The following is a 55,588-nucleotide window of genomic DNA, read 5'->3' on the forward strand; positions in this document are numbered from 1 at the left end:
CGGCAGCGCGCCTTGCGCGCTGCCGGGCCCAACGGGCGGAAAGGTCTTGCCAAAGACCTTGACGACGGGCGGGAGTATCCTGACCTCTTGTGCCGCCCGGTTACGCTTCGTATCTAGGCCACAAATCGAGTGACAGGAGATTACCGATGCTAAAAGGTTTAGGCGGCCTGGGTGACATGGCCAAGATGATGAAATCCGCACAGGATTTGCAGACCAAGATGACCGACATGCAGGAAGAGCTGAACAACATCATGGTTGTCGGCGAATCCGGTGCTGGGCTGGTCAAGGCCACCGCGACCGCGAAGGGTGAGCTGAAAGGTCTGGATATCGACCCGTCGATCTTCAACGGTGACGACAAGGAAGTTGTCGAAGACCTCATCCTTGCCGCGATCAAGGACGCCCAGACCAAGGCACAGGAACGTTCGCAAGCCGAAATGGCGAAGCTGACCGAAAGCATGGGCCTGCCCGCAGACATCAAGCTGCCGTTCTGATACACCCTCCTGACGGATCAACGGCCGGGGCGTGTTTCCCCGGCCCAATTGCGAGGGCCTTGCGGTGAGTTCGAACAGTGACATCGACAATCTGATCGACCTGATGGCCAAGCTGCCCGGTCTCGGCCCCCGCTCGGCCCGCCGCGCAGTCCTGCACCTGATCCGCAAACGCGCCCTGCTGCTGACGCCGCTTTCAGACGCGATGCAGCAGGTGGCCATCACCGCCCGCGAATGCCTGAACTGCGGCAACGTGGGCACCACCGATATCTGTGACATATGCAACGACGAAGCCCGCGCAACCGGAGAGCTCTGCGTGGTCGAAGACGTCGCCGACCTTTGGGCGATGGAGCGTGCCGGGGTCTTCAAAGGTCGATATCACGTTCTGGGCGGCACTTTGTCGGCGTTGGACGGAGTTGGCCCGGATGATTTGCGTATCCCCCGGTTGAAGGACCGGGTTGTGGTCGAGGGTATCACCGAGATCATCCTCGCTCTGAATGCCACCGTCGATGGCCAGACCACCGCGCACTACATTGCCGATCAGTTGGAGGGGCAGGTGCGCCTGACCTCGCTGGCACAAGGTGTGCCGATTGGGGGCGAGTTGGACTATCTGGATGACGGGACGATTACTGCGGCATTGCGGGCGCGGAAGGAGTTGTAGGAGCAGCAACAGATAAATTAATCGTTTCGAACTATAGGTTTACTCTAAAAGCAATTATCTACTAGCATCTACGGCATTGCGATAACCATTCTAAGTTCAGGTTTATGATGCTGAGATTTCTACTGCGTATTTTATCGCGCCCTCCACGGAAGGGGAGAAAAGCGGCGCAGTTCAGGTCCATTACACCGGCAAATACGACTCGCGAGGTTGGGCGAACTACTGAATCGACAGCGCCCTCAAAACTGCCCACGACCACGACGCTCAAGGGAAAATGTCATGTAATTGATGGTGATGCGATAGTAATCAGTGGCACGAAGATCAGGATCGCCGGCATAGATGCACCAGAGTTGGAACACCCTTGGGGTAAGAAATCCAAATTTGCGCTAATCGAAATGTGCAAGGGCAAGGTGGTCACTGCCATCATCAAGGAAGAAGTCTCATATGATCGGATCGTAGCCAAGTGCATTCTGCCGGACGGCACTGATGTAGCGGCTGAACTGGTCAAGCAAGGGCTGGCATTGGATTGGCCAAAATTCTCTGGCGGTACATATGCGCATCTTGAACCTCAAGATGCACGTAAGAAGCTATGGCGCGCTGCTGCGCGGCAGAAAGGCCATATGAGAGCGTTTCACTCCGAAGTAAAACCGCGCAGTAAGTAGATTTGAGATCAGGCCAATCAACACCAAGACTCTTAAAGAGTGTTTTTATCCGGCAACTCTTTGCTGCTAAGTCAATTAAGGATAGGAAAGGACATACCGTTGAAAACCCGAGCCCCCATGCCCCGCCTTCTCGCCCTCACCTTCGCCGCCTTCACCGCCACCGCCGCCCTCGCGCAGCAACTCATCGACAAAGGCTTCGTCGAAGGCTGGAACATCATGATGGACCCCAACCTCGGGAATGGGTGTTTGATCCAGACGGTTTATCAGGACCTCTCGGTCGTGCGGCTGGGCTATGATGCGCTGGACGATCGCGGATACTTCACCGTCTACAACAAGGCTTGGGGCGACATTAAACCGGGGGAAAAATATCCGATCCGGTTTGATCTGGACGGCAAGAGCTTTAATGCCACCGCCATCGGGTTCAAACAGGATCGTGTACCTGGCGCGACCGTGTTCTTTACCGACCGGAGCTTCGTCACCTCAATCGCGCAGAACAAGACCATGACCGTCTATAATCCGGAAGGACAGACTGTCATGGCGATTGATCTCAAAGGCACTGCAAAAGCGCTGGACTATGCCCGCGACTGCCAGAACAAAAAGCTCTAACGAATCGGATCAAACACGGCGTCTTTGGCGGTGCAATCGCGGATCACGTCGCGGCCACAGGGCACCGGGTCAAGATTGCGGGACAGGCATAGGCGGACTTCTTCGATATAGCCTTGCTTACAGGTGATGGTGATCATGTCAGGCTCGAGCGTGGGATTGGCCTTGAGAAAGGCCTCTTCCACCACCGAAGCGGGCAGTTTGACCGTCGCGTCCAGCTTGCGGAACACCTCGGGGCGCGCAACTCCTGCATAAGCCTGCCGTGACAGGGCGAAATAGTCGGGTGCACTGAGGCCCGAACAGGTGCCGTGCTTTTTCCATTGATGCCAGGCCAACCCGGATGAGCCCTGAATATCCTCCATTTCCCGCGTCATGCGGCGTGTGGGTGGCGCTTCGGACGTGCGACAATACGAAGGCCAGCCCTGATGGAATTGCGGCCAGAGCCCATGCAATATCCACCCATGATCGTGTCGCGTGTCGCACTGATCCGAGCCGCGCGCATCGCCTTCGCGGGCGCACCAATTGGGCGACCAGCTGAGCGACAGGACGTAGTAGTCAAAATCGCCCGCCTTTTCGCCCTCGGCCATCGCAGCCATGGCACTTAGCACCCACAAAATCGCCCAGCGCATTCGCCTCTTCCCTTCTTTAGCTGTCGCGACTATATAGGCCCCAAGTTCCCCGACAACGGAAACCTGCCCCATAGCTTCGGGGCCGCCGAATTCCGGCGACGGGACAGATGTATTTATAGGAGACGGGCTGATGGCAAAACCGCTTATGGCCAAGGCAACCGCCGTATGGCTGGTGGACAACACCACGATCAGCTTCAAGCAGATCGCGGATTTCGTAGGCATGCACGAGCTGGAAGTGCAGGGTATTGCGGATGGTGATGTGGCTGCAGGTGTCAAAGGGTTTGACCCGATTGCCAACAACCAGCTGACTCAGGAAGAAATTGACACCGCGCAAAACAACCCGCTGCACAAACTGAAGCTGAAGTTCAATCCGGCGGCATCAGGCGAAGAGAAACGCCGTGGTCCGCGCTACACCCCGCTGTCCAAGCGTCAGGACCGTCCGAACTCGATCCTGTGGCTGGTCAAGTTCCACCCGGAACTCAGCGACGGCCAGATTGCCAAGCTGGTCGGCACCACCAAGCCGACCATCCAGTCGATCCGCGAGCGGACGCACTGGAACATCTCGAACATGCAGCCGATCGATCCGGTTGCCCTGGGACTGTGCAAACAGTCCGAACTGGATGCCATCGTGCAAAAGGCCGCGGCCAAGAAAGCAGCCGAAGGTGGCGTGATGAGCGATGATGAGCGTCGCAAACTGGTGTCGACCGAACAGTCGCTTGAGATGGATTCAGCGCCCAAGATCCCGACCGCGATCGAAGGTCTCGAGACATTCTCGTTGTCCGAGGACACCAACGAGAAGGAAGACGAAGAGCCCATCGTCGATGCGGATAGCTTCTTCAACCTACCCAAGGGTGGTGGTGATGAAGAAGACGAAGACGATCTGCGCCCCTGAGATGCGCATGGTCCCGGCCTCGAATAGCCGGGACCCGATTTTTTGGGTGATTTGATGCTAAAGGTTCTATCCTTATTCTTCGACGCGCATCGTGCCGTTTCAATCTATGTGTTCCTGAAATCCTGGTGGTTGGCCATTACAGGTGCCGTCGTGATGATTGCAATAGTCGCTGGCTTGCTGTTGCTGAATGACGACGGCAAGCACGAGCACGAGGCGTTTCTCACCGTCGCGGTTTTGTCGGCGACACCGATCAATGGCGATCTCAAGAACGGGGTCATTGCTTCGGTGCGCTTGCCGGATGGCTCAGCAGCATCAATCACCTCGACCGAAGGGCCGATTGCTCAGACAGTTGGAACCCAAGCCTGTATCGAGAAACGGGTTTTCGTTGAAAGTGGAGAGCCAAGGTATCGGTTCAAACTGCCACGATATTGCGAAGCGAGCTAGAAAAGCAAAACCGCCCGATGGCTCAACCGGGCGGTTTTTTTGTTCAGATCATCTGAAACAGGATGCCTGCTACGATAGCGCCGCTGATGCCCAATCCCAGATAGGTGGCAAAGACGCGCGGTTTCACCAGTGACCACACGGCCGCCATCGCAGGTATCGAACTGACGGCACCGGCCACCATGAATGACATCGCAGCACCCGCACTCATACCCTGCTCCATCAGACCCGCAAGAAGCGGTGGTGCGACGTAAGAGTTCAGATAGGCAGGCATTCCGACCAAGGCTGCGATGACGATTGGTACAACACCCTCACCACCAACAACGCGGGCGATCAGGTCTGCCGGAACATAGCTGACCAGCAATGCTTCGAGCACGTAGGCAAATGCCAGCCATTTGAGCAGGAACAGGCCATTGTGAACGAACTCAACCCGAAAGCGCGTCCGACGGTCAGGGTCTTGCCAGAACTTCCAGACGGGTTTGTCATCTTGCTTTGGTCCGCAACCGCAGCAACCAGCGAGTTTGTATTCACGCAACGGCTGCGCAAAGGCACCTCCCCGCATCAGGGTGCGCACGGCAAACCCGCCGAACAAACCCAACGCGACAGCGGCAACCGCTTTACCAATAGCAAACGGCCAACCCAGCGCACCCGCAGTAATCAGCAACGTCGGGGGGTCGATCAACGGTGAACTGAGCCAGAATGCCATCACGGCCGACAATGGCGCACCCAGAGCCAGCAATCCCGCGATGAACGGGATCACTTCGCAGGAACAAAATGGGGCCAGCCCGCCAAACAACGCAGCCAGAAAGATCATCCGTGTCTCGCGACCCTCAAATGCACGGGCGACCATGACTTCGGCCCCGGTTGCCTTCAGGTATGATAGCAGCAGAACAGCAAACAGGATGTACTGGCCCGTATGCACAAGCGCTTTGGCTGCAAAACTCACAACCTCGGTCCAGTTGCCCGGATCAAGAATGGCCACCAGTGCCAGTATGACCACGATCAGAGCCCAGGGCGTTTTGATCAGGTCGATCAGGTTTCTGGATAGTGGCTTGGGGTTTTGGGTTAGTTCAGCCATCGTTTGCGGCCTTTCCGATTTCGTCTGCGCAGCATTCACTAAGGATGAACTGCGCCAGGTTTCTCAATTCGTCAAAGCACGCGCGGTTGATCGTGCTACGCCCGATCTTCTCTTGCTCAACTACTCCGCCAGCAGCCAGAAACCGCAGATGATGCGCCAGAGTCGAGGGCGCGATTCCTGTCCTCGTTTGAATTTCTCCAACGGTCAGGCCTGCTTCCCCAGCACGAACCAAGGTCTTAAGAACCTTCAATCGGGCTTCCGAGCCCATGGCAGAGAAACCTGCGGCAGCTTCTTCCCACATCCTTTATCCCCATTAAACTAGATTTATGGTTATTTAGTTTAATTCGTATCCTGCGTCAACCACACGTGTGCGTAAAACTCTCCACATGGTTCGCAGGGCCATAAGTCCAGATTGCCACCGCCTTAGGTCCAACCTATAACGATGCAATGGGTATTTCGGTCGACACATTCTTTTTGGAACGCAATGGGCAAGGCACCTTACAGGCGCAGCTGCAACAGCTGATTGCCGAAGGCATTCTGTCAGGACGCTTCCACGTCGGGGAAAAGCTGCCCTCGTCCCGTAAACTTGCTGCCCATTTGGGTGTCAGCCGGATTACGGTCACGCTTGCCTATACTGAACTGCTGGCCAATGATTACCTGACCGCCAAAGGCCGGTCGGGATACTATGTTTCAGAAAATGCGCCAGTGCCGCCGACCTACACGCCAGTGCGGCGCGACACCGAAGTGGTTGACTGGGATCAGGCGTTTGCCCGCCGTTTCTCGGGCGGTGATGTGCTGACAAAACCCAGCAACTGGCGTGACTACCGCTATCCCTTCATTTATGGCCAAGTCGACAGAAAGCTGTTCGATCATGCAAACTGGCGTCTCTGCGCAGTTCGGGCGTTGGGACATAAGGACTTTGATTCTTTGACCGGAGACTATGTCGATCAGGATGACCCGCTGCTGCTTGAATTCATCGCCCGGCATACTCTTCCCCGCCGCGGAATTGTAGCCCGGCCCGAAGAAATCTTGATCACCCTGGGCGCTCAGAACGCCCTTTGGCTGGCGTCTCGCATATTGCTGAACCGGAACCGTAGGGCAGCGATCGAGGACCCCTGCTATTACGCCCTGCGCGATCTTCTGATTCACTCGGAATGCAAGCTGTCTTATCTGAAGGTCGACCGGGACGGGTTGCCCCCGGAAACGATCCCAGATGATACCGACGTCATATTCACCACCCCCAGCCACCAGAGCCCGACAACCGCGACCATGCCGGTGGACCGCCGACATGCACTGCTGCGTCGTGCCCGCGAATTGGATGCCATGATCGTCGAGGATGACTATGAATTTGAAATGTCATTTCTCGGGGCCCCGTCACCGGCGCTCAGGTCAATGGATCGCGATGGGCGTGTGATCTACGTGGGCAGCTTTTCCAAGTCGCTGTTTCCGGGGCTTCGATTGGGTTACATGGTCGGGTCCGAACCCTTTATCCGTGAAGCGCGCGCCCTGCGATCTCTGGTCTTGCGTCACCCTCCTGGCCACATGCAGCGAACCGCAGCCTACTTCCTATCGCTCGGGCACTATGATGCTCAGATCCGGCGCATGTCTAAAACGCTGCAACGCCGTCGCGAAGCGATTGAGGAGGCAATTGGACAATATGGTCTGACTGTTGCTGGGCGCGGGATGCTGGGCGGATCATCGATCTGGATGCAAGCGCCGCTGCATGTAGACACCAGCAAACTGGCCCGAGACCTGCAGCGCCAAAGCGTCCATATCGAACCGGGTGAGGCATTTTTTTCAAGCCAGAACAGGCCAAAGAACTTTTATCGGCTGGGCTACTCTTCAATCTCGTCGGATCGTATCGAACCGGGAATCCAACAAATTGCTGAAGCGATCCGGCGTTCTTAAGCGCTCTGGACTTAAACCGCTACCGGTTCTGGCCCTAACGCCACAGACACCCGTACGCCAAAACCGATCAGAAAACTGGGTGCAAAACCCCCGTTCCATCCTTCTATGATCGGAGATTACGCAGATGAAGATGACCACCGAAGAAGCCTTTGTAAAAACCCTGCAGATGCATGGCATCGAACATGCGTTCGGTATCATCGGCTCGGCCATGATGCCGATCTCCGACATCTTTGGCAAAGCGGGCATCACTTTCTGGGATTGTGCCCACGAAGGGTCCGGCGGCATGATGGCCGACGGCTATACCCGCGCAACCGGCAAGATGTCGATGATGATCGCCCAGAACGGCCCCGGCATCACCAACTTTGTGACCGCCGTCAAAACTGCCTATTGGAACCACACTCCGCTGCTGCTGGTCACTCCGCAGGCCGCAAACAAGACCATGGGTCAAGGTGGTTTCCAGGAAATGGAGCAGATGCGCATGTTCGCAGACTGCGTTTGCTACCAGGAAGAGGTGCGTGACCCCAGCCGTATGGCCGAGGTTCTGAGCCGCGTAATCATGAACGCCAAGCGCGCCTCGGCACCTGCGCAGATCAACGTTCCGCGCGACTTCTTCACTCAGGTGATCGACATCGAGCTGCCTGCTGTTGTTGAGTTTGAACTGCCTTCGGGTGGTGCATCGGCCGTATCCGAAGCTGCCGCTCTGCTGTCGAACGCAAAGAACCCCGTTATCCTGAACGGTGCAGGCACCGTTCTGTCGAAAGGCGGCATCGAAGCGTCGAAAGCACTGGCCGAGCGTCTGGACGCTCCGGTCTGCGTTGGCTACCAACACAATGACGCTTTCCCCGGTTCGCACCCACTGTTCGCTGGCCCGCTGGGCTATAACGGCTCAAAAGCCGGTATGCAGCTGATCAAGGAAGCAGACGTTGTTCTGTGCCTCGGCACCCGCCTGAACCCGTTCTCGACCCTGCCAGGTTACGGCATGGAGTACTGGCCTGCAGATGCAAAGATCATTCAGGTCGACATCAACCCCGACCGCATCGGCCTGACCAAGAAGGTCTCGGTTGGTATCGTGGGCGATGCAGCGACCGTTGCCACAAACATCCTGAACCAGTTGTCCGATACAGCCGGTGACGAAGGCCGCGACGCGCGCAAGGCTAAGATCGCCGAAACCAAATCGCGTTGGGCGCAAGAGTTGACCTCGATGGACCACGAGCAGGACGATCCGGGCACCACCTGGAACGAACGCGCGCGCGCGGCCAAGCCGGACTGGCTGAGCCCGCGCAAAGCATGGCGCGCGATCCAGTCCGCGCTGCCGAAAGAGGCGATCATCTCGTCCGACATCGGCAACAACTGCGCCATCGGCAACGCCTATCCTTCGTTTGAAGAAGGCCGCAAGTATCTGGCCCCCGGCCTGTTTGGCCCCTGTGGCTATGGTCTGCCTTCGGTCATTGGCGCGAAGATCGGCTGCCCGGATGTACCAGTTGTCGGCTTCTCTGGCGATGGTGCCTTCGGCATTGCAGTCACCGAACTGACCGCCATCGGTCGCGAAGAATGGCCAGCCATCACTCAGGTTGTGTTCCGCAACTACCAGTGGGGTGCGGAAAAGCGCAACTCGACCCTGTGGTTCGATGACAACTTCGTCGGCACCGAGTTGGACACCAAAGTGTCCTATGCCGGCATCGCCAACGCCTGTGGCTTGAAAGGCGTCATCGCGCGCACTCAGGATGAACTGACAGCGGCGCTGAGCCAGGCGATCGAGGATCAGAAGAACGGCATCACCACCCTGATCGAAGCAATGATCAACCAGGAACTGGGTGAACCCTTCCGTCGCGACGCGATGAAGAAGCCGGTTGAGGTTGCAGGTATCGACGCAAGCGACATGCGTCTGCAGCAGGTTTGATTGCTGTCAAAAACATAAGTCGGACCGGGTTCAACCGGTCCGCTTAAAGAAAAGCAGAGGAAGGGGGTGCCTGCACTCTCTTCCTCTATATGGTTGAGCCCGGTGTGCTTACGCTCCAGTGTGTTCAACACGTACAGGTACCAAGGCGATCCGCCACAGGGAGAGACAGCGTGAATCAACAACCGAACCTCAACCTATCCCCACCCGTGTCAGACGAGATCCGCCGGACCACGTGCTATATGTGTGCCTGCCGCTGCGGTATCAACGTGCACATGAAGGATGGGAAGGTCGCCTATATCGAAGGCAATCGGGATCATCCGGTAAACAAGGGCGTTCTCTGCGCCAAAGGCAGCGCGGGGATTATGCAGGTGAACGCCCCGTCGCGCCTACGCGCACCGCTCAAACGCGTCGGCCCGCGTGGGTCTGGCGAGTTCGAAGAGATCAGTTGGGACGAGGCGCTCGAGATCGCTGTCGGTTGGCTAAAACCGATCCGCGAAGACAACCCTGAGAAACTGGCCTTTTTCACCGGCCGTGATCAGAGCCAGAGCTTCACCAGTTTCTGGGCACAGAATTTCGGCACCTGTAACTATGCGGCCCATGGCGGGTTCTGTTCGGTCAACATGGCAGCCGGTGGCATCTACACGATGGGCGGTGCATTCTGGGAGTTCGGTCAGCCCGACTGGGATCACACCAAGCTGTTCATGCTGTTCGGCGTTGCAGAAGACCACGACAGCAACCCGATTAAAATGGGCATCGGCAAGATCAAGGCGCGCGGTGCCCGGGTGATTGGGGTAAATCCGATCCGCTCGGGCTATAACGCCGTGGCAGATGATTGGGTCGGCATCACCCCCGGTACCGATGGCCTGTTCATCTTGTCGATGATCCATGTGCTGATGAAGGCAGGCAAAATCGATCTGGATTACCTAAGTCGCTACACCAACGCGCCGGTCCTGATCAACGCATCCGACGGTCCGGAAAAGGGTCTGTTCCTGAAAGACGATGACGGCAAGCCATTGGTCATCGACCGCAATACCAGCAAGCTGACTGCTTTCGACACCCACGGCGTCCGCCCTGACCTATCAGCGACCTACGAAAAGGACGGTGTCACCCACCGCCCCGTCTTCCACCACATGGCAGAACGGTATCTGGCGGATGAATACGCCCCCGAGGCAATCGCAGAAAAATGCGGCGTGCCAGCGACCCGCATTCGCGCGATTGCTGGCGAGCTGGCCCGTGTGGCCTTTGATGAAGCGTTCGAACTGGACCATGAATGGATCGATTTCCGGGGCGAGAAACACTCGAAGATGATTGGTCGCCCCGTCGCGATGCACTCGATGCGCGGCGTTTCAGCCCATGCCAACGGTTTCCAGACCTGCCGCGCCCTGCATGTGTTGCAGATCCTGCTTGGAACGGTCGAAGTCCCCGGCGGCTTCCGCTTCAAGCCACCCTACCCCAAGCCAGTTGAGGCGCATCCGACTCCGCATTGTAAGGTGACGCCGAATACACCTCTGGACGGGCCGCATCTGGGGTTTGTTCGCGGCCCCGAGCATCTGGCGCTGAAAGAAGACGGCAGCCCGGCGCGGATCGACAAAGCGTTTACATGGGAAAACCCGATGTCCAGCCACGGGCTGATGCACATGGTGATCTCGAATGCCCATGCAGGCGATCCCTACAAGATCGATACGTTGTTCATGTACATGGCCAACATGTCCTGGAATTCGACGATGAACACCAAGGGTGTCATGGACATGCTGACGGACAAGGATGAGAACGGCGACTACGTGATCCCGCATATCATCTATTCCGATGCTTATTCCTCGGAAATGGTGGCCTATGCCGACCTTATCCTGCCCGATACAACCTATCTGGAACGACACGACTGTATCTCGCTACTGGACCGCCCGATCTGCGAGGCCGAGGCAGCGGCAGACGCGATCCGTTGGCCGGTGATTGAACCCGACCGCGACGTACGCGGCTTCCAGTCGGTTCTGATCGATCTGGCCAACCGCATGGGCCTGCCCGGCTTTACCAACGATGATGGCAGCGCCAAGTGGACGAATTACGCCGACTATATCGTCAACCACGAACGCAAGCCGGGGATTGGACCGCTTGCCGGTTTCCGGGGCGAAAACGGCGACAAGGAAGGTCGTGGCGAGGTTAACCCCGACCAATTGAACCAATACATCGAGAATGGTGGCTTCTATGTCGCGCATATTCCCGAAGGTGCGGATTACTACAAACCTTGGAACACTGCCTATCAAGACTGGGCTGTGGGCATGGGTATCTATGACAGCCCACAGCCCTATCTATTCCAGCTCTATTCCGAGCCGATGCGTAAATTCCAACTGGCCGCCGAAGGCTACGGGGAACGCCAGCCCCCAGATCACGTGCGCGCGCAGATCCAAGATACAATGGACCCCCTGCCCATTTGGTACGAAACCGATCAGACCGGCAATGAAGGCTTCACCGTCAACGCTCTGACCCAGCGGCCAATGGCGATGTATCATAGTTGGGGCACACAAAACGCCTGGTTGCGTCAGCTACATGGGCGCAACCCGCTATACGTCCCGACCAAGCTGATGCGTGAACACGGGCTGCAAGACGGCGATTGGGCCAAAGTCAGCTCTCCACATGGCGAGATCACGGTACCCGTCATGGAGATGGCTGCGCTGAACAACAATACCGTGTGGACTTGGAATGCCATCGGAAAGCGCAAAGGGGCCTGGGCCTTGCAGAAAGACGCCCCCGAGGCCACCAAGGGTTTCCTGCTCAACCACCTGATCCACGAGCTGCTGCCCCCCAAAGGTGACGGCCTGCGCTGGGCAAACTCTGATCCGATCACCGGTCAGGCCGCCTGGTTCGATCTGAAGGTAAAAATCGAAAAGGCCGCCGCTCCAAGCGATGCTGAAAGCCAGCCAGAATTCGCTCCAATCAAATCGCCGGTCGGGCAAGGGCCAAAGGATTTGGCCTGGAAGGTGGGCAAATGACCCGATCCGTTCTTCATCTGGCTATAAATATCTCGGGGTCTGGGGCAGAGCCCCAGCCCGCCCTGACCACAATCGCAGAGGCACGGCAGTCATGACCCAGCTCCCCCAATCAACCGAACGCAAGATGGGTCTGGTCATTGATCTGGACACCTGCGTTGGCTGCCATGCCTGCGTCATTTCATGCAAAGGCTGGAACACCGAAAACTACGGCGCGCCACTGTCGGATCAGGATGCTTATGGTGCTGACCCTTCAGGCACCTTCCTGAACCGGGTGCACTCTTACGAGGTGCAACCCGCCGAAGGGCATGCCCAATTGATCCACTTCCCAAAATCCTGCCTGCATTGTGAAGACGCACCCTGCGTGACCGTCTGCCCCACCGGTGCCAGCTACAAGCGGGTCGAGGACGGAATCGTTCTGGTCAACGAAAATGACTGCATCGGCTGCGGCCTGTGCGCGTGGTCCTGCCCCTATGGCGCACGCGAACTGGATCAGGCCGAAGGCGTTATGAAGAAATGCACGCTTTGCATCGATCGGATTTACAACGAGAACCTACCCGAGGTGGATCGTGTGCCCTCTTGTGTGCGCACCTGCCCGGCAGGTGCCCGACACTTTGGCGATCTCGGCGACCCTGGCAGTGATGTCAGCAAGCTGGTCGTCGAACGTGGCGGCATGGACCTGATGCCTGAACAGGGCACCAAACCCGTCAACAAGTACCTGCCGCCCCGACCCAAGGACAAAATTGACGAGCAGATTGACATCCTAGCCCCTCTGCTGGCCCCGGTCGCCGAAGAGCCCAAGGGTTTCCTCGGCTGGCTCGACAAGACCCTGGAGAAGCTCTGATGCACCCGGCACCTTCCGTTATCATCTTTACCACCCTGTCCGGTCTCGGATTTGGACTCTTGTTCTTCCTGGGGCTCGGCATACCTGACGTCTCGGGCTGGGTCGCGTTTGTGTTTTTCGCAATTGCCTATGGCTTGTCCGTCGGCGGTTTGCTCGCGTCGACCTTCCACCTCGGCCACCCAGAGCGTGCCTGGAAAGCCTTCACCCAGTGGCGCTCAAGCTGGCTCAGCCGCGAGGGCTGGTGCGCGGTCATCGCGCTGCTCGTCATGGGGCTCTATGCAATTGGTGCGGTCTTTCTAGGCCAACGCTGGGGTGTGCTGGGCTGGATCGGGGCGGCATTCTCGCTGGCCACGGTCTTCACCACATCGATGATCTACACGCAGCTCAAGACTATCCCTCGCTGGAACATGAACCTGACACCGGCCATGTTCTTGTCGTTCAGCCTTGCAGGCGGTGCTTTGTTGGCCGGAGCGGAAGCGCTTGCCCCTTGGTTGCTGGCTATTGCCGGCGCTGTACAGCTTGCCTATTGGGCCAAGGGCGACGATGCGTTGTCCCGATCGGGAACCACGCTGGCAACCGCGACAGGGCTTGGTGAGCGAGGCGCTGTCCGCGCATTCGAACCACCTCATACAGGTACAAACTATCTGCTGCGTGAGTTTGTGCATGTGGTCGGTCGGAAGCATGCGCAGAAACTACGGATGATATCTTTTGGGCTGGCTTTTGTGCTGCCTTTACTGCTGCTTCTGATCCCCTTTGGCGGCGTTCTGATCAAGCATGTCTTTGCGCTTGTGGCGGTGCTGTCGCATCTCACCGGCGTTGCTGTTTCACGCTGGTTGTTCTTCGCGCAAGCAGAGCATGTGGTTGGGTTGTACTACGGCAAGCGTTGATGGGGGCTCTGCCCCGTCGCGGCAAGCCGCGCCTCCCCCGAGGTATTTCTAGCCAGATGAAATTTGGATCCCGAATTAAAAAAGGGCGGCGCTCGATCTTCGAGGCCGCCCTTACGAGTCCGTATATTGATTTCAGGTTAATCCAGCATGCGCCATTGCTGCTTCGATAGCGGCTTTGGTGCTGTCTTCCAGCTCGGTCAGAGGCGAGCGCACTTCGGTGCTACACAGGCCAAGTTTGCTGAGCGCGTATTTTGCGCCAACCAGACCGGGCTCGATGAAGATCGCTTCGTGCAGGGGCATCAGGCGGTCCTGATACTCCAGCGCCATTTCGTAGTCGCCATTCAGCGTTGCCTGCTGGAATTCAGCACAGAGCTTCGGAGCCACGTTTGCGGTGACCGAGATGCAGCCCACTCCGCCATGAGCATTGAAGCCCAGTGCAGTCGCGTCTTCCCCGGATAGCTGGCAGAAATCCGCACCACAGCTTGCACGCTGCTGGCTGACGCGCGCCAGATCTCCGGTCGCGTCCTTGACTCCGATGATGCGCGGCAGTTTCGCCAGCTCACCCATCGTTGCAGGAGTCATGTCGATGACCGAACGACCCGGGATATTGTAGATGATGATCGGGATATCGGCACTGTCATGCAGAGTTTGGAAATGCGCCAGCAGCCCCTTCTGGGTCGGCTTGTTGTAATAGGGGGTTACGACCAGCGCCGCATCCGCACCGATTTTTTGCGCAAACTGAACAAACCGAATTGCCTCGACAGTATTGTTGGAGCCCGCGCCTGCGATGACAGGCACGCGACCTGCTGCAGCCTTCACCACTTCGGCGATAACCGTTTCATGTTCTTCATGGCTGAGGGTCGGGCTTTCGCCGGTCGTACCAACCGGAACCAGACCGGTCGAACCTTGCTGTATTTGCCATTCCACCAGGTGTTTGAGCGTTTCCAGGTCCAACGCGCCGTTGCTGAACGGGGTGACCAGGGCTGGCATTGAGCCTTTAAACATGGAACGCTCCTTAGGTGTTTTTTGCGCACCGGTCTGTCACGATTAAGGGTTTGTGAGTTGATCCCGGCGGCGCAAGGTTTATCCTGCATGGCTGTATCCTTGGTTTGTTGGGGAATGCAAGGGATGAGACGTATTCTGTCGCTTGGAATAGCGATGATTCTGGCGCTGATGCTACAGCCGCATACCACTCGTGCGGATGCGACGCAGGATTTGCGCGCGGGGCTCTATGAGATGCGCAAGGGCGATTGGAATGCCGCGCTGCGCGTTGCAGGCCAGCGTGGATCGGTGGCGCGTGACATTATTGTCTGGCATTGGCTACGCGAAGGTTTTGGCAGCTCGGGCGATGTGCTGGTGTTTCTTGAGCGGCGCCCGGATTGGCCCGGTTTGGCCTGGCTGCGCCGTAAAAGCGAGCCATCATTCACCGGGGCCGATCCGAATCGAGTTCTGAAATTCTACGAAGGGATGCCTCCGCAAACAGCAGAAGGTGCTTTGAATTATGCCGTGGCTTTGAAAAGCCAAGGCCGCAATGGTGAAGCAGAAGCCGACGTCGTAACCGCTTGGCGGACCATGCCGATGGGGTCGGGCCTGCAAAAGGATTATCTTGAGAACTTCGGGAAACTTCTGAGACCACATCACGAGGCCAGGTTGGATCGGATGTTGTGGGATGGGCATCTGGTCAGCGCCGGGCGGATGCTGCCCCTGGTCAACTCTGATCAGCGCAAACTGGCCGAGGCGCGCATTGCCCTGCAAAAGCGCGAAAACGGAGTGGACGGCAAAGTCGCCGCAGTGCCGGAATCACTGGCCAAAGACCCTGGCCTGGCATTTGATCGTTTCGTGTGGCGGGATCGCAAAGAACTGGACGACAGCGCCATTGATCTGATGTTGGCACGCTCGACCGGACCAAAATCGCTGGGTGAACCCGACAAATGGGCGGAAGGGCGACGCAGACTGGCACGTCTTGAGATGCGCACGGGAGATGCCGAACGCGCCTATGCGATTGCCGCCAATCACCACATGACCCCCGAAATGGGCTATGGCTATGCTGATTTGGAGTGGCTCTCGGGATTTCTGGCGCTGCGCAAGCTGAATGATCCGGCCACGGCGGTGCGGCATTTCCAGAATTTCTCGGAGGCGGTGCAATCGCCGATTTCGAAGGGTCGCGGTGGATATTGGCTGGGCCGCGCCTATGCGGCGCAGGGGGATGCTGACAAGGCGCACGAGGCTTATGCCGAAGGCGCGAACTATCAGACCTCGTTCTACGGGTTGCTGGCGGCGGAACAAATCGGCCGTCCGTTTGACAGCGAATTGGCCAACCCACGCCGCGCGCCGCATTGGAAACAAGCCGCATTCGCTGACTCAAGCGTGTTGGAGGCTGGATTGCTGTTGCAGCGCGCAGGAGAGGGAAACCTTTCAGAACGGTTTCTTACCCATTTGGTGGAAGGTCTCGATCAAACCCAGGCCGCTCAGCTGGGTGACCTGGTGATCGAACTGAACGAACCGCATCTGGCCGTCATGATCGCCAAGCGCGCGGCAACAACCGGTGTTGTTTTGCCTGCCGCTTATTACCCAGTGCACCCGGTCGCAGATATGGGACTTCCCATGGCGAAGGAAATGACGCTGGCAATTGCCCGACGCGAAAGTGAGTTCGATCCGGTAGTCATCAGTGGCGCAGGCGCGCGCGGTTTGATGCAGGTCATGCCCGCTACCGCCAAACTTGTGGCTCAGGATTTGGGTATTCTGGGTGGCCATAAAACCGCGCGCCTAACCTCGGACTGGCAATATAACGCAAAGCTGGGGGCGAATTATCTTGCAACGCTTGCAGAGGACTTCAACGGCAATGTCGTGATGATGGCCGCTGGATATAACGCGGGGCCAAGACGGCCGATTTCGTGGATGGAACGCTATGGCGACCCGCGCCGGGGCCAGGTGGACGTGATCGACTGGATCGAGACCATTCCTTTCAAGGAGACGCGCAACTATGTCATGCGTGTCGCCGAAAGCCTGCCGGTCTATCGCGCTCGGCTTGGGCAGCCAGCTTTACCAGTGCCATTCTCAAAGGAACTAACCGGTTCGACCCTTTCGTCGTTCGCGCCATAAGGTGAACAGGCCCGCCGCGATCACCAAAGCTGCGCCCAGAACAACCTCGGGGCGCAGCGTCTCGTGGAAGATCGTGATGCCCAGAATTGCACTCCACATCAGATGGAAATAGGCAAAGGGTTGCACGGCGCTGGCCTCGGCCATTTCGTAGCACTTAATCAATAGCCAGTGTCCCAGAGCGCCTGCGATGCAAAGCAACCCCATCCAAAACCAATCGCTGCTGGCCATGGGTTCCCAAAACCAGACACCAACAGCAGTCATTGCGACTGCACCAGCCACCCCAGTCCAAAAAAAACTGGTCGCAGTACTGTCCCGCCGAGCCGCATACCGTGTCAGCAGGCCATAAATCGCGAACATAAACGCCGAGATCAGCGGGATCACAGCCCAAGGGTTGAACACACCGGCACCGGGCTGCAGGATGATCAACACCCCGATGCAGCCGACCCCGATGGCGGCCCAGCGACGCCAGCCGACTTTCTCACCCAGAACCGGGCCGCTGAGGGCAGCGATCAGCAGCGGATAGCTGATGAAAACGGCCTGGCTATCAATCAAGCCCAGAATGGTAAAGCTGAAAACGGCGACACAAATTTCTGCGGCCAGTAACACACCCCGGAATATCTGGAGTCCCAACTGGCTGGTTTGTGCCGCCGCCCGCAAACCTCCGCTAGATCTCGCAGCCAGAGCAATCACGAATGCGGCAAAGAACCAGTACCGGATCATCACCACCATATACGTATTGTAGGTACCGGCCAGATGGCGCGAAATCCCATCCTGCAAAGCAAACACGATCGTCGCGCTGACCATAAGCGCTATACCGGCGTTGACGTTGTTCTTCTGGTTCATTGCTTCACCGCCCGGGTCATGTGCCGTTTACGGCCAAAGCCGGGGCTGCGGGTAACATCAAAACCTGCGTCGGATAGGCCCCGACGCACGAAACCCGCGGCAGTATAGGTTGCCGCTGTACCGCCTTGAATCGTGTGCTCCGCCACCTGCTGCATCAGGTCAGCCTCCCACAGCTCGGGGTTTTTTGCGGGTGAGAAGCCATCCAGAAACCACGCATCAGCCTCACCTGCCCATGTGGGCAAGGTCTGGCGCGCGTCTCCGACCATGACCTCAAGATGCAGCGTGTCCAGCACACATTTCTTCCCATTCCATGTTTCCAGTAAGCGATCGGCCCACGGTGCCACCTCGGGAAAGGCCGCCAAAGCACGCGACATATCGTCAGGCGCCATCGGAAAGGCCTCGAAGCTGGTGAACCGTAAAGGTGTAGTCTGCCCTGCTGCTTCCCACGCCGACCACGCGGTCAACAGATTCAGGCCGGTGCCAAAGCCTAGTTCAGCGATGTGAAACCCCGGTACAAAGCGCGTTGGCAGATCGTTGCCTGCCAGAAACACATGCCGCGTTTCCTCTAACCCGTTCTGCAACGAGTAATAGGGGTCATCGAACCGATCCGAGACCGGGATCTGGTCTTCCGTCCAAGTAAGTTCGGCACGCTGGTCTGCCATCGGGGAATCCTGTAGCTAAGCGGCGCGACACTGAACAACGAAAAGGGGATTGGCAATGGTCGATGTGACGGTGCGGGGCGCAGGAATATTTGGCCTCTCCATCGCCTGGACCTGCGCACGGCGCGGCGCGAAGGTCCAGATCGTCGACCCATTTGGTCCGGGCGCGGGGTCCAGTGGAGGGCTTGTTGGCGCGCTGGCCCCACATGTGCCCGAAAACTGGAACACCAAAAAGGCGTTCCAGTTTGAAAGTTTAATCATGGCTGAACCGTTCTGGAAACAAGTCGAGGCCACCGGTGGTGTGTCGCCCGGCTACGCACGTCTTGGGCGTCTGCAACCCATACCAGACGCACGCGGTTTGGAGCTGGCCCAAGCGCGTGAACAAACAGCTGCAACACTCTGGCAGGGTCAGGCAGATTGGCGCGTCCGGTTGGTGGATCAGATTGGTGCCTGGTGCCCACCCAGCCCGACGGGATATGTCGTCCACGATACGCTAAGCGCGCGCATGCACCCAAGGCGTGCCTGCGCGGCGCTGGTGGCCGCGTTTGCCGTAATGGGAGTAGGAGTTACCGCCGAAGCGCCCGACAAGGGACAAGTCGTACACGCCACTGGACTTGCGGGTCTGCAAGAGCTCAGCAAGGCGTTTGGCAAGACAATCGGCAACGGCGTGAAAGGACAGGCGGCGTTGCTGCGATTTGATGCGGGTGACGTACCACAGTTGTTTGCCGATGCCGTTCACATCGTGCCTCATGCCGATGGTACGTTGGCCATTGGCTCGACATCAGAACGCGAATACGACGATCCGACCAGCACAGATGCCGCTCTGGACGATGTACTGGACCGCGCCATGCGTGCCGTGCCGGTTCTGCACGGGGCGGAAGTAATCGAACGCTGGGCAGGTGTCCGCCCCCGCAGCAAAAGCCGCGCGCCGATGCTGGGCGCGCATCCCCTGCACAAAGGGCAGTTTATCGCTAATGGGGGATTCAAGATCGGTTTTGGTATGGCGCCGAAGGTGGCCGAGGTCATGGCCGACTTGATGCTGGAAGGGCGCGATAGAATCCCGCAGGATTTTCTGCCCGAAGCTTCACTCTGATTGCGGTATTGCCTTGGCTGACATGCATTGTCGGCCTCCGGGTCCACGCACCCAAAACTCCTGACCGTTCCGACACAGGGTCGCCGTTTCGAAATGCATCAGCGGCGACGACGCGCGAAATTTGAACTCTGCCAAGGGTCCCAACAGATCCGTTGCGAACAACATGAGGAATTGGGCCAGCAGAGGCCCATGGACAACCAGCCCGGCATAGCCTTCCACGTCGCGTGCATAGTCAAGATCGTAATGGATCCGGTGACCGTTGAACGTCAGCGCCGAATAGCGGAACAACAGGGTTGTATCAAATTCAACAATGCGGTGATCCAACTCATCCGTTCGAGCCATCGGAACTTTTGGAGCCGGTGCATCTGATGAGGGATCTTCACGATAAACCAGATCCTGCCATTCGGTCACGCTCAGCGCGCCCTTTTGCCAAATCTCGTGACGCAGTGTGACAAATGCCAACGGTCCGCTACGTCCTGTCTTTGCCACGGCGCTTTCTCTGACCGTCCGACGCTCGGCTGCCACCCCTGCCACAAAGGGCTGATGAAACTGCAGTCGCCCACCTGCCCACATGCGCCTTGGTAGTCCCATATCGGGGATCAGACCTTGGCCTACCCGCGGATGTCCATCACGCCCAAGATCGCTCGGCACATGCGGCGACCAGAAATAGAGCTGATGAAAGAAGGGAGGGAGTACTGAGCCTGCCTCAATCGTCGGTTCCTGCCCCAATGCTACCTGCAGTGCAGCCGCTCGGGCAGGATCTACGACATCGGCCTGAGTCTCGATCTGGTTTTGATCCTTCATCCGCATAACCTAGAAGTTGCGGTACAGACCGGCAAGCAAAGGGGATTAAAACCCGGCCTCTGCCCGCAGCTTCTGCATCAGGTTATGCAGCGTATGCTCGTAGCGGTCGTTAGACAGCCGCCCGTCTGCATCAAATTCATTCGAGCTGTCCGCCAAGTGAAGCTCGGGACCTTGCAGAATGCGTGGCTGAAAGGGAACCATGAAGGACCGCAAGATCATTTGCGCCCGTTCGCCCCCGGCCCGGCCCGCAGCGGCGGACATGACAGCGAGCGGTTTATCCATCCATGGCTTGCCTTTCGTCCGGCTGACCCAGTCCAGCGCGTTTTTCAGAACACCCGAAGGCCCTTTATTGTACTCCGGGGTCGAAATGATCACCGCATCGGCATTGGCAATCTGATCGGCCAAAACCTGCACGGTTTCAGGTATGCCTTCGCCAACTTCGAGATCGCCGTCATAAAGCGGCAGATTGAGATCAGCCTCAATGAACGTGCCGGGTTCGAACAGGCGTGCAGCTTCGCGCAGCAATTTACGGTTGGTCGCATCCTGCCGTAGCGAGCCGGAAAGGCCAAGAAGGATCGGTTGGGACATGGGGAAACTCCGCTTTGGTGTTTCCCCTTAGTTATCCCGAGACACCATCGAACCAAAGGCCCGATGACGCGCAGTCATTGTGCGCGAGACGCGTGATCAGGTGTTGTCGCTGGGAACCACCACAATCTCGACCCGCCGGTTCTGGGCTTTCCCCTCGGGTGTCAGGTTCGATGCGATCGGGTTGTTTTCACCTTGCCCGACAGTAGTGATACGGGCGTAGCTGACACCATTGGCCTGCAGAATATCAGCCACCGCATTGGCGCGGCGTTCAGACAGTCCGAGGTTGTAGGACGCCTCTCCGTCACTGTCAGTATGACCGATAATCTGGACATTCGAATTCGGGTAATTGACCAGATTCTGCCCCACCTTCACCAAATCGGCACGCAAGGCCGGGCGCACGGTGGAACTGTCGGTGTCAAAGGTGATGTCATTCGGAACCGTGACGATCAGGCGATCACCCGCGTTGACGATCGTGATGCCGTCATTTGCCAACTGCTGCCGCAGCTCTGCCGCCTGCCGGTCAAGTTGGTTGCCGATCACGCCACCGCCTGCAGCACCGATGGCCCCACCGGCCAACGCCCCCAACAGTGGGTCAGAGTCATTGGCAATTGCGCCCACACCAGCGCCGATCAGACCACCCAGCAACGCGCCTTGCTTGGCATTCTGGTTGGGATCGTTCTGCACGCTGAGGGTGCCCGGGTCGGTACACGCCCCCAAAAACAGGGCTGAACACAGTCCAACCGTCAGTACACATTTGGAAATCGTCATTGAATCACCTTCTGCTCACGTACCCGTTCACCGGGTTTGTTTCGTTCCGCTTAGTATAACACAGTGAGAACAAAGAGCCTCAAGCAACAATTGAGTGAAATCGGCGAATACCTGCCATTCAGGCGACCCCTTTGGAGCTATCCCAGCTGTTCTGCTCCTGCCAGATCGCGCGCAGAGGTTCCCCTTGCCCGCAGAAATGATCCTCGGTCAGTTCGCATGCCCAGATCCGATCTGTGCGGAAATGGCGAAACCCATTTCGCAGCTCGCACCACGCGGCCAGCATGGTGCATTCAATATGATAGATCAGGGCGACGGGCCGTATCGTGCGCTCGGTACGCTCATCTTCCGAATTCACGTAGGTGATGCGAATTTTACGTTCGGCCCGGATCGCTTCGCGATAGTTCACGACGGGCACACAACCCTTTTTCGGATCATCCATCGGTGCGCCCCAGGGCGCAACCTGTAGCCAGTCGGCTGGCGCGCGCAGGGCCTCGATCTTCCGACAAACTCGGTCAGCGGCCTGTTGCAAGGTGCTGTCACCCGTGCGGGCCAGCATCGACAGGCCCACCCACAGGGCCTCAACCTCTTCGGCGTCGAAATTGAGCGGAGGCAGATCATACCCGCGCCGCATCAGATAGCCAACACCCGCTTCGCCTTCGATTGGCGTACGCTGGGCCTGCAACGCGGCAATATCGCGGTAAACGGTGCGCACCGAAACCTCGAGCTTGGCGGCCAACGCATCGGCCGTCACGGGCGCTTCAGCAGCACGCAAGATCTGAATGATTTCGAACAGACGTGTCGATCGGCGCATCCGGGTCTCCTAAAGATCTGCTGACAACTTAGCACACCTCCCTGACAAGGTGGTGTCAGGAGTGTTGGGCGAAGATTGGGCAATTGCAATTCAGGAGAGTGACTATGCCCTACCTCGACAATCACGTCATGATGACCTTGAAACTGGATCGCTGGTCCCAAGGTCACGTTTTGCGCGGATTCGAAATCGAACGTGAAATTGCTGCCGCACGGGAACGCCAAGTTATACGCCCGGTCAAACGCACCCGGCGGTTTTCGCTGGGAAACCTGAAGATGCTTTGGACCAGTAACGCCTAGAATCAGAATTCGGCTGGCGCGCGAAATTTCATCGACACCCCGCCTTCGGGATTTTTGAGGCGCAGTTCTTCCGAATGAAGCATCAACCGCGGGAAGTCGCGCGCCGCGCCATCGGCATAAAACGGATCACCCAAGATAGGATGCCCCAGCGCCTGCATATGAACCCGCAACTGGTGCGATCGTCCGGTCTTGGGAGACAGGCGAACACGCGTTGTCTCGCCCTCGAATTTAACCACGCGCCAATCCGTAACAGCAGGCTTGCCGGTGTCGTGACAGACCATCTGACGGGGGCGATTGGGCCAATCGACGATCAGCGGCAGGTCAACCGTTCCCGTTTTTGGTTCTACCCGCCCCCATACGCGCGCGACATAAGTTTTGCGGGTCTGGCGATTTTCGAACTGTAGCCCCAGATGCCGCTGGGCATGCGGCGTCTGTGCAAACACCATTACACCGGATGTATCCCGATCCAACCGATGCACCAGCAACGCTTGTGGAAACGCAACTTGCACGCGGGTTAGCAGACAATCAGCAAGATGCGCGCCCCGCCCCGGCACCGATAACAAACCCGCCGGCTTGTTCACCACGATCAATTGCGTGTCTTCAAACAGCACATCCAGAGGAGAGTTTGGGGGATCATAGGTTTCGCTCATGCGCGCTTGCCTATCTCAGGCGGCCCCCTCCCGCAACGTCGTCCTTGCGTGAGTGAAAAGGTTCAGCAACTCTTTGGTCAACAAGAGGGAAGACGGTATGCACCCGACGATCAAACGAATGCAAGAAGTGGTGGCCAAGGGCGATGAAGGCCTGATCCAAGAGTTGCTGGCCGAAGATGTTCGGTTTTCACCACCCACTTACTACAGCACCTGGACCGGGCGTGAACCTGTTGCAGCGGTTCTGGGTCATGTGGGTCAGGTGTTTTCCGAATTTCAATATCGTCGGATCATGGGTGACGGCGACGATTGGGCATTGGAGTTTCAATGCAAAGTCGGTGCCTTGGACGCCGTGGGTGTAGACTTGATCACGCTAAACGCAGACGGGCTTATTCAGGAATTTGAGGTCGTCATGCGTCCTTACAAGACCGTCGGAGCCTTGCGCGAAGCCATGATGGCACGAGTCATGAAAGATGCGCGCTTTCTAAAGTTCAAAGATGCACTGAGCTAACGGTTCCTTTGCCTGTTGCCGCCGATCAGATTCTCAGAATTCCGCTTTTGCCTGTTCTCGCCATTCAGGGGATCGCGGTAAGACGCAATGCGCAATTTCTGCCAGAACCGACTGGTCCCCGCCAAGGGCGTGCAGGGCGCGGGCCCAGACTGCGCTTGTTGATCACTGGGGACAGCTCGGCCGCTGGCGTTGGGGCGGGCACACAAGGCCAGGCACTATCCGGGCAACTGGTCGGCCAATTGGCAAAGCGTTATACTGTGGAATGGCGGCTTGAGGCGGCCACCGGGAATACCACTCAAAACACAATTGAGCAGCTGCAAGGGCTTTCCGTACAGTTTGATGTAGCCATAACGGCGCTGGGTGTGAACGACGTGACCCGAGCGGTAAGTAGACAGAGCTTTGAGGACCACCAAGCACGCCTATTGGACCTTCTGACCGGGCCGATGAAAGCCCGGCAGGTGATCGTGTCTGCGGTTCCTCAGATGGCGCGTTTTCCCGCTCTGCCTCAGCCGCTCGCCTGGTTTTTGGGGCAACAGGCTGCAAGGCTGGATCACGGCTTGCAGACGGTGGCTGCAGCATATCCGCAAGTTTCACATCTGGCGCTGAACCTGCCCGATGACCCGGCGCTCGCCGCGCCGGACGGATATCATCCAAGCCCCAAGGCCTATGCAATCTGGGCGGAACAGCTTGCCCAGCTCATTCGCTAGGCCTGAGACCGTATTTGCCGGATCATCGGGATAGAATACACAATCAACCCGGCCCAGATCAGGGGGAACGCGATCAATCTTGCCTGATCAATACGCTCTCCGAACAACGTGATCGCGGTGATAAAAATCATCGTGGGCGCGATGTACTGCAGGATACCCATCGTCGACAGACGCACCAGTTTGGCCCCATTGGCATAAAGCAGCAACGGAATTGCAGTCACCAGCCCCGCGCCCGCAAGCAGCGCAGTGTCTGACACGGCTGCTCCAAAATGCCCGGCACCACTTGTTCCAAGCCAGGTGACGTAGGCCAGGGCGGGTATCAGTAGAATCAGGACTTCCAACAAAAACCCTTGGTTGGGCCCAATTGGGAGTGAGCGCTTGAAGAACGCATAAAACCCCCAGCTGAACATTAAGCCCAAAGCCGCCCAGGGTAAGCTTCCCGCCTGAAACACTAGTACCAACACCCCCAAAGCGGCCAACCCGACCGCAACCAACTGTGTTCGGTTCAGAGGTTCACGCAGCAATATCGCACCCAACGCAATGCTGAACAAAGGGTTGATATAATAGCCCAAAGCCGCGTCCAGCGCATGCCCCGATGAAATCGCCCAGACATAAATCGCCCAGTTGACTGAGATCAGCGCCGCTGTAATTGCCGCCATACCCAACATTTTGGGATTGCGAAGTGCAGTTTTCAGATCGCCGGTCCGCCCGAGCGCTATCAGCAGCAGCCCGGCCACCGGCACCGACCAGATCACCCGATGCGCGACTACCTCGATCGGGCCGATATGTTCCATTGCTTTCATGTAAAGCGGCAGGAAGCCCCAAAGCACATAGGCCATCACAGCCAACGCCAGCCCTTTGGACGTATCGGTATTGTTTGGTGGTACGCGGGTGTCTGCCACAGAGAGTCTCCGACTGATACCGTGTTTCTCTACGGCAAATCAGATGGGCTTGGGAACTATCAAAACTGTGAAGCAGGGCATCAAAGTTTCTGATAGGTCGCGCGTTCTGCAGCCAACCTACATGCGAAGCGCTGTCTCACGCTCATGGATATTGTTGGCCAGATGAGCAGGTGATCCCTTGTTGATCTGGCCAAAAATACTCTCGCGCGCGTCGCCCGTTACGGACGGTGGGGCAGAGCCTACCCCTGTCGATGTTTTCTAGACTTTGACCCGCTCGGATTTCGCATCGTACATCGGTTTCAACGACGCCTCTGCCTGGACTTTCACACCACAGACATCGATCTCATAGGTCGAGGCCAGCACGTCTGCAGGCTTTTCGCCCTCGCAGGGCACATAGCCCAGACCAATGGCACCACCCAGCGTGTGACCATAATTGCCCGAGCTAAGGTAACCTACATATTCACCATCGCGCACGATTGGTTCGTTGTGGAACAACAGTGGTTCGGGATCAGTCAGTCTAAACTGGACAAGCCGGTTCTTGGGCCCGCTTTCCTTGCGGGCCATCACCGCCCCACGACCGATGAAATCGCTGCCTTTGTCCACTTTGACGGCAAATCCCAATCCCGCGTCGACCACGTGATCCTCGCAGGTGATGTCATGACCGAAATGGCGAAAACCCTTCTCGATCCGGCAACTGTCCATCATGTGCATGCCGCAGAGTTTCAGGCCCATATCTTGTCCGGCTTCGTGCAGCGCCTCAAAAACATGACCTGCCATGTCGGACGACACATAGATCTCCCACCCTAGCTCACCCACATAAGTCACCCTGTGGGCGCGAGCGAGACCCATACCGATCTCAATCTGTTGTGCCGTGCCAAAGGGGTTAGTCCTGTTCGAGAAATCAGCGGGCGAAACCTTTTCAAGCAATGCACGCGCATTCGGCCCCATGACGGCCAAAACGCCCTCGCCAGCGGTGACATCGGTGATAACAACACTGAAGCCGCCTGCATGACGCATCATCCAGGTCTGATCCGCCAACCGGGTCGCCGCGGGGGTGACAACCAGATAAGCGGTTTCGGTCAGCCGGGTGACCGTGACATCGGCCTCGATCCCACCGCTACGGTTCAGAAATTGGGTGTAGACGATCTTGCCATTAGGCACTGAATAATCGCCGCCGCCGATATAGTTCATGAATTTCTCGGCATCCGGCCCTTCGACGCGGATTTTGCCGAAGGACGACATGTCATACATGCCTACATTTTCGCGCACGGCACGGTGTTCGGCAGCCGAATTCTCGAACCAGTTCTGCCGTTTCCAGCTGTATTGATATTCTCGTTCCTGACCTTCGTTGGCAAACCAATTGGCGCGCTCCCACCCAGCCAATTCGCCCATCACAGCACCCTGTTCGATCAGGTGATGGTGAAACGGTGCCCGGCGCACACCGCGCGCGGTGGCCTTTTGGCGATAGGGATAGTGGTCGGCATAAAGCAGGCCGAGCGTCTCTTTCGAACGTTCAAAGAGGTACTGCTTGTTGCCCTGAAACGGCTGCATGCGACTGATGTCAACATCGCCCAGATCGAACGGTTTCTCGCCCGAGTCCATCCACTCGGCCAGTGCCATACCGGCACCACCCGCCGACTGAATACCGATCGAGTTGAACCCTGCAGCGACCCAAACGTTATCCATCTCGGGGGCGAGTCCCAAGTGATAGGCATCATCCGGCGTAAAGGATTCGGGGCCGTTAAAGAAGGTGTGAATCCCCGCCTCGGCCAACATCGGCATCCGATTGCAGGCCGCTTCGAGTATTGGTTCAAAGTGATCGAAATCCTCTGGCAACTGGTCGAATTCGAAACTGTCGGGGATGCCGTTCATCGCCCAGGGTTTTGCATTTGGCTCAAACGCGCCCAGCAGGATTTTTCCGGCATCCTCTTTGTAGTAGGCACATTCATCCGGTACGCGCAGCACCGGCAGTTGGGTCAGCCCGTCGATCCCTTCGGTCACGATATAGAAATGTTCGCAGGCGTGAAGCGGTACGTTCACACCTGCCATCTTACCAACCTCGTGGCCCCACATGCCCGCACAGTTCACCACCATGTCGCATTCGATATGGCCCGAGGAACTGCCATCGTCCGCAATCCAGTCCACGCCGGTGACTTTACGACCCTGCTTGACGATGTCGGTGACTTTCACACGTTCTTTGACGACGCCACCGCGCTGACGCGCACCTTTAGCCAAAGCCAGAGCGATATTCGCTGGATCACCCTGCCCGTCCAAAGGCAAATAAACCGCCCCCTTGACCCCTTCGAGGTTCAGATGGGGATACAGCTCCTGCACACGATCATTGTCGATCTCTTCGACCTCAACCCCGAAGGCGCGGGCCATGGCGGCCTGACGATAGATCTCTTCCTTGCGCTCTTCAGTCAGGGCCACCGTGATCGATCCGCAACGCTTGAACCCTGTGGCAACGCCAGTTTCTTCCTCAAGTGCGCCATATAGTTCCTGACTGTACTTAGCCAGCTTGGTCATGTTTGCGGTCGCGCGCAGCTGCGCAATCAGACCTGCAGCATGCCATGTGGTGCCGCTGGTCAGTTGCTTGCGCTCAAGCAGCACAACATCGGTCCACCCTTTCTTGGTAAGGTGATACGCGACCGAGCATCCGATGACGCCGCCGCCGATGATGACCACACGGGCCTTGGTGGGAAGATCAACCATCCTGATGTCTCCGCTGTCTCAGGTTTTTTGCAAAATGCCATGAAGGATCGACAAAAAAAGCGTCAAAAACGTCATCTCAATCGCGAAAATCACCTATATTCTGCACGTCTTTTTTGACGTCTCAGAACAAACGGAGTGACGCCAAAGACGCTTTTGTAAACGGATGAGAATCCGTTTGGAAAGCCGCACACCAAGCCGATTTCCCGCACGCTCATCGTTGTGTTCAAAAGCAGGTTGTTGGCTTTGGCCAAGCGCATTTCTCGGTAGAATCCGTTTGGAGTGGTTGCGAAAGTTGCCTTGAACTTGCGCTCAAGCGATCTGTTCGACACGTGTAACATGTCAACGATCTGATTGATCGGTAACGGTTCTTCGATATTCGCCTGCATCAGCTTGATACATTGATCCAGCTTTGCGTCACCTGTGGCTGTATTCCGAGCGCCCGAAAACGGCTGCATGGATGAGAAATCGCGGATGTTCTCGTGCAGCATGATATCCGCAACTGTCATCTTGGCGGCACCCGAAATGTGCCGTCCAATCACCGCCAGTGCCACATCCGTCGTTGCCTCCATTCCCGCGCAGGTGACCACCGAACCCTGTTCGGTCGCAATTGAAAGCTTGGCCTCAAACCGCGCGCCACGTTCGCGTAAGAAAGAGGCGTTTTCCCAATGGGTTGCCATATGATCAGCGCCGTTTTCATCGATGTACCTGCTTGCCGCTTCGGCCAGCAAAAAGACCTGGGCTCCCCGGTACGTATAGTCGGGCACGACGCGACCTAAAGAAAGCTCTGGCTGATCCGGATCCGAGTTTCCGATCACAAACAGATAATCCGCATCGGGCTGCGCAGGTATGGTTTCGGTCGACACCGTCGCGCAACTGCTGCTTTCAACAGGCCCCCCCTTTCGGGACCGGTAAGTGAATGTGAACGGAGGATGCGCGCAAACCCGGTTAGCCAGGCGCAACACATCGACCAACGAGGCCAATTCAAGCAACACGAAACCGGGTGCAACCAGAATATCGAAATGCTGCTGATCCCGATCTTTTCGCCGTTCAGATTTGTTGCGGATCGACATGAGGCACACTCAAACAATTGTGTGCCCGGCCGCGCGTAAACTGTCGGCAAGGGTTTCGATGTGATCTGGCCCAACTTCGCAGCAACCGCCAACGATCGTCGCGCCCTGCGCCACCCAGCCCATGGCATGCTGCGCATAGGCGTCAGGGTCTAGGTCATGACGGCTTTCCAGAGAGTCAACCGTCGGGGCTTCCTTCAAAAAACCGTCTTTGATACCAGTAAAGCCATTGGCATAAGCGCCGAACGGGCGACCCAGCTTTGCGATGATCTCCAGTGCAGCCGGAATCGCTTCCGGGCGCGCGCAGTTGATCAAAACGGCCTCGGGGGCGTAACGCGCAACAAGCGGGGCGATGTCCTCCAGCGCTTCGCCTGACCGCAATCGCGTGCCGTCATCATCCATAACCGACAATGCCAGCCAGACGGGTTTGCCGCAATTCTCGGTACCGCGAAGCGCACCTTCGGCTTCCAGAACCGAGGACACGGTTTCGATCAGGAACAGATCAACCCGGTCTGCCATCAGTTGAGCCAGCTCGGCAAATTTTTCAGCCGCATCGTCTGGGTCGGGGTTCAGATCGGGCCGGTAGCTGGCCAAAAGCGGACCAAGCGCACCAGCGATACGACCGTCAGTTCCCGCGCAAGCCTGCTCGGCCCGCGAAAGAGCAGCCTCGATCAGACGTGGCATCTGGTCTTCGATCCCCTCACGCACCAGCCGCGAGCGGTGAATGGCATAGGTATTCGTGGTGGCAATCGTCGCGCCACTGCGGAAATAGGCCGCGTGAACTTCGGTCAGCAAGTCAGGTTTGTCGATCATCACCCGCGTTGACCACAAAGGCGTGGGCTGGTCACCGCTGCGTTTCACCAGTTCCTGCCCGATCGAACCATCTAAAAGCGTAATGTCAGCCATCTACCCCCCTTTCACGGTATTAATACCAGTTTCCCGGGCAAGGTCTTGGACATAAAATCCTCTTGCGCCTGAACAATGTCACGCAACGGGTAGGTTTTTGAGACCAAAGGCCTGATCCGACCTGCATTCATCAGCACAACAAGTCGGCCAAAGACTTCGGGAGGCTGATGGGTGCAGCCATGGATTGTGATGTCGCGCAGATAGATGTCTCGCAAATCGGCGCTGACGATGGGGCCAGCGATTGCACCTGACACCGCATAGTGCCCGCCGGGTTTCAGCGCCAGTATGAGATCGGGCCAAGCCGAGCCGCCCACCACATCGATGACGACATCGAACATATCCTTCGGCAGCTGCGCATCCCGGTCAAAGGTTGCCGACGCCCCCTGCGCTTTGACCACATCCGCCTTGGCAGCGCTTGTCACCCCCCAGACCGTCGCTCCTCGTAGCGCCGCGAGCTGGACCGCGGCGAGGCCCACACCGCCTGAAGCCCCTGTAATCAGCACTGTGTGGCCTGCCGACACACCAGCGCGAGTCAGCAGGTTTTCTGCGGTCCCAAACGCGCAGGGAATAGCGGCGATTTCCACGTCTGATAGGGGCGAGGCGGTCACATCATAGAGATCATTGCTCTCGACCAGACAGTATTGGGCAAACGCTCCGTCGATTTCTGAACCAAGCGCAATAAAACCATGCGGTCTACCTGGCCCCGGGCGTGGCAAGTTGATAGGACAGGTCACGCGTTGGCCGGGCTTGAACGCTGCCCCCGGTCCAACCTCTTCAACAATCCCACACAGATCACCGCCTTGGATGCGGGGAAAGTGCAGCGCACCTCCCCACCCGCCGGCCTCAACCTGCTGATCTACCGCATCCGTCGCTTCTGTAACATCCGGCGAGTACCAGCCGATCCGCGTGTTGATGTCGGTGTTGTTGACCCCGGCAGCGGCGACGCGCACCAGAACCTGCCCTGGACCGGGGGTCGGAACGGGGACGTCTTCCCGCCATTCCAACACCTCAGGACCTCCATGGCCAGTCAGATATACGCCTTCCATCTGCCGGGTCATATCAGCGCCTTTCTGTCGTAGGGGTCAGGCCCTCAACCGTTCATTTGCAGGATCCCAGAGCGGCTGATCCTCCTGAACAACAGCACGACATTTCTGTCCGTAGATTTCAACCTCTAGCTCAGTTCCCGGGACAGCCAGATCTGCGCGCACCATGCCCAGCGCGACCGAGGCACCAATGCGATACCCCCACGCACCCGATGTGGTTTCACCCACGATCTCATCACCGCTCCAGATGCAGGACATGTAAGGCGCATCGACCTCATCTGCGTCCACGATCAGAGTGACAAAGGACTTTTTAACGCCTTGCTGTTTTTCGTTCTGAATGGCTGCTTTGCCAACAAAATCCTGAGGTTTATCGAGCTTGACAAAGCGCCCCAAACCACCTTCCAGCAGAGAGTAATCTGTGCTTAGGTCGCCTTTCCACGCGCGATAGCCTTTCTCGATCCGCAGCGAATTCAACGCATACATGCCAAAGGGTTTCGCTCCGGCAGCCAGCACAGCTTCGTAGATGGCGGGCATCGCATCATTTTCAGCATGGATTTCCCAACCCAACTCACCCGCGAAAGATACACGGATCAGGAAGGCATCCTGCCCGGCCACTTTGGCGAATTGGTGGGTCAGCCACCCTTGCTGCAAATCTGCATCGGTGATGCCGGACAATACATTCCGCGTCATCGGTCCGGTCACGATCAGTGTGTCGCGCTCGGTTGTGGTTTCCCGAACGGTCACACCTTCGGGCACCGAATTGCGGATCAAATCACCATCGTGCCACTGTGCCGTGGCAGCAGTGATTAGGACGAAATTGTTCTCAGCCAGACGGATACAGGACAGCTCGGTCAAAATGCGCCCTCTTTCATCCGAGACATAGATCAGATTCATGCGCCCTGCTTTAGGGATACCTCCGGTACAGAAGCCACGCAGCCAGTCATCCGCCCCCTCGCCTTGTATCCAGAACCGCGAGAAGCCCGGCAGATCCAGCACCCCGCAGTGATCACGCACGGCTTCGCATTCTTCTTTGACCCGTTGCTCCCAGGGGCCCGAACGTCCCCAGGTATGGGTGGCTTCCAGTGACGTGTCATCGCCGGTTTGCGCAAACCAGTTTGCGCGTTCCCAGCCGTTGTACGCGCCCATGACACCGCCCAATTCCTTGACCTTGGCGTGCACAGGCGAGACCTTCTTGTCGCGTGCGGCAGGCCATTCGTGATGTGGGAAATGCATGGCGTATTCGTTGCCGTAAACTTCCATCCCTTTCTGATTGCAATAATCCTGATCGGTGTAGTCGGTGTAACGACGCGGATCGACGGCCCACATATCCCATTCGGTGTGACCATCGACGATCCATTCGGCCAGAACTTTGCCTGCACCTCCACCTTGGGCGATACCGAAAGTAAAGGTATGAGCCTCGAACGCGTTTGTCACACCCGGCATCGGGCCAATCAACGGCAGACCATCTGGCGCATAGGGGATCGGGCCATTGATGACGCGACCAACGCCCGAGGTTGCCATCAGCGGAACCCGTTCCATCGCATCGGTGACGATATCCTCGATCCGGTCCAGATCATCGTTCCACAGTTGGAAGCTGAAATCCTCGGGCATCGGGTCATCCTCGGTCATCCAGTGGCCCTTGCAATTGGGTTCATAAGGGCCAAGATTGAAGCCATTCTTCTCTTGCCGCAGGTAGTACGAGATATCGACATCGCGCAGCAGCGGCAGCTTCTTGCCACCATTTTCTTTCGACCACGCTTCGATTTCGGGAACTTCGTCAGTCAGCAGATACTGATGGCTCATGACCATTGCCGGGACGGTTCGGCCGCCAAAGGGTTTGAACCATTCCCCTACGCGCTGCGCATAGTAACCGGCGGCGTTCACCACATAATCGCAGGCAATATCACCCTTTTCGGTATGTACGGTCCATGTGCCGTCGTCCTGCTGTGTCACACCGGTTGCCGGGCAGAATCGGATGATCTTTTGCCCCATATCCCGCGCTCCCTTGGCCAGAGCCTGAGTCAGCTGCGCCGGGTCAATGTCACCATCGGTCGGGTCATACAGAACGCCTTCAAGATCATGGGTCTCCAGGAAAGGATAGCGTTCCTTGGCCTCTTCCGGAGTCCACATCTCCATCGGGATGCCTTGATATCGGCCCATGGACATGGCCCGTTCGAATTCCTGCATCCGCTCCTTGCTGTGCGCCAGACGGATCGACCCAGAAACGTGATAGTTCATCGGATAGTCGACCTCGTCCGCGAGGCGCGAATACAGTTCGGTCGAATAGCGCTGCATGTTCATGATCGCCCACGAGGTCGAAAACGTCGGAACGTTACCCGCTGCGTGCCATGTCGAGCCTGCGGTCAGTTCGTTCTTTTCCAGCAGAACACAATCCGTCCAGCCCTTCTTGGCCAGATGATACAGCGATGAACAGCCCACAACGCCGCCGCCGATGATGACCACACGGGCCTTGGTTGGAAAATCACTCATGTGTTTGGTTCCCTATTAGTGTGCCCGCTGGGGCAGGTCGTCTTTGATGTCATAGTAATCGCCCTTGTCCGCAACGAAGATGTGCTGGGCGAGTTTCAACCCGGTCGGCTCATCCAATGAGCCCACGGAAATTGCGATCGTGTCCTCGTCATTGTGCTGCCAGAAGAGGAACGAGCCACAAGCGCGGCAAAATCCGCGCTTGGCAATGTCAGAGGCGCGATACCAGCCCAGCGTTTCGCTGGTGGTAAAGCGGAGATTGTCCTGATGCGTAACGGTCGAGGCCCACAGGTGACCCGACTGTTTGCGACACTGTCCACAATGGCAGGCATTTGGTGGCGTGAGGTCTCCGTCAACAACAAAAGCGACCGCGCCGCACAGACATGATCCGGCATGCATATCCTTACCCCCTCGCTGTCGGCGTCGAACTGGCACCCAGCAAAACGCCATAAATGATGAAACAGGTCGCCATCACGCGGCGTACCCAGATATTGAACACCGCCCCCAACGCAGCCTTGCCCATCAGCGCCCCCAGCAAGGTGAACCCGGTATAGCTGAGCGTCGTGATGACCAGTGCCGTCGGCATGATCACCGCCATCTGCTGCCAGATGGGTACATCCGGCTGCACAAATTGCGAAAACGCCGCAAGGTATCCGGCGACGCTTTTGGGGTTGATCGTGGCAACAGCCAACGCGTGAAAGTAAACATGTCTTGCCGGACGCTCTGATGCCGGAGCGGGTTTCGCTGCGTTCATCCAACCGCGAATGCCCATCCAGATCAGAAACCCGGCCCCGATAAGTTTGGCGACAAAGAAACCCGTTGGCGACGCGGCAATCAACGCTGTGATTCCCACAGCCGAGAGGATCAGGAACACACTCGCCTGAGTCAAAATAGCCAAGACACCCAACATAGCCTTGGAGAACGGCAGGCTCATCCCATTTGAGATGCAATTGACCGCATTCGGCCCCGGGGTGGTAACGAACACCACCCAGAACAGAGCGAATATGGTCCAGGCCTCAAAACTCATCAGTACACCGGCGGGGCGATGACCCAGATGGCCACAGCGGGCTCATCAAAGGGGTTGGACCAAGTGTAGGGCTCGTGCTTGATCCGGAAGCTATCGCCGGGGCCGACCTGAAAGCTGCGCGAGCCGATCGTCAGTTCCAGACGGCCTGAAACCATATAGCCGACTTCCTGCGTCGGCCGGTTTGCCGGGGTCTGCATCTGCGAATGCGGCTCAAAGGTCGAATGCACCATCTCGAAATCATCGGTCAGGTCAGGCGAAAGCAGTTCTTCGATCAACCCTTCTTCACCAGAGCCCATCGGGCGACGGGACCCTGCCCGCACAATATACCCTTGCTCATCCGCCGGCGCAGCGGAATGGGCAAACAGCATCGACATCGGCACACCCAGACATTCGGCAATCTGGCGTAGATCCGAAATCGACGGCTCGGACATGTCACGCTCGACCTGGCTGAGCCAGCCAACGGACCGATCCAATCGGTTGGCGAGCTCAGTCAGAGTCAGCCCACGCGCCTTGCGCAGTGCGCGCAGATCGGCACCGAGGGATGCGCTATGAGGGGCTTGCGAATTCAAGTTGCGCTCCGAGTCTGCGTGAAATTTTCTGTTACTTTTTCACGGTGCCTCGAATCGGTGAAATTTCCAAGCATTTTTTCACTTGGGTCTGCAAATTTAGTTGGCTATGCACGGTCCATGTGGATTGCCGTAATCTATCTTTGGGCCATTAATGCCCTGACTTTGATGGCGTTTGGCTGGGATAAGCTGCGCGCGCGCCGTAGAAGGCGACGCATCCCCGAGCGGCGCTTGTTATGGTTGGCGGCACTAGGTGGCAGCTTGGCCGCGCTACTGGGGCGCTGGATCTTCGGGCACAAGACCCGCAAGCGCGGTTTCTCGGCTTGGCTATACACGATCACAGCGTTTCAGGCCGGGCTTTGCTATCTGATTATGTCCCGAGATCTTGGCGCATTTTTGCGATAGCTCGGAACCCTCTAACGCGCAAATACATCCGTTAGAATAGCACCAAGTGCGGTCGCATCATCTTTGGTAAACGCGTCGGGCTGGTCGCTGTCGATATCAAAGACAGCGATCACGTTACCATTCGCATCCCGCACTGGTAGAACCAACTCGGACCGAGTGGATGACGCACAAGCGATATGGCCGGGGAAAGCATCTACATCCGAAACCAATTGCACTTGCCCTGTACGGGCAGCCGCACCACACACACCGCGTTCAAAAGGGATTACCAGGCAGCCATGCCCCCCCTGATAAGGCCCGATCTTTAGCACTTCGGGCTCAGTTACGCGGTAAAATCCCGTCCAGTCGAATCGGTCGTCCGAGTGATGCACTTCGCATGCCACCGTAGCCATCAATGCAACCTCGTCGGTTTCACCGTCGGTCAAGGCGGCTATGGTTTTGGCGAGTGTGTCGTAGTCGGCTTTCATGTTGGTAGACCTTGCATCCGGGGAACTGCGGGCGCTGCCGCCAATTCCCCGAGTATTTGCAAAAAGACAAAGCGTCAAACGCGTTCTATTGCGATGGCCGTCCCTTCTCCGCCGCCAATGCAGATTGCAGCGACACCGCGCTTGAGATTTCGCTTTTCCAGCGCATTGAGCAGCGTGACCATAATCCGAGCCCCCGAGGCACCTATCGGGTGGCCAAGCGCACATGCGCCGCCATTCACATTCACGATCTCACGGGACAAGCCCATTTCGTGCATGAAGGCCATCGGTACCACGGCGAAGGCTTCGTTAACCTCCCACAAATCGACATCCTCTTTTTTCCAACCGATACGGACCAACAATTTCTGCGCTGCCGGAACCGGAGCAGTTGTGAACAGCCCCGGTGCCTGCGCGTGACTGGCGTGGCCAAGAATTCGTGCGCGCACGGTCAGGCCCTGCTGTTCTGCCGCCTCTGCCGAGGCAAGCACAAGGGCGGCTGCGCCATCCGAGATCGAAGAAGAATTGGCCGCCGTTACCGTTCCATCCTTGCGAAAGGCTGGTTTCAATGTGGGTATCTTCTCGGGCCGCGCCGATTTTGGTTGCTCATCCGCGTCCAGCACAACCTCGCCTTTACGAGCCTGAATCTTGACCTGTGTAATTTCCTGGTCGAACGCATTATTTTCCTGCGCGGACAGCGCGTTCGAAAGCGATCGCAGGGCGTATTCGTCCTGCGCCTCGCGCGTGAACTGATAGGATTCGGCACAGTCCTCGGCAAACGTGCCCATAAGCCGACCTTTGTCATAGGCGTCTTCGAGCCCGTCCAGAAACATGTGATCGACGACCTGCCCATGTCCGATCCGGGCGCCACCGCGCATCTTGGGCAGCAGATAGGGCGCGTTGGTCATGCTCTCCATCCCGCCAGCGACCATGGTCTGAGTATGGCCCAAAGCGATCTGATCAAACGCGATCATTGCGGCCTTCATGCCTGAACCGCACATTTTGTTGAGCGTTGTGGCAGGTACATCTTCTCCCAGACCGGCGGCAAACCCAGCCTGACGCGCCGGGGCCTGTCCCTGGCCGGCAGGCAGGACGCAGCCCATCAGCACCTCATCCACGGTCCGAATGCTAGCACCCTCCAGCGCTGCGCGGATAGCAGCACCGCCCAGATCAGCAGCGGCGACGCCGTCAAACATGCCCTGAAAGCCGCCCATTGGTGTACGCGCGGCACCTGCTATCACAACCTCGTTCATCCGAAATCTCCTTGAACTTTCCAGCCTATGGATACCGAATGGTAAGAATTACCGTCTAGCGTATTTCTACCATCATTTTGCATTGCCAAAGGCGGACGAACATGGGGCTCAGCAGCGAGATCACCGGCGAGACACAGATAATATCCGTTCATTGTGATCGAATTGATGCCGCGATGGCGATTCAATTCAAGGAAGATATGCGCGCGGAAACCCAAACCCCTGCCAAACGGGTGGTGTTGGATTTGTCTTCTGTCGAATTCATCGACTCCAGCGGTCTGGGCGCCATTGTCGCCTCGATGAAACAATTGGAGAAAGGGCGCAGATTGGATCTGGCCGGGTTGCGCCCGATCGTTGAAAAAGTGTTCCGCCTGACCCGCATGGACACCGTGTTCAGACTTTTCAAATCGCTGGATGAGGCGATCGGCGCTGGTGCAGACTGACGACCGGCAGAGGTGGAACAGCGTGTGCTCGAATTGCAAACAAAACTGCCTGGAGGTGAGCTTTCCCGCGACACAAGCGCAGGCCAGCGCAGGGATCGCGGCATTGAGCGCACGGCTGGCGGCGCAGGGATTGCCGGAAAGCAAAGCAGATGACGTAAGAATCGCGCTGACCGAAGCGATCAACAACGTGGTCGAACATGCCTATGCCGGGGTGGCCGCCGCTGACGTTCAAATCGATTGCTCATTATGTGCAAAGAAGCTGGTGATTCAGATCACCGATACCGGCGACCCGATGCCCGAATTGCAGATACCGAGCGGCACTCCACCATCTGTCGACACTGCTTTGCAGGACCTGCCCGAGGGCGGCTTTGGCTGGCACCTGATTCATCAACTTGCCAGCGACATACAATATGAACGCAAAAGCGGCGGGAACCTGCTCTGCTTGCGGTTCGACTTCGACCAGATGCCCTAGCAGGCATCAAATGGCCACAATAAGGCCTAGATCGAACCATTGTCGCGCCGCAAACAAAGGTCATAAGTAAGGGGTAGCTCAGATAGCTTCCCTCGGCGCCTAGCGTCACAGCCCCCACCCAGTGAGCGGCGCCGAGGACCTCCTTCCTCTGATAGCATTGGACAATTCCCAGCTGCGGCTTAGTGTCTGCGTGTTTGCAGAAGGAAAGACCCATGCGCGATTTTCACAAGACAGGCCGTTCTGAAGTTTTGGCAACCGAAGGGATGTGCGCAACGTCCCATCCGTTGGCCGCCAAAATCGCGCTGGATATTCTGCAGCAGGGCGGCAATGCCATGGACGCAGCCATTGCAGGCGCAGTGCTTCTGGGAATTTGCGAGCCGCAAATGACCGGCTTGGGTGGAGATTGCTTTGTTCTGTACAATCGCGCAGGCGAGCAGACTGTTCGCGCACTAAACGGTTCGGGTCGGGCCGCGGCAGCAGCGGATGCACAGGCATTGCGGGATCGCGGTTCAAATTCGGTTCCCGAGACCAGCCCGGATGCCGTGACAATTCCCGGAGCGGTTGAGGCATTCTGCCGTTTAGCAAAAACCGAAGGTCGGCTGGGCCTGGAAGCAATCCTGCAACCCGCAATCCATTATGCCGAGTCAGGTGTTCCGGTGGCTCCACGCGTTGCCTTTGATTGGAAGAACAGCGCATCCACCCTGCAAGGCGCGGCCCGTGATCATTACCTGATTGACGGCAAACCCCTGCAAACCGGGCAGGTTTTTCGCGCACCCGGTCAGGCAGAAGTTCTTCGGCGCGTGGCCCAACACGGTCAAAAGGCATTTTATTCTGGTGAGATTGTCGATGACATGCTTGCGGCCCTGTCCGATCTGGGTGGAGTACAGACTGCGCAGGATTTCGCGGCCGTGCAAAGCGATGAAACTGTGCCCGTCAGCGGAGATTATGGCGGGGTCGAACTGGTCGAGCACCCACCGAATGGTCAGGGCGCGACGGCAATCCTGTTGCTGAATATCTTGAAGCACTTCGATCTGGCCGCAATGGACCCTTGGGGGGCTGAACGCGTACATATCGAAGCCGAGGCCAGCAAACTGGCCTACGACGCACGCAATCGTTTCATCGCCGATCCCGACCACAGCACGCGGATGGCTCATTTTCTTGCACCTGAGACAGCCGCCCAACTTGCCGCGCTGATCAATCCGAAACGCGCCATGGCTGCCGCCGCTCCCTTGACCGAGTCTGTTCACAAAGACACCGTCTATATCACCGTGGTTGACCGGGATCGCATGGCCGTTTCACTTATTTATTCGATCTACCACGGGTTCGGGTCGGGCATCGCTTCGGAAAAGTTCGGCATTTTGCTGCAGAATCGGGGGGCGGGTTTCAACCTCGAACCCGGTCATCCAAATGAGCTTGCCGGTGGAAAGCGACCAATGCACACAATCATACCGGGAATGTTGCGCGCCCAAGGCCGCATCGCGATGCCCTTTGGTGTCATGGGAGGTGCCTATCAACCAACCGGACACGCGCGGTTAGTGTCAAATCTCACGGATTTCGACATAGAGCTGCAGGAAGCCATCGATGCGCCTCGGGCATTTGCAGATGGGGGCGTTCTGAAAATTGAGCGAGGCTATTCCGATGCCGTTCTGCAACAATTATCCGATATGGGGCACACTGTCCAAATACCGGAAACGTCTCTGGGTGGTGCGCAAGCCATTCGAATCTGTTCAAACGGAGTTCTGGAAGGTGCTAGCGATCCCCGTAAAGATGGTTGCGCATTAGGCTACTGACACACGCCATTATGACGGACATATTCAGTTCAACTGAAAGTGCAGCGGATAAGATCCATCCTGAAACGGGCCGAACATGTTGGGGATATCGGGATGGTCTACCGGCTCACCCGATTGGTCCTCAACCAGATTTTGTTCTGAAACATAAGCGACATAGAAGGATTGATCATTCTCAGCCAGCAAATGATAGAACGGCTGATCCTTCAGCGGGCGACTGTCTTCAGGAATGGCCTGATACCATTCTTCCGAGTTCGAGAATTCCGGATCGACATCAAAAATGACCCCTCGAAAAGGGTGTCTACGGTGTCGAACCACCTGTCCCAGGCGGTACTTGGCTTGTGTCTTTAGCATTGTTTCGGCCCCCAAAGCATTTAGTACATCTTTTCGGGCAGAAAAGCCAACCAATGAGCTGAAATTCGGGGAAACAGTCTGTGAACCTACTCCTAACAGTGTTCGAAATCGTTGCCCCGGTGTTCCTTCTGGCCGGGATCGGGTTTGCGTGGGTCAAGCTCGGGTTCGAGTATCGGTTACAATTTGTCACGCGGTTTGCGGTGACGCTTGCAGTGCCCAGCCTGATCTTCGTAGCTTTGATGCAAACCGACATTCCTGGCGGTGAATTGACCGTTTTCACGCTCGCTGCGATTGCATCACATGTTGCTTTGGCGGTGGTTTTCTGGGTCTTTGTACGTGCCTCAGGGCTTGAGCAGCGGACCTATCTGTCACCTCTTATCTTCGGTAACACTGGGAATCTGGGCCTGCCTTTGTGCATCTTTGCCTTTGGGCAGGCTGGATTGGGTTTCGCGGTGATCTTTTTGGCCGTTACCGCTCTGTTTTCTTTTACCTACGGTATCTATCTGGTCGCGGGGCGCGGCGCCTTTGGCAAGGTTCTGCGCGAGCCGATGGTCTGGGCCACGCTGCTGGGGGCATTGTTTCTGTGGCGTGGATGGCAGACGCCACTGTTTCTAACCAACACACTGGAACTGTTGGGCCAGATGGCGGTGCCTATGATGCTGATCACCCTTGGGGTCGCGATTGCACGCCTGACAACACAGAAGCTGCAACAGGCTATATGGTTGTCCTTGCTGAAACTCGCGGTGTGCTTCGGGTTGGGCTGGGTTCTTGCCATCAGTTTTGAACTGGGCCCTGTGGCTTTCGGAGTTTTAGTTTTGCAGATGTGTACCCCAGTCGCTGTCACCTCATACCTGCTGGCAGAGCGGTTTGAGGCGGATTCAGATGCGGTTGCAGGCATGGTCATGGTCTCGACCGTGCTATCGGTTGCCGCACTGCCTATAATTCTCGCTATTATTCTGTAACGATTGTGATTTCCTCAGAGCTCAATCTGCGCTAGAATAAAGAAAAAAGGCACGAGGCACATGAGCAGAATTCTTTTCGTACTCTTCGGGGTGCTGCTTTTGGCATCCTGTGGTGGCGGGTCCAAACAGCCACCGAGCAGACTGAATGACGCGTGCAGCATTGCGCGCGAAAAACCCGATTATATCAAGGCTTTCAAAAGCACCGAGCGCAAATGGGGTGTCCCCGTTCACGTTCAGATGGCCACGATTTACCAAGAAAGCCGTTATCGCGCAGATGCGCGCACACCGCACAAATACGTGCTGGGCGTCATCCCGATGGGTCGCCAAAGCAGTGCTTACGGCTATGGTCAGGCACTTGATGGCACGTGGGAGCAGTATCAGCGCGAAACCGGCAAACGCCGCGCCAAGCGGGATCGCATCCGTGATGCGTCAGATTTCATTGGCTGGTACATGAACAAAAGCTATGAGCGGAACGGGATTCATCCCACCGACGCGCGTAACCAATACCTGGCCTATCACGAAGGGCAAACCGGCTACGCGCGCGGCAGCTACAACGGCAAATCTTGGCTGTTGAACGTTGCGAATGATGTAGACGCCCGAGCGCAACTGTATCAGGCGCAGCTGGCGAACTGCCGTTACTAAACAAACCCTGTCAGGTCAGCGATCGTCTGACCTGATACGGGTTTTGCTTGAAAACACGCTGGAATCGAGGTTTCCGCCTTCAGTCAACGGCCCCAGCAGTACGGTCGTTTGACTTCCAGCGTTATCGTGGATCACCCATTTGCGCAGCTCAACCGGATTGGATGTGAACATTAACTCGATCCGCCCGCTTTCCGGATTCTTGGGGTCCTGAGCCGTCACAACCGTGGCGGTACCGTCAAAATCGTGCCCAACAACCATATTGGCTTGCCCCAGATTGACATTCCGCGCCAACACCAGTGACAGCGGTGTGCGTTTCAGCGGGTACTGTTCGGGCGGCTGATTGGATTTGGGGTCAAAGATCTGCACCGTCCCTGACCGCGCCAAAACTACCGCGCTGTTGGGCGGATCATATTCGAACCGCATTTTTCCGGGCCGCTCGAGCCACAGCTTACCGGTGCTAAGCGATCCGTCATCATTCACCTGCGTGAATGTGGTCTGAACCGTCTTCATCTGGTTCAGGTAGTTAGAGATTTGCGACAGTGGCAGCTTTTCAGCCGCCCACGCGGCGGGCGCAGCCAGTGTCAGAGCAAGGGCAAAAGCAATCTGTTTCATAGGACCCAGATAGGCGTTCTGCCCTTGTTATTAAATATCTTACTGCTCGGGGACGAGGATTTCGCGTTTTCCAACGTGATTTGCCCCGGAAACAACGCCTTCGTCCTCCATCTGCTCAACAAGCCGCGCAGCTTTGTTGTAGCCAATGGCAAGTTTTCGCTGAATGTAGGACGTCGAGCATTTGCGATCTTTGATCACAATCGCCACTGCCTGGTCGTAAAGGGCGTCTTCTCCGTTCGTGTTGCCACCCGTGTTCAGGCCCAGAACAGCGTCGATATTGTCAGCCTTTTCCTCAGCCGGGCCATCGACCACGCCGCTCATGTAGGTCGGCGGACCGAACTGTTTCAAGTGGTTGACGATTTCTTCGACCTCTTCATCCGAGACAAACGGACCGTGACAACGGGTGATCTTCGCCCCGCCCGCCATATACAGCATGTCGCCCTGCCCCAGAAGTTGTTCGGCACCCATCTCGCCCAAAATGGTGCGACTGTCGACTTTCGAAGTCACCTGGAACGAAATCCGGGTCGGGAAGTTCGCCTTGATCGTCCCGGTGATCACATCAACAGAGGGGCGCTGAGTGGCCATGATCAGGTGAATGCCCGAAGCCCGCGCCATCTGCGCCAGACGCTGGATGCAGGCCTCGATCTCCTTGCCCGCGACCATCATCAGGTCGGCCATTTCGTCGACGATCACAACGATATAAGGCATTGCTTCGGGCGCGAATTCTTCGGTCTCGAACATTGGCTCGCCGGTTTCATCGTCAAAGCCGGTCTGGACCGTGCGGCTGAACATCTCGCCCTTGGACAGCGCATCCTTCACGCGGCCGTTGTAGCCCGCGATATTGCGCACGCCCATTTTGGACATTTTGCGATAGCGATCCTCCATCTCGCCCACGACCCATTTCAGGGCCACAACCGCCTTTTTCGGGTCGGTCACAACGGGCGAGAGCAGGTGCGGGATACCGTCATAGACCGACAGTTCCAACATCTTGGGGTCGATCATGATCAGGCGGCACTCATCCGGCGTTAGCTTATAAAGCAGCGACAGGATCATCGTATTGATTGCCACCGACTTACCGGAACCAGTCGTACCAGCGATCAAGAGGTGAGGCATTTTTGCCAAGTTCGCCACCACGGACTCACCGCCGATATCCTTGCCCAACGCCAAGGGCAGCGCATGATTACCATCGCCGAAATCGCGACTGGCGAGGATTTCGCGCAGCACCACCATCTCACGGTTTTCATTGGGCAGTTCAATGCCAATAACCGAGCGCCCCGGTAGAGTTGAAACCCGCGCGGACAAAGCCGACATTGAGCGCGCGATATCGTCGGCCAAACCGATCACACGGCTGGCTTTTAAACCCGGTGCAGGCTCCAATTCGTACATGGTCACAACCGGACCGGGGCGGACGCTGACGATCTCACCCTTGACGCCGTAGTCATCCAGCACGTTTTCCAGCATCCGCGCATTTTCCTCGAGCGCTTCATCGCTTAGGTGATGGCGTTGGATGCTTGCAGGGTTGGACAGAAGGCCCAGCGGTGGCAGTTCGAAGTCGGAATGCCGTTCCTCGAAAGAAAGTGTCGGCTGTGCTTCGGCTTGCGCCCTGCGCGAAGGTGGAGGAGTGCGTCGGACCGGTTGAGCTACTACAGGTTTACGCGGCTCAGCGACAGGAATCTTGACAGCCTGTCTCGGTTGGAGCGCGGGTTCGGGGGCATCATCAAACACTGCCCCATCATCATAGTCCGGTTCGGAAACATAGTCCTGCTGCATCCAATTATCAGCCTCGGAGTCAGCCGCCAGCGTCTCAACATCAGATCCTGCTGTCAGCGGTGGTTCGGGTGGCAAACCTGCAGAGGTCATCGGGGGTTCGGGCGGCAACTCGTCTGCCGCGCCAGAGTTCAAAATCAACGGGTCCGGTCCCCTGCCCCGCCCTTTGGTCAATGGCAAGTTGGGATCGGGTTCGGGCGTTAGCACACCAGCGGCCACTTTACGATTGCGCACAGCGGCGGAAATCTTGGACCGGATGCGATCCTCACCCGGCATGTCGTAATACCCTTCGACCGCAACGTTTTCGACCAACTCAGGCTCGGGCATTGGGTCAGGACGACGGATCAGGGAAGGCATCCGAGCCAGAAGGCCTGTCTTGGCGACAGGTTCCTGCGCTTCAATCTCAGGGTCTTCAAAGACCGGATCAGCGTAGGCCAGGTCGTCGTCAAAATCCGCCTGAACCGGAACTGCACGTTCGGCCTTGCGCTCGGCCCATTGGGCCTTCCGGTCCCGTGCTGCCCGCGCTGTCGCCGATGCCCCGCGTCCCAGCGCGTTCATCAACAGATCATAGGCCATGACCAGTCCCAACAGAAACGCCCGGAAGCCATTGCGAACGTCCGCTTTGCCGAAACCCAACACAAATACACCCAGAGCCAGCATACCGACCGCCATCGCCAGCGACATCAGCTTGACCAGGAAATGCGATGAGATCGGCAACAACGTCAAAATCGCGCCCATCACTGTATCGCCGAATAGACCGCCCAAGCCATAGCTGTGCGTCGCCCGCCATTCGGCACCCGGTACCAGAGTCGCTGCATAGACAGCCAGAACGGCGATCCAGATCGGCGCAAAAATCAGGCGGGCAATGGCACGGTCTTCACCTAAATGACCTGCAAATCGAACGCCCCAAGTGATCAGCACCAAGGCGACACCCAAGCTGCCCCAACCCACGATCATAAATAACGGCGCGGCAATCGAGGCCCCGACGCGCCCCATCCAGTTTTGCACGGGCGCATCGGTCGAAACCATCCAGTTTGGATCATCGGGCGTATAGGACCAGATCATCGCTGCAGCGGCCAACCCCAACAGGATCAAAGCGATCCCGATCAGTTCTTTGCTACGCCGTTCAATGGCGGCTTGCGTGTTGCTGTCCAGCAGCGGGTCACGGTTTCGCGCGTTATATGATGCCATTTTGCCCTCGTACCTCACGAATAGATGCAGTCGCGGAGTGTAATCAGCCCGCGCTTCATCTCTGTTTTTGGGGCCACCATCGCGACCCGGATAAATTGCTCGCCCGGGTTTTGCCCCGGATCACCTTGAGAAAGATATGCGCCCGGCAGAACCCGTACGCCGGTTTCCTGCCAAAGCTTCAATGCGGTTTCTTCGCCGTTTTCGACGGGTAGCCACAGGAAGAACCCGGCCTCGGGCGGCATGTAGCCCTGTACGCCTGCGAAAACCTCATCCGCGACGGCGTATTTCTCCTGATACAGCGCGCGGTTTTCCTGCACATGCGCTTCATCGGCCCAAACCTTGGCGGCGGCGGCCTGCAGCGGGGCGGGCAAAGGGGCACCCGCATAGCTGCGCAACAGTTTGACACGGCTGATTGTTTCAGGTCCACCTGCGATCAGCCCCGACCGCAGCCCGGCCAAGTTCGACCGCTTGGACAGAGAGTTGAACAGCGTGACACGTTCGGGGTCAGCACCCAGTTCCTGCGCAACGGTCAGCGCGCCAACCGGCGCGGCGTCGCGGTAGATTTCGGAATAGCATTCATCGGCAAAGATACGGAAATCGTACTTTTCAGCCAATTGAATCAGCTCGGCCCAGTAATCGCGCGAGGCGACCGCCCCCTGAGGGTTCGCGGGCGAGCAGATATAGGCTACAGCAGTACGGTTCAGAACCTCTTCGGGCAGGCCTGCATAGTCTGGCAAATGGCCAGTGGCAGCGGTTGCCGGCACGAAATATGGCTGCGCACCGACCGAAATCGAGGCAACCATGTAGACCTGATAGAAGGGGTTCGGGCACAGAATGATCGGTTGCTGCCCATTTTTCTGCTCGGGGCAGAGCGCCATTGCAGCGTTATAAAGACCCTCGCGCGTACCGTTCAGTGCCATCACATTGGCATCTGCATCCATCGGCACACCATAGCGGCGGTTGATCCAACCCGTGATCGCTGCGCGCAATTCAGGTGAGCCTTCGTTCGGGGGATAGCCCTGAAACCCGGCGGCGTTTTCCATGATCACGTCGGTCACCCAAGATGGGAAATCATGCTTGGGCTCGCCAATGGTCATGTGAACGACTTCACCACCCGGCTGATGATGATCCAACAGGGCGCGTAGACGCGGAAATGCGTATTCCGGTAGGTTCGAAAACCGCTCGGGGAAATTCATGATACTGCCTCAATTTCGGGGTCATTTTGCGCCCCGTTTTATGGCAGATTACAGATCGACCCGGGCTTCGTCCAGACAAAGAGGTGCCGAATCAGGGGATTGTGGCATTCAGGTCAAAGCGCTTTCGGCTGCTGACCCGAGCCGTAACAAGGCCTCTTCCGACCCCGGATAGCCCAACATCATCAGCCCGCAACCGGGTGTTCCCGTGGGCAAAGTCAGTGCCGCAAGCCCCATCAGATTGCCGATCCGGGTGTTGCGGAGAGCCAAGAGATTTTCGGTAACATAGTAGTCATGATCATTCATCAACCGGTCGAGATTGGGCGGTAGGATCGGGGCCGTCGGCGCAAGCACGGCGTCAAAGCCCGCAGTGGCCGCATCCCAAGCCTGTCGACAAGCGGTTAGTTTCGACCAAGCGGCCACGTAATCGGGGCCGGAATAGGCCTTGCCCATTCGGAACCGTTCAAGGATTTCGGGATACATCGCCTCGGGGTTCGCTTCTATCACATCTCGCCACAAGCCGTAGGCTTCGGTTGTATAGAGCACACCCGACAGGCTCATCGCTTCGTTCAGCTCAGGCACGTCAAGCGGAACGATCTCGGCCCCGGCCTCTTTCAGGCGCGCCAGCGCCTCATCATAGGCCTTAGCGGGTGCTTCGCGCAGATCGTCCTTGGCCACGTTCTGCAAATCAGCAAAGCGGCGACCGATCAATGACGCCCCGCGCAGATCAGCCGGGGCGGTGCCCTCAAGCGCGGCAAGCATATGTGCGGCGTCCTCAACTGATCGCGCCAGCGGCCCAACGGTATCGAATTTCAGACACAGCGGCACGACGCCCTCAAGGCTAACGCGCCCCGCCGTGGTTTTCAGCCCCACCAGATCGTTCCAGGCCGAGGGAATCCGCACCGATCCACCCGTGTCCGAGCCAACGCCGCCTGCAGCAAGCCCCCAAGCCACCGAAGCTCCTGCACCTGAAGATGAGCCGCCCGGCACTGCGTCTTCGTCATTCACGCATGGAGGCGTAGCCGTCACAGGGTTTAGACCCAAACCCGAGAACGCCAATTCGCTCATATGCGTTTTACCCAGACAGACCGTACCCATCGCGGTCGCGTTCCGCACCACCTGCGCATCGGATTCGGGCACGCGGCCTTCCAACAGGGCCGAACCGGCCTCGGTCCCTACGCCTGCCGTGTCAAACAGGTCTTTCCAGCTGATCGGGACGCCATCCAACAAAGACCGACGTAGGCCAAGCTTTGCCCGCTCTTGCGCCGCAAGGGCCTCGGCGCGGGCGCGATCGTGGGTCACCCGGGCATAGATCCGATCGCGATGTGGATGGGCGTCAATCGCGCTGAGATAAGTTTCTGTCAGTTCAACCGGATCGATCTGCCCCATTCCGATGCCACGGCCCAAATCACATGCCGTCATGGTCAGCCAGTCTTGCATCCGGTCCCCTCCCGAGTAATTCCGTGATCGGACGGTAGCGACAGGACCGCACATGGACAATCCCGAAAGGGCGCGCATATTGCAGCACATGGAACACAGATCCGATATCCTGATCGTTGGTGGTGGCCTGAATGGCCCTGCCCTTGCGCTGGCGCTGGCCCAGACCGGGCATTCAGTCACGGTTGTTGACGCTCTGGCAGAGAAAGTGCGCAAGAATGCGGCCTTCGACGGGCGCGCCTACGCGCTTGCATTGGCGTCGCAACGTCTGCTCGACGCGATAGGCGTTTGGAAAAAGGTGGAAAAGCACGCCCAGCCGATGCTGGAGATCAAGGTAACGGATGGTCATGCCGGTGCCGGACCTTCCCCGTTCTTCATGCATTTTGATCATACCGAGATCGAAGAAGGCCCGATGGGCTATATGGTCGAAGATCGCCACCTGCGGCGGGCTTTTCTGGAGGCCATGACCGAACAAGACGGGGTTACCGAAATCAGCGGAAAAACGGTCGTGTCTCAGGACATCTCGGCAAACGGGGCAACGCTGACGCTGGATGACGGGTCCACCTTGTCCGGCAGCCTTCTGGTGGGTTGCGATGGCCGCCGCAGCGGGACCGCTCTGCGCGCCGGAATCAAGCGAACCGGCTGGGACTATGGCCAGACCGCTCTGGTCTGCGCCATTGAACACGAGCTACCGCATCACGGTATCGCCCATCAGTTCTTCATGCCCCCCGGCCCGTTGGCGATTCTGCCGCTGACCGGGAACCGCAGTTCCATCGTCTGGAGCGAACGCACTGAGACGTCCGCGCAGATCAATGCGCTGCCCGAGGCAGATTACCTACAAGTTCTGCGCCCGCGCTTTGGCGATTTCCTGGGGGATATCCGCCTGCAGGGTGACCGGTTCACATACCCGTTGAACCTGACCATCGCCAATTCCTTCATCTCGGACCGGTTGGCTTTGGTCGGAGACGCCGCCCATGGCATGCACCCCATCGCCGGGCAAGGCCTGAACGCAGGTCTGCGTGATGTCGGTGCATTGGCCGAGGTTCTGACCCTTGCGGGACGACGTGGCGAGGATATCGGATCAACGCTTGTGCTGGAGCGCTATCAAGAGTGGCGCCGGTTCGACACAGCCTCGCTTGCGATGGCGACTGATGTGTTCAACAAGCTGTTTTCGAACGATAATCCCCTGCTCCGCATAGGTCGGGATATTGGAATGGGTATCGTCGGATCGCTGCCCGGGCTGCGCCGAGGTTTCGTGCGCGAGGCTGCAGGTCTGACCGGAGATCTGCCGAAACTGCTGCAGGGACACCCGATCTAGTCCAGCTCTCGGGCCTCATCCACTAGCATCACTGGAATACCGTTGCGGATTGGAAAGGCCAGAGCGGCGGCTTTTGACACCAGCTCTTGCCGTTCGGCATCATAGTGCAGCGTCGTGTGGGTCTGCGGACAAATCAACGCCTCAAGCATATGGCGGTCAAAGGCGTGTTCGGTATCGCTCATTGCAGTTTTTCCTCATTCGATCCGCCGCGCATGGCGAATTCAATCAATGTCACCAAGGTCTCGCGCCGGGTGCGTAAGCAAGGGGCCTCAAGCAAAGCCTGCTTTTCCTCGGGGTCAAATTCCAGCATCATGGACAGGGAATTGACCAAAAGCTCATCATCTGCATCTTTCATTGTGTCCCAATCGGTGGACAACAGACGGGACGAAAAAAACCGTTCCAACAGCCGCAGGAACCTGTTCCGATCAAAACCATCATCCACCTCGGCCTTGCCGAGATCTCGGTCAAACCCGTCCCAGGACACCGAAACCCGGCGATACGGGGTGAAACTGTCCAACTCTGATTTGACCCTGAACCGAGAGATTCCCGTCAGCGTAATCAGATACCTGCCATCTTCGGTCTCGGAAAACTGGGTGACCCGTCCAGCGCAGCCGATCTGGTGCAGCTTGGTTTCGTCGCCCTGACAGGTATTCGGTTGCACCATCCCGATCAGGCGTTCTTGCGTTTTCAGCGCGTCGTCCAGCATCTGTAGGTAGCGCGGCTCAAAAATATGCAGCGGCAGGCGAGACCGTGGCAGCAGCAGCGCTCCGGGCAAAGGGAAAACGGATACCGTTTCCGGCAAATCGGCAGGATGCATCATGTTCCCGAGTTTAGTTCTGATCGGGGATTAGGCAAATATCATCGAGCTGAGCTTGCGCCGCCCGTTCAGAACAATCGGGTCATTGGGCTTGAGCGCATCGAAAATTGTGAAGAGCTGCGCCTTTGCTGCCCCATCATTCCACTCGCGATCGCGGCGGAACAATTCCAACAGTTGAGCCACTGCCTCTTCGACATCGCCATTGGCATGCAGGGCCTGCGCCAGATCGAAACGGGCTTGATGGTTGTCTGGCTCGGCCTCAACTGTTGCAGTCAACTCACCTACCGGACCAGCATCTGCAGCCTGCTTGGCCAATTCCAGTTGCGCATGGGCCGCTTCAACCTCGGGTGAAGTGGAAATCTCGGCAGGCGCACCATTGAGGATCGCCTCAGCCTGATCCAGATCCCCCGATGCAATATGCGCGCGCACCAACCCGCCATAAGCGGCGGCGTGATTGGTGTCTTCACCGAGTATGGCGGCAAAAGTCTGTGCCGCGTCTACAGCGGCCCCCTCGGTCAACATTTCTTCGGCAGCCTGCACAGCATCATCCAGTTGACCACCCGGGCTTTCACCGCCCGCGGCTTCGATCACACGATCGATAAAGGCCTTGATCTCGGACCCTGGCAAAGCGCCCTGAAACCCGTCGATCGGTTGGCCTTTGTGAAATGCATAGACCATCGGAATCGACTGGATGCGCAGTTGTCCTGCAATCATCTGCGCTTCGTCCACGTTGATCTTGACCATCTTGACCGCACCCTTGGCAGCGGTCACGGCCTCTTCCAACGCCGGGCCCAGCGTTTTGCAGGGGCCGCACCAAGGCGCCCAGAAGTCAACGATGATCGGCGTCTCTTGTGAGGCTTCGACCACATCGGCCATGAAGGTGGCCTCGGTCCCGTCTTTAATCAGATCAGTGGCTTGGGGGCTGCCTGCGCCGTTCAGAAGGTCCATGGCTTATACTCTCTGGTTCGAACTTGCGCCCTATATGCAGTCCAATGCGGCAGAAACCAAGGGGAGAGTTCGGCGAATTTGCTTCGGTCAGACGTCAAACGTGGCAAATACCGGGGCATGATCACTGGGTTTTTCCCATCCGCGCGCGTCGCGCAGAATGCGGCTGGAATGACCCGCGTTCGAGATATCGGGCGTAGCCCAGACATGATCCAGCCTGCGTCCCTTGTCGGCGGCATCCCAATCTCGTGCCCGATAAGACCACCAGCTGTATAGCTGGCCCTCGGGAATATCCTGCCGGGTGATATCGACCCAGCCACCTGCATCCTGAGTCTCGGCCAGCGTTTCAACCTCGATCGGCGTATGTGAAACCACCTTCAGCAACTGCTTGTGCGACCAGACATCATCTTCGCGGGGCGCAATATTCAGATCGCCCACCAGAATGGACTTTTTCGGCTTTTCCGCACGGAACCAATCTCGCATGTCAGCGAGGTAATCCAGCTTTTGGCCAAACTTCTCGTTCACTTCGCGATCCGGCACGTCGCCCCCAGCGGGGACATAGAAATTATGAATGGTTACGCCATTCTCCAACCGCCCCGCAATGTGTCGCGCATGACCCAGACCCGCGAAATCCTTATCCCCTACTTCCTCAAGCGGAAGGCGCGACAGTATGGCGACGCCGTTATACCCCTTCTGGCCCCGCGCAATCATATGCGTATAGCCCAGCTCGGCGAACCCTTCGGTCGGGATTTTGTCGACCGGCGATTTGCATTCCTGTAGACACAGCACATCCGGTGCCTCTTCCTGCAGCAATTTCAGAACGATAGGCTCGCGCAGGCGGACCGAATTGATGTTCCATGTGGCAAGGGTGAAGGGCATATCCGGGGGTTCCTTTGTCGAAGTTGCCGCAGGTTAGCGCGGCGCCAAGCGAGGTGCCATCGAAAAACAAAGCAATGTTGCCTGACCCGGCGGTTACGGAAACTTGCAAAGTTTCCGGTCCGATTTCATTGAATGAAATCGGATGCCCGGTGCCGATATCGCCCTGCACGATACAGTTGCACCCTACGAAAAAAGCCGGGCCATCAGGCCCGGCAGTCCAACAGGGAGGTGCATGTCATAACCCGGACATGCGCGGGTTGGGAGTAATCTAAAGATGCCTACAGAGTATCACTTTGATCCAAGTCAATCCACCATTAGTCAAGCAACAAGGCGATATCCGCCCGATTCTGTGACCAAAAGGCGTGCATTCGACGGGTCGGGTTCAATCTTCTGACGCAGACGATAGATATGGGTTTCAAGGGTGTGTGTTGTAACGCCCGCGTTGTAACCCCAGACTTCGTGCAACAAAACATCACGTGCAACGACGCCGTCAGTTGATCGATAGAGGAACTTGAGAATGTTAGTCTCTTTCTCGGTCAGGCGGATCTTGCGATCATCTTCGGTCATCAGCATCTTCATGGCCGGTTTGAAGGTGTAGGGCCCCAGAACAAAGACCGCATCCTCGGATTGTTCATGCTGGCGCAGTTGGGCCCGAATCCGGGCCAGAAGAACCGGAAATTTAAAAGGCTTGCTGACATAATCATTAGCGCCAGCATCAAGGCCCAGGATCGTGTCAGCATCGCTGTCGTGCCCAGTCAGCATCAGCACCGGGCTTTTGACGCCCTGCTTGCGCATCAGGCGACACAGCTCACGGCCATCGGTATCCGGCAGGCCGACATCCAGAATCACCAGATCGTAAATTGCTTCGCGCGCGCGCTCCATTGCCGACGCGCCATCGGACGCCTCGAACACGTCAAAGTCTTCGGTCATGACAAGTTGCTCGCTGAGCGCCTCGCGCAGGTCTTCGTCGTCATCCACCAGCAGGATTTTCTTGAGCTGAGCCATGTACGGTCCTCCTAAGCCTTTTCCATCACTTGCGTATGAAGAATGCAATCAGCAAGATTTGCTGCAATCGTCTCACGCCCTCGTGTCTGACGCCGAGGAAATGTTTCACATTTTCCGGTGATCGGGGTAGGACAGGGTCTGATCGTTTCAAGGTAAACTGCATGAGTCTCACTCCCGACATCACCGAATTGCTGGCACGGGCGCGGGCTGACCTGCGTATGGGTGTTCCCGTTGTTCTGACCGACGAACTGGGATTTGGAGTACTCGCATTCGCCACCGAGACCCTGAGCCCGCAGAGGCTGGCTGATTTGCGCGGCTTGGGCGGAGATCCCGTTGTCGCCATCACGGTTCGGCGCGCTGAAACACTTAAAGCGCGTGCATATGACGGCGATCTTGCTCGCGTCATGATCCCGGCGGATGCTGGGCTGAGCTGGGTGCAGGCGGTGGCCGACCCGTCCGATGATCTGAACGCCCCGATGAAGGGCCCGCTGATGACCGAACGGCAAGGCAGCGCAAATCTGCACCGGATCGCTATTGCGTTGGCCAAGTCGGCGCAATTGCTTCCGGCCGCCGTCGTGACCCCAATTCAAGACGGGCGCGAATTTGCGGCAGATCATGGTCTGACCTGCATTGACCATGCCCGGGCCGCGCCACATCTGACAGATCGCAGTGCTCTGCATCCTGTCGTCGCCGCACGCCTGCCAATGGAAGTGTCGGAGGCCGGGCGCCTGCATGTATTCCGCCCCGAAGATGGTGGAGAGGAACACTATGCGGTTGAAATCGGTCGCCCCGACCGCGACAAGCCCGTCCTCGCGCGGCTGCATTCGGCCTGTTTCACAGGCGATCTCATGGGCAGCCTGAAATGTGACTGTGGCCCGCAACTGCGCGGGGCCTTGGCCCAGATGGGGGACGAGGGTGCGGGTGTCCTGCTTTATCTGAATCAGGAAGGGCGTGGGATCGGGCTCGCCAACAAAATGCGCGCCTATTTTCTTCAGGATCAGGGATTTGACACTGTCGAGGCTAACCACCGGCTTGGATTCGAAGATGATGAACGGGATTTCAGGCTCGGCTCGGATATCCTGAAATCGCTGGGCTTCAATTCGGTCCGTCTGCTGACCAACAACCCTGCAAAAATCGCGATGATGGAACGCACAGGTATCGCCGTCACTGAACGGGTTCCGTTGAAAGTAGGTGAATCAGATTTCAACCGTGCGTATCTGGCGACCAAAGCAGCAAAGTCAGGCCACCTGCTGTGACACCAAGCGATCTGGTTTTGACACCGCGTGGCGTTCGGTTTCTCGGGCACCTGTTCCCCTGCGCTATGGGCAAAGGGGGCTTGAGCCCAACCAAGCAGGAAGGTGACGGAACAACACCAACAGGTGTGCATCACATTGTGGGTATGCTCTATCGCGCAGACCGAATGCCACGGCCGGCGCATTGGGCAAGACCGATCGGACCACGCGATTTATGGTCAGACGACGTTGAGGACGATGCGTATAACCATTTGGTGCGCGCGCCTCATGATTTCAGTCACGAAAAACTGCGTCGCCCAGATCCGCTTTATGACCTGATCTTGATAACCGATTGGAACTATCCCAATTCAGAACCCAGCCGGGGATCGGCCATCTTCCTGCATCAATGGCGACGCCCACGGTTTCCAACCGAAGGCTGCATCGCATTCAGGCGCGACCACCTACGTTGGATTGCCCAAAAAATCACGCCGGGCACACGGCTGATCATCCCTGAGGCTTAACCCGCGCCCCGAAAATGGCAGACCCAACACGGACGTGTGTGGCACCCAAGGCGATTGCCGATTCAAAATCACTGCTCATTCCCATCGACAAACCCTCCAGCCCATTCCGCTCTGCGATTTTTGCCAATAACGCGAAGTGCAACGCGGGTTCTTCTTCAACCGGTGGAATGCACATCAAACCTCGGACGGGCAGGTCCTGGCTGCGGCACTCAGCAATGAACGTATCAGCATCTTGTGGAAGAGTACCGGCTTTCTGATCCTCTTCGCCTGTGTTGATCTGTATAAAAAGATCCGGGCACTTACCCATCTCTTGCGCCAATCGTGCCAATGTTTTGGCGAGCTTTGGTCGATCAACTGAATGGATGGCATTGCAAAGCTCAATCGC

The 55,588-nt window shown here is 57.5% G+C and carries 58 protein-coding genes (1 of these 58 cut by a window edge); 25 read left to right on the plus strand and 33 right to left on the minus strand.

Annotated elements, in window-relative coordinates; genetic code table 11:
• Positions 1–146: 146 nt before the first annotated feature.
• The 4 genes from ACR0NM_RS18405 to ACR0NM_RS18420 all read left to right on the plus strand — a co-directional run bounded on the left by ACR0NM_RS18405 (position 147) and on the right by ACR0NM_RS18420 (position 2,414).
• On the plus strand, positions 147–491 hold the full coding sequence (locus ACR0NM_RS18405) for a YbaB/EbfC family nucleoid-associated protein (RefSeq protein WP_480616072.1): 345 nt from the start codon (positions 147–149) through the stop codon (positions 489–491).
• 64 nt (positions 492–555) lie between these two features.
• A complete protein-coding gene (gene recR / locus ACR0NM_RS18410; RefSeq protein ID WP_480616074.1) occupies positions 556–1,149 on the plus strand; it encodes a recombination mediator RecR in 594 nt (197 codons plus the stop codon).
• Between the two features lie 107 nt (positions 1,150–1,256).
• The gene (locus ACR0NM_RS18415) at positions 1,257–1,808 is read left to right on the plus strand and encodes a thermonuclease family protein (protein WP_480616076.1); all 552 of its coding nucleotides are present in this window, start codon (positions 1,257–1,259) and stop codon (positions 1,806–1,808) included.
• A 117-nt stretch (positions 1,809–1,925) separates the two neighbouring features.
• A complete protein-coding gene (locus tag ACR0NM_RS18420) occupies positions 1,926–2,414 on the plus strand; it encodes a hypothetical protein (protein ID WP_480616078.1) in 489 nt (162 codons plus the stop codon).
• Here the strand turns inward: ACR0NM_RS18420 and ACR0NM_RS18425 are convergent.
• Positions 2,411–3,040, minus strand: a complete 630-nt coding sequence (locus ACR0NM_RS18425; RefSeq protein WP_170508836.1) for a ribonuclease T2 family protein — start codon at positions 3,038–3,040, stop codon at positions 2,411–2,413. The genes ACR0NM_RS18420 and ACR0NM_RS18425 overlap by 4 nt on opposite strands.
• Before the next feature lie 130 nt (positions 3,041–3,170).
• Here ACR0NM_RS18425 and ACR0NM_RS18430 point away from each other — a divergent pair, with 130 nt between their 5' ends.
• A complete protein-coding gene (locus ACR0NM_RS18430; protein ID WP_170398707.1) occupies positions 3,171–3,932 on the plus strand; it encodes a DUF1013 domain-containing protein in 762 nt (253 codons plus the stop codon).
• A 54-nt stretch (positions 3,933–3,986) separates the two neighbouring features.
• Positions 3,987–4,376, plus strand: a complete 390-nt coding sequence (locus ACR0NM_RS18435; RefSeq protein WP_170398710.1) for a hypothetical protein — start codon at positions 3,987–3,989, stop codon at positions 4,374–4,376.
• A 43-nt stretch (positions 4,377–4,419) separates the two neighbouring features.
• Here the strand turns inward: ACR0NM_RS18435 and ACR0NM_RS18440 are convergent, their stop codons facing one another.
• Positions 4,420–5,451 carry a permease gene (locus ACR0NM_RS18440; protein WP_480616080.1) on the minus strand — a complete coding sequence of 344 codons (1,032 nt, stop codon included), beginning with the start codon at positions 5,449–5,451 and terminating at the stop codon, positions 4,420–4,422.
• The gene (locus ACR0NM_RS18445) at positions 5,444–5,752 is read right to left on the minus strand and encodes an ArsR/SmtB family transcription factor (RefSeq protein ID WP_170398716.1); all 309 of its coding nucleotides are present in this window, start codon (positions 5,750–5,752) and stop codon (positions 5,444–5,446) included. The genes ACR0NM_RS18440 and ACR0NM_RS18445 overlap by 8 nt, the downstream gene beginning before the upstream one ends.
• A gap of 146 nt (positions 5,753–5,898) precedes the next feature.
• Here ACR0NM_RS18445 and pdxR point away from each other — a divergent pair, with 146 nt between their 5' ends.
• The 5 genes from pdxR (at position 5,899) to ACR0NM_RS18470 (ending at position 13,974) form a co-directional block, all read left to right on the plus strand.
• Positions 5,899–7,359 (plus strand): MocR-like pyridoxine biosynthesis transcription factor PdxR, encoded by a 1,461-nt coding sequence (pdxR, locus tag ACR0NM_RS18450; RefSeq protein WP_170398719.1) that lies wholly within the window; start codon positions 5,899–5,901, stop codon positions 7,357–7,359.
• 124 nt (positions 7,360–7,483) lie between these two features.
• Positions 7,484–9,259, plus strand: a complete 1,776-nt coding sequence (gene xsc / locus ACR0NM_RS18455; RefSeq protein WP_170590302.1) for a sulfoacetaldehyde acetyltransferase — start codon at positions 7,484–7,486, stop codon at positions 9,257–9,259.
• A gap of 170 nt (positions 9,260–9,429) precedes the next feature.
• A complete protein-coding gene (locus ACR0NM_RS18460; protein WP_480616083.1) occupies positions 9,430–12,246 on the plus strand; it encodes a molybdopterin oxidoreductase family protein in 2,817 nt (938 codons plus the stop codon).
• Positions 12,247–12,337: 91 nt separating this feature from the next.
• Positions 12,338–13,087 carry a 4Fe-4S dicluster domain-containing protein gene (locus ACR0NM_RS18465; RefSeq protein WP_480616085.1) on the plus strand — a complete coding sequence of 250 codons (750 nt, stop codon included), beginning with the start codon at positions 12,338–12,340 and terminating at the stop codon, positions 13,085–13,087.
• Positions 13,087–13,974, plus strand: coding sequence for a dimethyl sulfoxide reductase anchor subunit family protein (locus ACR0NM_RS18470; protein ID WP_480616087.1), 888 nt, complete (start codon positions 13,087–13,089; stop codon positions 13,972–13,974). The genes ACR0NM_RS18465 and ACR0NM_RS18470 overlap by 1 nt, the downstream gene beginning before the upstream one ends.
• 132 nt (positions 13,975–14,106) lie before the next feature.
• On the opposite strand, the gene dapA is transcribed toward ACR0NM_RS18470, so the two are convergent.
• Positions 14,107–14,979 (minus strand): 4-hydroxy-tetrahydrodipicolinate synthase, encoded by an 873-nt coding sequence (dapA, locus tag ACR0NM_RS18475; RefSeq protein WP_480616089.1) that lies wholly within the window; start codon positions 14,977–14,979, stop codon positions 14,107–14,109.
• Between the two features lie 123 nt (positions 14,980–15,102).
• Here dapA and ACR0NM_RS18480 point away from each other — a divergent pair, with 123 nt between their 5' ends.
• Positions 15,103–17,076 (plus strand): lytic transglycosylase domain-containing protein, encoded by a 1,974-nt coding sequence (locus ACR0NM_RS18480; protein WP_480616091.1) that lies wholly within the window; start codon positions 15,103–15,105, stop codon positions 17,074–17,076.
• On the opposite strand, the gene ACR0NM_RS18485 is transcribed toward ACR0NM_RS18480, so the two are convergent.
• Positions 17,041–17,919 (minus strand): DMT family transporter, encoded by an 879-nt coding sequence (locus tag ACR0NM_RS18485; RefSeq protein ID WP_480616093.1) that lies wholly within the window; start codon positions 17,917–17,919, stop codon positions 17,041–17,043. The genes ACR0NM_RS18480 and ACR0NM_RS18485 overlap by 36 nt on opposite strands.
• Positions 17,916–18,581, minus strand: coding sequence for a tRNA (5-methylaminomethyl-2-thiouridine)(34)-methyltransferase MnmC2 (mnmC2, locus tag ACR0NM_RS18490; protein WP_480616095.1), 666 nt, complete (start codon positions 18,579–18,581; stop codon positions 17,916–17,918). The genes ACR0NM_RS18485 and mnmC2 overlap by 4 nt, the downstream gene beginning before the upstream one ends.
• A gap of 55 nt (positions 18,582–18,636) precedes the next feature.
• On the opposite strand from mnmC2, the gene ACR0NM_RS18495 reads away from it, so the two are divergent.
• On the plus strand, positions 18,637–19,671 hold the full coding sequence (locus ACR0NM_RS18495) for an NAD(P)/FAD-dependent oxidoreductase (protein ID WP_480616097.1): 1,035 nt from the start codon (positions 18,637–18,639) through the stop codon (positions 19,669–19,671).
• Here the strand turns inward: ACR0NM_RS18495 and ACR0NM_RS18500 are convergent.
• From ACR0NM_RS18500 to ACR0NM_RS18515, 4 genes are all read right to left on the minus strand, one after another.
• The gene (locus ACR0NM_RS18500; RefSeq protein ID WP_480616099.1) at positions 19,663–20,475 is read right to left on the minus strand and encodes an HTD2 family dehydratase; all 813 of its coding nucleotides are present in this window, start codon (positions 20,473–20,475) and stop codon (positions 19,663–19,665) included. The genes ACR0NM_RS18495 and ACR0NM_RS18500 overlap by 9 nt on opposite strands.
• A gap of 45 nt (positions 20,476–20,520) precedes the next feature.
• Positions 20,521–21,063: an NAD(P)H-dependent oxidoreductase gene (locus ACR0NM_RS18505; RefSeq protein ID WP_170508861.1), complete on the minus strand. Its 543-nt coding sequence runs from the start codon at positions 21,061–21,063 to the stop codon at positions 20,521–20,523.
• Positions 21,064–21,159: 96 nt separating this feature from the next.
• Positions 21,160–21,831 carry a YiaD family glycine zipper/OmpA-like lipoprotein gene (locus tag ACR0NM_RS18510; protein ID WP_170398755.1) on the minus strand — a complete coding sequence of 224 codons (672 nt, stop codon included), beginning with the start codon at positions 21,829–21,831 and terminating at the stop codon, positions 21,160–21,162.
• Between the two features lie 118 nt (positions 21,832–21,949).
• Complete coding sequence (locus ACR0NM_RS18515; protein ID WP_480616102.1) at positions 21,950–22,642, minus strand: helix-turn-helix transcriptional regulator; 693 nt, start codon at positions 22,640–22,642, stop codon at positions 21,950–21,952.
• Between the two features lie 104 nt (positions 22,643–22,746).
• On the opposite strand from ACR0NM_RS18515, the gene ACR0NM_RS18520 reads away from it, so the two are divergent.
• Positions 22,747–22,938 (plus strand): hypothetical protein, encoded by a 192-nt coding sequence (locus tag ACR0NM_RS18520; protein ID WP_170732509.1) that lies wholly within the window; start codon positions 22,747–22,749, stop codon positions 22,936–22,938.
• A 2-nt stretch (positions 22,939–22,940) separates the two neighbouring features.
• On the opposite strand, the gene ACR0NM_RS18525 is transcribed toward ACR0NM_RS18520, so the two are convergent.
• Entirely contained in the window at positions 22,941–23,588 is a 648-nt protein-coding gene (locus tag ACR0NM_RS18525; protein ID WP_170406617.1) for an RluA family pseudouridine synthase, read from the minus strand.
• Positions 23,589–23,685: 97 nt separating this feature from the next.
• On the opposite strand from ACR0NM_RS18525, the gene ACR0NM_RS18530 reads away from it, so the two are divergent.
• Together ACR0NM_RS18530 and ACR0NM_RS18535 are read left to right on the plus strand one after the other, a co-directional pair.
• The gene (locus ACR0NM_RS18530) at positions 23,686–24,096 is read left to right on the plus strand and encodes a nuclear transport factor 2 family protein (protein ID WP_170398766.1); all 411 of its coding nucleotides are present in this window, start codon (positions 23,686–23,688) and stop codon (positions 24,094–24,096) included.
• A gap of 47 nt (positions 24,097–24,143) precedes the next feature.
• Positions 24,144–24,803, plus strand: coding sequence for an SGNH/GDSL hydrolase family protein (locus tag ACR0NM_RS18535; protein WP_480616104.1), 660 nt, complete (start codon positions 24,144–24,146; stop codon positions 24,801–24,803).
• On the opposite strand, the gene rarD is transcribed toward ACR0NM_RS18535, so the two are convergent.
• From rarD to ACR0NM_RS18580, 9 genes are all read right to left on the minus strand, one after another.
• Positions 24,800–25,705 (minus strand): EamA family transporter RarD, encoded by a 906-nt coding sequence (rarD, locus tag ACR0NM_RS18540; RefSeq protein WP_480616106.1) that lies wholly within the window; start codon positions 25,703–25,705, stop codon positions 24,800–24,802. The two genes, ACR0NM_RS18535 and rarD, sit on opposite strands and share 4 nt — an antisense overlap.
• 258 nt (positions 25,706–25,963) lie before the next feature.
• Entirely contained in the window at positions 25,964–28,417 is a 2,454-nt protein-coding gene (locus ACR0NM_RS18545) for a GcvT family protein (RefSeq protein WP_480616108.1), read from the minus strand.
• An 89-nt stretch (positions 28,418–28,506) separates the two neighbouring features.
• Complete coding sequence (locus ACR0NM_RS18550; protein WP_480585772.1) at positions 28,507–29,487, minus strand: GlxA family transcriptional regulator; 981 nt, start codon at positions 29,485–29,487, stop codon at positions 28,507–28,509.
• A 9-nt stretch (positions 29,488–29,496) separates the two neighbouring features.
• Positions 29,497–30,390 (minus strand): homocysteine S-methyltransferase family protein, encoded by an 894-nt coding sequence (locus ACR0NM_RS18555; RefSeq protein WP_480616110.1) that lies wholly within the window; start codon positions 30,388–30,390, stop codon positions 29,497–29,499.
• 11 nt (positions 30,391–30,401) lie between these two features.
• The gene (locus tag ACR0NM_RS18560; RefSeq protein ID WP_480616112.1) at positions 30,402–31,448 is read right to left on the minus strand and encodes an alcohol dehydrogenase family protein; all 1,047 of its coding nucleotides are present in this window, start codon (positions 31,446–31,448) and stop codon (positions 30,402–30,404) included.
• 24 nt (positions 31,449–31,472) lie between these two features.
• Positions 31,473–33,923, minus strand: coding sequence for a GcvT family protein (locus tag ACR0NM_RS18565; protein WP_480616114.1), 2,451 nt, complete (start codon positions 33,921–33,923; stop codon positions 31,473–31,475).
• 15 nt (positions 33,924–33,938) lie between these two features.
• Entirely contained in the window at positions 33,939–34,319 is a 381-nt protein-coding gene (locus ACR0NM_RS18570) for a GFA family protein (RefSeq protein WP_170508877.1), read from the minus strand.
• A gap of 4 nt (positions 34,320–34,323) precedes the next feature.
• A complete protein-coding gene (locus tag ACR0NM_RS18575; RefSeq protein ID WP_170398791.1) occupies positions 34,324–34,947 on the minus strand; it encodes a LysE family transporter in 624 nt (207 codons plus the stop codon).
• Positions 34,947–35,516, minus strand: a complete 570-nt coding sequence (locus ACR0NM_RS18580; protein ID WP_170398796.1) for an XRE family transcriptional regulator — start codon at positions 35,514–35,516, stop codon at positions 34,947–34,949. Before ACR0NM_RS18580 ends, ACR0NM_RS18575 begins: the two co-directional genes overlap by 1 nt.
• Positions 35,517–35,633: 117 nt before the next feature.
• Between ACR0NM_RS18580 and ACR0NM_RS18585 the strand changes: the two genes are divergently transcribed.
• Positions 35,634–35,918, plus strand: coding sequence for a DUF1294 domain-containing protein (locus tag ACR0NM_RS18585; RefSeq protein WP_170406651.1), 285 nt, complete (start codon positions 35,634–35,636; stop codon positions 35,916–35,918).
• Positions 35,919–35,929: 11 nt separating this feature from the next.
• Here ACR0NM_RS18585 and ACR0NM_RS18590 read toward each other — a convergent pair whose 3' ends face one another.
• Positions 35,930–36,382 (minus strand): GAF domain-containing protein, encoded by a 453-nt coding sequence (locus tag ACR0NM_RS18590; protein WP_170425832.1) that lies wholly within the window; start codon positions 36,380–36,382, stop codon positions 35,930–35,932.
• Positions 36,383–36,456: 74 nt separating this feature from the next.
• Positions 36,457–37,629 (minus strand): thiolase family protein, encoded by a 1,173-nt coding sequence (locus tag ACR0NM_RS18595; RefSeq protein WP_480616116.1) that lies wholly within the window; start codon positions 37,627–37,629, stop codon positions 36,457–36,459.
• Between the two features lie 101 nt (positions 37,630–37,730).
• Between ACR0NM_RS18595 and ACR0NM_RS18600 the strand changes: the two genes are divergently transcribed.
• The 3 genes from ACR0NM_RS18600 to ggt all read left to right on the plus strand — a co-directional run bounded on the left by ACR0NM_RS18600 (position 37,731) and on the right by ggt (position 40,331).
• Positions 37,731–38,069, plus strand: coding sequence for an STAS domain-containing protein (locus ACR0NM_RS18600; RefSeq protein ID WP_480590898.1), 339 nt, complete (start codon positions 37,731–37,733; stop codon positions 38,067–38,069).
• 55 nt (positions 38,070–38,124) lie between these two features.
• A complete protein-coding gene (locus tag ACR0NM_RS18605) occupies positions 38,125–38,541 on the plus strand; it encodes an ATP-binding protein (protein WP_480616118.1) in 417 nt (138 codons plus the stop codon).
• Between the two features lie 212 nt (positions 38,542–38,753).
• Positions 38,754–40,331: a gamma-glutamyltransferase gene (gene ggt, locus ACR0NM_RS18610; protein ID WP_480616120.1), complete on the plus strand. Its 1,578-nt coding sequence runs from the start codon at positions 38,754–38,756 to the stop codon at positions 40,329–40,331.
• 24 nt (positions 40,332–40,355) lie between these two features.
• Here ggt and hspQ read toward each other — a convergent pair whose 3' ends face one another.
• On the minus strand, positions 40,356–40,682 hold the full coding sequence (gene hspQ, locus ACR0NM_RS18615) for a heat shock protein HspQ (protein WP_170398818.1): 327 nt from the start codon (positions 40,680–40,682) through the stop codon (positions 40,356–40,358).
• A gap of 80 nt (positions 40,683–40,762) precedes the next feature.
• On the opposite strand from hspQ, the gene ACR0NM_RS18620 reads away from it, so the two are divergent.
• Together ACR0NM_RS18620 and ACR0NM_RS18625 are read left to right on the plus strand one after the other, a co-directional pair.
• The gene (locus ACR0NM_RS18620) at positions 40,763–41,644 is read left to right on the plus strand and encodes an AEC family transporter (RefSeq protein ID WP_170611299.1); all 882 of its coding nucleotides are present in this window, start codon (positions 40,763–40,765) and stop codon (positions 41,642–41,644) included.
• Between the two features lie 60 nt (positions 41,645–41,704).
• On the plus strand, positions 41,705–42,286 hold the full coding sequence (locus ACR0NM_RS18625) for a transglycosylase SLT domain-containing protein (RefSeq protein WP_170596806.1): 582 nt from the start codon (positions 41,705–41,707) through the stop codon (positions 42,284–42,286).
• Positions 42,287–42,301: 15 nt separating this feature from the next.
• Here the strand turns inward: ACR0NM_RS18625 and ACR0NM_RS18630 are convergent, their stop codons facing one another.
• The 4 genes from ACR0NM_RS18630 to ACR0NM_RS18645 form a co-directional block, all read right to left on the minus strand.
• Positions 42,302–42,898 carry a LolA family protein gene (locus ACR0NM_RS18630; protein WP_170398828.1) on the minus strand — a complete coding sequence of 199 codons (597 nt, stop codon included), beginning with the start codon at positions 42,896–42,898 and terminating at the stop codon, positions 42,302–42,304.
• A gap of 39 nt (positions 42,899–42,937) precedes the next feature.
• Positions 42,938–45,856, minus strand: a complete 2,919-nt coding sequence (locus tag ACR0NM_RS18635) for a DNA translocase FtsK (RefSeq protein WP_480616122.1) — start codon at positions 45,854–45,856, stop codon at positions 42,938–42,940.
• A gap of 14 nt (positions 45,857–45,870) precedes the next feature.
• Positions 45,871–47,052 (minus strand): aminotransferase class I/II-fold pyridoxal phosphate-dependent enzyme, encoded by a 1,182-nt coding sequence (locus ACR0NM_RS18640; protein WP_480616124.1) that lies wholly within the window; start codon positions 47,050–47,052, stop codon positions 45,871–45,873.
• Between the two features lie 108 nt (positions 47,053–47,160).
• Entirely contained in the window at positions 47,161–48,489 is a 1,329-nt protein-coding gene (locus tag ACR0NM_RS18645) for an amidase (protein ID WP_480616126.1), read from the minus strand.
• Positions 48,490–48,541: 52 nt separating this feature from the next.
• Here ACR0NM_RS18645 and ACR0NM_RS18650 point away from each other — a divergent pair, with 52 nt between their 5' ends.
• Positions 48,542–49,804, plus strand: coding sequence for an FAD-dependent monooxygenase (locus ACR0NM_RS18650; RefSeq protein ID WP_480616128.1), 1,263 nt, complete (start codon positions 48,542–48,544; stop codon positions 49,802–49,804).
• On the opposite strand, the gene ACR0NM_RS18655 is transcribed toward ACR0NM_RS18650, so the two are convergent.
• The 5 genes from ACR0NM_RS18655 to ACR0NM_RS18675 all read right to left on the minus strand — a co-directional run bounded on the left by ACR0NM_RS18655 (position 49,801) and on the right by ACR0NM_RS18675 (position 53,450).
• Positions 49,801–49,986, minus strand: coding sequence for a Trm112 family protein (locus tag ACR0NM_RS18655; RefSeq protein ID WP_170398842.1), 186 nt, complete (start codon positions 49,984–49,986; stop codon positions 49,801–49,803). The two genes, ACR0NM_RS18650 and ACR0NM_RS18655, sit on opposite strands and share 4 nt — an antisense overlap.
• Entirely contained in the window at positions 49,983–50,624 is a 642-nt protein-coding gene (locus ACR0NM_RS18660) for an LON peptidase substrate-binding domain-containing protein (RefSeq protein WP_480616130.1), read from the minus strand. The genes ACR0NM_RS18655 and ACR0NM_RS18660 overlap by 4 nt, the downstream gene beginning before the upstream one ends.
• 27 nt (positions 50,625–50,651) lie before the next feature.
• Complete coding sequence (locus ACR0NM_RS18665; protein ID WP_480616132.1) at positions 50,652–51,569, minus strand: tetratricopeptide repeat protein; 918 nt, start codon at positions 51,567–51,569, stop codon at positions 50,652–50,654.
• Between the two features lie 87 nt (positions 51,570–51,656).
• Positions 51,657–52,445 carry an exodeoxyribonuclease III gene (locus tag ACR0NM_RS18670; RefSeq protein WP_170596801.1) on the minus strand — a complete coding sequence of 263 codons (789 nt, stop codon included), beginning with the start codon at positions 52,443–52,445 and terminating at the stop codon, positions 51,657–51,659.
• Between the two features lie 318 nt (positions 52,446–52,763).
• The gene (locus ACR0NM_RS18675; RefSeq protein ID WP_170398869.1) at positions 52,764–53,450 is read right to left on the minus strand and encodes a response regulator transcription factor; all 687 of its coding nucleotides are present in this window, start codon (positions 53,448–53,450) and stop codon (positions 52,764–52,766) included.
• Between the two features lie 161 nt (positions 53,451–53,611).
• Here ACR0NM_RS18675 and ribA point away from each other — a divergent pair, with 161 nt between their 5' ends.
• Together ribA and ACR0NM_RS18685 are read left to right on the plus strand one after the other, a co-directional pair.
• Positions 53,612–54,706: a GTP cyclohydrolase II gene (ribA, locus tag ACR0NM_RS18680; RefSeq protein ID WP_480616134.1), complete on the plus strand. Its 1,095-nt coding sequence runs from the start codon at positions 53,612–53,614 to the stop codon at positions 54,704–54,706.
• Positions 54,703–55,203 carry a L,D-transpeptidase family protein gene (locus tag ACR0NM_RS18685; protein ID WP_480616136.1) on the plus strand — a complete coding sequence of 167 codons (501 nt, stop codon included), beginning with the start codon at positions 54,703–54,705 and terminating at the stop codon, positions 55,201–55,203. The genes ribA and ACR0NM_RS18685 overlap by 4 nt, the downstream gene beginning before the upstream one ends.
• Here ACR0NM_RS18685 and ACR0NM_RS18690 read toward each other — a convergent pair.
• Positions 55,187–55,588: the 3' portion of a YggS family pyridoxal phosphate-dependent enzyme gene (locus tag ACR0NM_RS18690; protein WP_480616138.1), read on the minus strand. 258 nt of this gene lie beyond the right edge of the window; 402 of the gene's 660 nt are visible here — the last part of the coding sequence; its start codon lies off the right edge, out of view — the gene reads right to left on this strand; the stop codon is at positions 55,187–55,189. The genes ACR0NM_RS18685 and ACR0NM_RS18690 overlap by 17 nt on opposite strands.

The organism is Ruegeria sp. AF2 (genome assembly GCF_056542025.1).

What these genes read in the sequence shown, in the direction of transcription:
- ACR0NM_RS18405 (WP_480616072.1), top strand. Translation starts at nt 147, where the DNA reads ATGCTAAAAGGTTTAGGCGGCCTGGGTGACATGGCCAAGATGATGAAA.
- ACR0NM_RS18415 (WP_480616076.1), top strand. Translation starts at nt 1,257, where the DNA reads ATGCTGAGATTTCTACTGCGTATTTTATCGCGCCCTCCACGGAAGGGG.
- ACR0NM_RS18420 (WP_480616078.1), top strand. Translation starts at nt 1,926, where the DNA reads ATGCCCCGCCTTCTCGCCCTCACCTTCGCCGCCTTCACCGCCACCGCC.
- ACR0NM_RS18425 (WP_170508836.1), bottom strand. Translation starts at nt 3,040, where the DNA reads ATGCGCTGGGCGATTTTGTGGGTGCTAAGTGCCATGGCTGCGATGGCC.
- ACR0NM_RS18430 (WP_170398707.1), top strand. Translation starts at nt 3,171, where the DNA reads ATGGCAAAACCGCTTATGGCCAAGGCAACCGCCGTATGGCTGGTGGAC.
- ACR0NM_RS18435 (WP_170398710.1), top strand. Translation starts at nt 3,987, where the DNA reads ATGCTAAAGGTTCTATCCTTATTCTTCGACGCGCATCGTGCCGTTTCA.
- ACR0NM_RS18440 (WP_480616080.1), bottom strand. Translation starts at nt 5,451, where the DNA reads ATGGCTGAACTAACCCAAAACCCCAAGCCACTATCCAGAAACCTGATC.
- ACR0NM_RS18445 (WP_170398716.1), bottom strand. Translation starts at nt 5,752, where the DNA reads ATGTGGGAAGAAGCTGCCGCAGGTTTCTCTGCCATGGGCTCGGAAGCC.
- pdxR (WP_170398719.1), top strand. Translation starts at nt 5,899, where the DNA reads ATGGGTATTTCGGTCGACACATTCTTTTTGGAACGCAATGGGCAAGGC.
- xsc (WP_170590302.1), top strand. Translation starts at nt 7,484, where the DNA reads ATGAAGATGACCACCGAAGAAGCCTTTGTAAAAACCCTGCAGATGCAT.
- ACR0NM_RS18465 (WP_480616085.1), top strand. Translation starts at nt 12,338, where the DNA reads ATGACCCAGCTCCCCCAATCAACCGAACGCAAGATGGGTCTGGTCATT.
- ACR0NM_RS18470 (WP_480616087.1), top strand. Translation starts at nt 13,087, where the DNA reads ATGCACCCGGCACCTTCCGTTATCATCTTTACCACCCTGTCCGGTCTC.
- dapA (WP_480616089.1), bottom strand. Translation starts at nt 14,979, where the DNA reads ATGTTTAAAGGCTCAATGCCAGCCCTGGTCACCCCGTTCAGCAACGGC.
- ACR0NM_RS18480 (WP_480616091.1), top strand. Translation starts at nt 15,103, where the DNA reads ATGAGACGTATTCTGTCGCTTGGAATAGCGATGATTCTGGCGCTGATG.
- ACR0NM_RS18485 (WP_480616093.1), bottom strand. Translation starts at nt 17,919, where the DNA reads ATGAACCAGAAGAACAACGTCAACGCCGGTATAGCGCTTATGGTCAGC.
- mnmC2 (WP_480616095.1), bottom strand. Translation starts at nt 18,581, where the DNA reads ATGGCAGACCAGCGTGCCGAACTTACTTGGACGGAAGACCAGATCCCG.
- ACR0NM_RS18495 (WP_480616097.1), top strand. Translation starts at nt 18,637, where the DNA reads ATGGTCGATGTGACGGTGCGGGGCGCAGGAATATTTGGCCTCTCCATC.
- ACR0NM_RS18500 (WP_480616099.1), bottom strand. Translation starts at nt 20,475, where the DNA reads ATGAAGGATCAAAACCAGATCGAGACTCAGGCCGATGTCGTAGATCCT.
- ACR0NM_RS18505 (WP_170508861.1), bottom strand. Translation starts at nt 21,063, where the DNA reads ATGTCCCAACCGATCCTTCTTGGCCTTTCCGGCTCGCTACGGCAGGAT.
- ACR0NM_RS18510 (WP_170398755.1), bottom strand. Translation starts at nt 21,831, where the DNA reads ATGACGATTTCCAAATGTGTACTGACGGTTGGACTGTGTTCAGCCCTG.
- ACR0NM_RS18515 (WP_480616102.1), bottom strand. Translation starts at nt 22,642, where the DNA reads ATGCGCCGATCGACACGTCTGTTCGAAATCATTCAGATCTTGCGTGCT.
- ACR0NM_RS18520 (WP_170732509.1), top strand. Translation starts at nt 22,747, where the DNA reads ATGCCCTACCTCGACAATCACGTCATGATGACCTTGAAACTGGATCGC.
- ACR0NM_RS18525 (WP_170406617.1), bottom strand. Translation starts at nt 23,588, where the DNA reads ATGAGCGAAACCTATGATCCCCCAAACTCTCCTCTGGATGTGCTGTTT.
- ACR0NM_RS18530 (WP_170398766.1), top strand. Translation starts at nt 23,686, where the DNA reads ATGCACCCGACGATCAAACGAATGCAAGAAGTGGTGGCCAAGGGCGAT.
- ACR0NM_RS18545 (WP_480616108.1), bottom strand. Translation starts at nt 28,417, where the DNA reads ATGGTTGATCTTCCCACCAAGGCCCGTGTGGTCATCATCGGCGGCGGC.
- ACR0NM_RS18550 (WP_480585772.1), bottom strand. Translation starts at nt 29,487, where the DNA reads ATGTCGATCCGCAACAAATCTGAACGGCGAAAAGATCGGGATCAGCAG.
- ACR0NM_RS18555 (WP_480616110.1), bottom strand. Translation starts at nt 30,390, where the DNA reads ATGGCTGACATTACGCTTTTAGATGGTTCGATCGGGCAGGAACTGGTG.
- ACR0NM_RS18560 (WP_480616112.1), bottom strand. Translation starts at nt 31,448, where the DNA reads ATGACCCGGCAGATGGAAGGCGTATATCTGACTGGCCATGGAGGTCCT.
- ACR0NM_RS18565 (WP_480616114.1), bottom strand. Translation starts at nt 33,923, where the DNA reads ATGAGTGATTTTCCAACCAAGGCCCGTGTGGTCATCATCGGCGGCGGC.
- ACR0NM_RS18570 (WP_170508877.1), bottom strand. Translation starts at nt 34,319, where the DNA reads ATGCATGCCGGATCATGTCTGTGCGGCGCGGTCGCTTTTGTTGTTGAC.
- ACR0NM_RS18575 (WP_170398791.1), bottom strand. Translation starts at nt 34,947, where the DNA reads ATGAGTTTTGAGGCCTGGACCATATTCGCTCTGTTCTGGGTGGTGTTC.
- ACR0NM_RS18585 (WP_170406651.1), top strand. Translation starts at nt 35,634, where the DNA reads ATGTGGATTGCCGTAATCTATCTTTGGGCCATTAATGCCCTGACTTTG.
- ACR0NM_RS18590 (WP_170425832.1), bottom strand. Translation starts at nt 36,382, where the DNA reads ATGAAAGCCGACTACGACACACTCGCCAAAACCATAGCCGCCTTGACC.
- ACR0NM_RS18595 (WP_480616116.1), bottom strand. Translation starts at nt 37,629, where the DNA reads ATGAACGAGGTTGTGATAGCAGGTGCCGCGCGTACACCAATGGGCGGC.
- ACR0NM_RS18600 (WP_480590898.1), top strand. Translation starts at nt 37,731, where the DNA reads ATGGGGCTCAGCAGCGAGATCACCGGCGAGACACAGATAATATCCGTT.
- ggt (WP_480616120.1), top strand. Translation starts at nt 38,754, where the DNA reads ATGCGCGATTTTCACAAGACAGGCCGTTCTGAAGTTTTGGCAACCGAA.
- hspQ (WP_170398818.1), bottom strand. Translation starts at nt 40,682, where the DNA reads ATGCTAAAGACACAAGCCAAGTACCGCCTGGGACAGGTGGTTCGACAC.
- ACR0NM_RS18625 (WP_170596806.1), top strand. Translation starts at nt 41,705, where the DNA reads ATGAGCAGAATTCTTTTCGTACTCTTCGGGGTGCTGCTTTTGGCATCC.
- ACR0NM_RS18630 (WP_170398828.1), bottom strand. Translation starts at nt 42,898, where the DNA reads ATGAAACAGATTGCTTTTGCCCTTGCTCTGACACTGGCTGCGCCCGCC.
- ACR0NM_RS18635 (WP_480616122.1), bottom strand. Translation starts at nt 45,856, where the DNA reads ATGGCATCATATAACGCGCGAAACCGTGACCCGCTGCTGGACAGCAAC.
- ACR0NM_RS18640 (WP_480616124.1), bottom strand. Translation starts at nt 47,052, where the DNA reads ATGAATTTCCCCGAGCGGTTTTCGAACCTACCGGAATACGCATTTCCG.
- ACR0NM_RS18645 (WP_480616126.1), bottom strand. Translation starts at nt 48,489, where the DNA reads ATGCAAGACTGGCTGACCATGACGGCATGTGATTTGGGCCGTGGCATC.
- ACR0NM_RS18650 (WP_480616128.1), top strand. Translation starts at nt 48,542, where the DNA reads ATGGACAATCCCGAAAGGGCGCGCATATTGCAGCACATGGAACACAGA.
- ACR0NM_RS18655 (WP_170398842.1), bottom strand. Translation starts at nt 49,986, where the DNA reads ATGAGCGATACCGAACACGCCTTTGACCGCCATATGCTTGAGGCGTTG.
- ACR0NM_RS18660 (WP_480616130.1), bottom strand. Translation starts at nt 50,624, where the DNA reads ATGATGCATCCTGCCGATTTGCCGGAAACGGTATCCGTTTTCCCTTTG.
- ACR0NM_RS18665 (WP_480616132.1), bottom strand. Translation starts at nt 51,569, where the DNA reads ATGGACCTTCTGAACGGCGCAGGCAGCCCCCAAGCCACTGATCTGATT.
- ACR0NM_RS18670 (WP_170596801.1), bottom strand. Translation starts at nt 52,445, where the DNA reads ATGCCCTTCACCCTTGCCACATGGAACATCAATTCGGTCCGCCTGCGC.
- ACR0NM_RS18675 (WP_170398869.1), bottom strand. Translation starts at nt 53,450, where the DNA reads ATGGCTCAGCTCAAGAAAATCCTGCTGGTGGATGACGACGAAGACCTG.
- ribA (WP_480616134.1), top strand. Translation starts at nt 53,612, where the DNA reads ATGAGTCTCACTCCCGACATCACCGAATTGCTGGCACGGGCGCGGGCT.